63 protein-coding genes and 2 rRNA genes (1 of these 65 cut by a window edge) are annotated in these 57,157 nt (G+C 39.5%); 49 read left to right on the forward strand and 16 right to left on the reverse strand.

Going from position 1 to position 57,157, the window contains the following annotated elements:
• Positions 1-168 (forward strand): 23S ribosomal RNA (locus B5X70_RS12610); the annotation flags it as partial.
• A gap of 51 nt (positions 169-219) precedes the next feature.
• Positions 220-330: ribosomal RNA gene (gene rrf / locus B5X70_RS12615) — 5S ribosomal RNA — on the forward strand.
• Positions 331-690: 360 nt separating this feature from the next.
• On the opposite strand, the gene B5X70_RS12620 is transcribed toward rrf, so the two are convergent.
• From B5X70_RS12620 to B5X70_RS12635, 4 genes are all read right to left on the reverse strand, one after another.
• Positions 691-1,461, reverse strand: coding sequence for a metallophosphoesterase (locus tag B5X70_RS12620; RefSeq protein ID WP_079558268.1), 771 nt, complete (start codon positions 1,459-1,461; stop codon positions 691-693).
• Positions 1,462-1,473: 12 nt separating this feature from the next.
• On the reverse strand, positions 1,474-2,604 hold the full coding sequence (locus B5X70_RS12625; protein ID WP_079558269.1) for an MGDG synthase family glycosyltransferase: 1,131 nt from the start codon (positions 2,602-2,604) through the stop codon (positions 1,474-1,476).
• A 113-nt stretch (positions 2,605-2,717) separates the two neighbouring features.
• On the reverse strand, positions 2,718-4,070 hold the full coding sequence (locus B5X70_RS12630; protein WP_198314229.1) for a DUF6938 domain-containing protein: 1,353 nt from the start codon (positions 4,068-4,070) through the stop codon (positions 2,718-2,720).
• Positions 4,071-4,252: 182 nt separating this feature from the next.
• On the reverse strand, positions 4,253-4,750 hold the full coding sequence (locus tag B5X70_RS12635; protein ID WP_079558271.1) for a hypothetical protein: 498 nt from the start codon (positions 4,748-4,750) through the stop codon (positions 4,253-4,255).
• A gap of 478 nt (positions 4,751-5,228) precedes the next feature.
• Between B5X70_RS12635 and ilvA the strand changes: the two genes are divergently transcribed.
• On the forward strand, positions 5,229-6,470 hold the full coding sequence (gene ilvA / locus B5X70_RS12640; RefSeq protein ID WP_079558272.1) for a threonine ammonia-lyase: 1,242 nt from the start codon (positions 5,229-5,231) through the stop codon (positions 6,468-6,470).
• Positions 6,471-6,565: 95 nt separating this feature from the next.
• On the opposite strand, the gene fabD is transcribed toward ilvA, so the two are convergent.
• Entirely contained in the window at positions 6,566-7,456 is an 891-nt protein-coding gene (gene fabD / locus B5X70_RS12645; RefSeq protein ID WP_079558379.1) for an ACP S-malonyltransferase, read from the reverse strand.
• Between the two features lie 413 nt (positions 7,457-7,869).
• Between fabD and rpsL the strand changes: the two genes are divergently transcribed.
• The 36 genes from rpsL to B5X70_RS12825 all read left to right on the forward strand — a co-directional run bounded on the left by rpsL (position 7,870) and on the right by B5X70_RS12825 (position 32,767).
• Entirely contained in the window at positions 7,870-8,247 is a 378-nt protein-coding gene (rpsL, locus tag B5X70_RS12650; protein ID WP_079558273.1) for a 30S ribosomal protein S12, read from the forward strand.
• A gap of 116 nt (positions 8,248-8,363) precedes the next feature.
• Positions 8,364-8,840 carry a 30S ribosomal protein S7 gene (rpsG, locus tag B5X70_RS12655; protein ID WP_079558274.1) on the forward strand — a complete coding sequence of 159 codons (477 nt, stop codon included), beginning with the start codon at positions 8,364-8,366 and terminating at the stop codon, positions 8,838-8,840.
• Positions 8,841-8,864: 24 nt separating this feature from the next.
• Positions 8,865-10,973 carry an elongation factor G gene (gene fusA / locus B5X70_RS12660; RefSeq protein ID WP_079558275.1) on the forward strand — a complete coding sequence of 703 codons (2,109 nt, stop codon included), beginning with the start codon at positions 8,865-8,867 and terminating at the stop codon, positions 10,971-10,973.
• A gap of 22 nt (positions 10,974-10,995) precedes the next feature.
• The gene (gene rpsJ / locus B5X70_RS12665) at positions 10,996-11,301 is read left to right on the forward strand and encodes a 30S ribosomal protein S10 (protein ID WP_079558276.1); all 306 of its coding nucleotides are present in this window, start codon (positions 10,996-10,998) and stop codon (positions 11,299-11,301) included.
• A gap of 24 nt (positions 11,302-11,325) precedes the next feature.
• Positions 11,326-11,943, forward strand: coding sequence for a 50S ribosomal protein L3 (rplC, locus tag B5X70_RS12670; protein ID WP_079558277.1), 618 nt, complete (start codon positions 11,326-11,328; stop codon positions 11,941-11,943).
• Entirely contained in the window at positions 11,943-12,572 is a 630-nt protein-coding gene (rplD, locus tag B5X70_RS12675; protein ID WP_079558278.1) for a 50S ribosomal protein L4, read from the forward strand. Before rplC ends, rplD begins: the two co-directional genes overlap by 1 nt.
• A gap of 11 nt (positions 12,573-12,583) precedes the next feature.
• A complete protein-coding gene (gene rplW / locus B5X70_RS12680; RefSeq protein ID WP_079558279.1) occupies positions 12,584-12,874 on the forward strand; it encodes a 50S ribosomal protein L23 in 291 nt (96 codons plus the stop codon).
• Positions 12,875-12,879: 5 nt separating this feature from the next.
• Positions 12,880-13,704, forward strand: coding sequence for a 50S ribosomal protein L2 (gene rplB / locus B5X70_RS12685; protein WP_079558280.1), 825 nt, complete (start codon positions 12,880-12,882; stop codon positions 13,702-13,704).
• A gap of 20 nt (positions 13,705-13,724) precedes the next feature.
• Entirely contained in the window at positions 13,725-13,994 is a 270-nt protein-coding gene (gene rpsS, locus B5X70_RS12690; RefSeq protein WP_079558281.1) for a 30S ribosomal protein S19, read from the forward strand.
• Between the two features lie 34 nt (positions 13,995-14,028).
• The gene (gene rplV, locus B5X70_RS12695) at positions 14,029-14,445 is read left to right on the forward strand and encodes a 50S ribosomal protein L22 (RefSeq protein WP_079558282.1); all 417 of its coding nucleotides are present in this window, start codon (positions 14,029-14,031) and stop codon (positions 14,443-14,445) included.
• 7 nt (positions 14,446-14,452) lie between these two features.
• Positions 14,453-15,172, forward strand: a complete 720-nt coding sequence (gene rpsC, locus B5X70_RS12700) for a 30S ribosomal protein S3 (protein WP_079558283.1) — start codon at positions 14,453-14,455, stop codon at positions 15,170-15,172.
• 33 nt (positions 15,173-15,205) lie between these two features.
• On the forward strand, positions 15,206-15,637 hold the full coding sequence (rplP, locus tag B5X70_RS12705; protein WP_079558284.1) for a 50S ribosomal protein L16: 432 nt from the start codon (positions 15,206-15,208) through the stop codon (positions 15,635-15,637).
• A gap of 4 nt (positions 15,638-15,641) precedes the next feature.
• Positions 15,642-15,839 (forward strand): 50S ribosomal protein L29, encoded by a 198-nt coding sequence (gene rpmC, locus B5X70_RS12710; RefSeq protein WP_079558380.1) that lies wholly within the window; start codon positions 15,642-15,644, stop codon positions 15,837-15,839.
• A gap of 9 nt (positions 15,840-15,848) precedes the next feature.
• Positions 15,849-16,106 (forward strand): 30S ribosomal protein S17, encoded by a 258-nt coding sequence (rpsQ, locus tag B5X70_RS12715; RefSeq protein ID WP_079558285.1) that lies wholly within the window; start codon positions 15,849-15,851, stop codon positions 16,104-16,106.
• A gap of 2 nt (positions 16,107-16,108) precedes the next feature.
• Positions 16,109-16,474, forward strand: a complete 366-nt coding sequence (gene rplN, locus B5X70_RS12720; RefSeq protein WP_079558286.1) for a 50S ribosomal protein L14 — start codon at positions 16,109-16,111, stop codon at positions 16,472-16,474.
• Between the two features lie 21 nt (positions 16,475-16,495).
• Complete coding sequence (gene rplX / locus B5X70_RS12725) at positions 16,496-16,816, forward strand: 50S ribosomal protein L24 (protein WP_079558287.1); 321 nt, start codon at positions 16,496-16,498, stop codon at positions 16,814-16,816.
• Positions 16,816-17,373 (forward strand): 50S ribosomal protein L5, encoded by a 558-nt coding sequence (gene rplE, locus B5X70_RS12730; protein WP_079558288.1) that lies wholly within the window; start codon positions 16,816-16,818, stop codon positions 17,371-17,373. The genes rplX and rplE overlap by 1 nt, the downstream gene beginning before the upstream one ends.
• A 4-nt stretch (positions 17,374-17,377) precedes the next feature.
• Positions 17,378-17,647 (forward strand): 30S ribosomal protein S14, encoded by a 270-nt coding sequence (rpsN, locus tag B5X70_RS12735; RefSeq protein ID WP_079558289.1) that lies wholly within the window; start codon positions 17,378-17,380, stop codon positions 17,645-17,647.
• Between the two features lie 60 nt (positions 17,648-17,707).
• A complete protein-coding gene (gene rpsH, locus B5X70_RS12740) occupies positions 17,708-18,103 on the forward strand; it encodes a 30S ribosomal protein S8 (protein WP_079558290.1) in 396 nt (131 codons plus the stop codon).
• Between the two features lie 15 nt (positions 18,104-18,118).
• Positions 18,119-18,670 carry a 50S ribosomal protein L6 gene (gene rplF / locus B5X70_RS12745; protein ID WP_079558291.1) on the forward strand — a complete coding sequence of 184 codons (552 nt, stop codon included), beginning with the start codon at positions 18,119-18,121 and terminating at the stop codon, positions 18,668-18,670.
• An 18-nt stretch (positions 18,671-18,688) separates the two neighbouring features.
• Entirely contained in the window at positions 18,689-19,045 is a 357-nt protein-coding gene (rplR, locus tag B5X70_RS12750; RefSeq protein WP_079558292.1) for a 50S ribosomal protein L18, read from the forward strand.
• Positions 19,046-19,052: 7 nt separating this feature from the next.
• Positions 19,053-19,571 (forward strand): 30S ribosomal protein S5, encoded by a 519-nt coding sequence (gene rpsE, locus B5X70_RS12755; RefSeq protein WP_079558293.1) that lies wholly within the window; start codon positions 19,053-19,055, stop codon positions 19,569-19,571.
• A gap of 11 nt (positions 19,572-19,582) precedes the next feature.
• Positions 19,583-19,759: a 50S ribosomal protein L30 gene (gene rpmD, locus B5X70_RS12760; protein ID WP_079558294.1), complete on the forward strand. Its 177-nt coding sequence runs from the start codon at positions 19,583-19,585 to the stop codon at positions 19,757-19,759.
• A gap of 80 nt (positions 19,760-19,839) precedes the next feature.
• Positions 19,840-20,286 (forward strand): 50S ribosomal protein L15, encoded by a 447-nt coding sequence (gene rplO / locus B5X70_RS12765; protein WP_079558295.1) that lies wholly within the window; start codon positions 19,840-19,842, stop codon positions 20,284-20,286.
• 91 nt (positions 20,287-20,377) lie between these two features.
• Positions 20,378-21,715 carry a preprotein translocase subunit SecY gene (gene secY / locus B5X70_RS12770; RefSeq protein ID WP_079558296.1) on the forward strand — a complete coding sequence of 446 codons (1,338 nt, stop codon included), beginning with the start codon at positions 20,378-20,380 and terminating at the stop codon, positions 21,713-21,715.
• Positions 21,716-21,734: 19 nt separating this feature from the next.
• Entirely contained in the window at positions 21,735-22,514 is a 780-nt protein-coding gene (gene map / locus B5X70_RS12775; protein ID WP_079558297.1) for a type I methionyl aminopeptidase, read from the forward strand.
• A 22-nt stretch (positions 22,515-22,536) separates the two neighbouring features.
• Positions 22,537-22,755: a translation initiation factor IF-1 gene (gene infA / locus B5X70_RS12780; RefSeq protein ID WP_079558298.1), complete on the forward strand. Its 219-nt coding sequence runs from the start codon at positions 22,537-22,539 to the stop codon at positions 22,753-22,755.
• An 18-nt stretch (positions 22,756-22,773) separates the two neighbouring features.
• The gene (ykgO, locus tag B5X70_RS12785; protein WP_009779203.1) at positions 22,774-22,890 is read left to right on the forward strand and encodes a type B 50S ribosomal protein L36; all 117 of its coding nucleotides are present in this window, start codon (positions 22,774-22,776) and stop codon (positions 22,888-22,890) included.
• Positions 22,891-22,902: 12 nt separating this feature from the next.
• Positions 22,903-23,280, forward strand: coding sequence for a 30S ribosomal protein S13 (gene rpsM, locus B5X70_RS12790; RefSeq protein ID WP_079558299.1), 378 nt, complete (start codon positions 22,903-22,905; stop codon positions 23,278-23,280).
• A gap of 10 nt (positions 23,281-23,290) precedes the next feature.
• Complete coding sequence (rpsK, locus tag B5X70_RS12795; RefSeq protein ID WP_079558300.1) at positions 23,291-23,680, forward strand: 30S ribosomal protein S11; 390 nt, start codon at positions 23,291-23,293, stop codon at positions 23,678-23,680.
• Positions 23,681-23,824: 144 nt separating this feature from the next.
• Positions 23,825-24,430: a 30S ribosomal protein S4 gene (gene rpsD, locus B5X70_RS12800; RefSeq protein WP_079558301.1), complete on the forward strand. Its 606-nt coding sequence runs from the start codon at positions 23,825-23,827 to the stop codon at positions 24,428-24,430.
• A 9-nt stretch (positions 24,431-24,439) separates the two neighbouring features.
• Positions 24,440-25,432 (forward strand): DNA-directed RNA polymerase subunit alpha, encoded by a 993-nt coding sequence (locus B5X70_RS12805; protein WP_079558302.1) that lies wholly within the window; start codon positions 24,440-24,442, stop codon positions 25,430-25,432.
• A 6-nt stretch (positions 25,433-25,438) separates the two neighbouring features.
• Complete coding sequence (gene rplQ, locus B5X70_RS18625) at positions 25,439-26,041, forward strand: 50S ribosomal protein L17 (protein ID WP_079558303.1); 603 nt, start codon at positions 25,439-25,441, stop codon at positions 26,039-26,041.
• Between the two features lie 228 nt (positions 26,042-26,269).
• Complete coding sequence (gene eno / locus B5X70_RS12815) at positions 26,270-27,574, forward strand: phosphopyruvate hydratase (protein WP_079558304.1); 1,305 nt, start codon at positions 26,270-26,272, stop codon at positions 27,572-27,574.
• Between the two features lie 197 nt (positions 27,575-27,771).
• Positions 27,772-29,082 (forward strand): citrate (Si)-synthase, encoded by a 1,311-nt coding sequence (locus tag B5X70_RS12820; RefSeq protein WP_079558305.1) that lies wholly within the window; start codon positions 27,772-27,774, stop codon positions 29,080-29,082.
• A gap of 364 nt (positions 29,083-29,446) precedes the next feature.
• On the forward strand, positions 29,447-32,767 hold the full coding sequence (locus B5X70_RS12825) for a ligand-binding sensor domain-containing protein (RefSeq protein WP_079558306.1): 3,321 nt from the start codon (positions 29,447-29,449) through the stop codon (positions 32,765-32,767).
• A 210-nt stretch (positions 32,768-32,977) separates the two neighbouring features.
• On the opposite strand, the gene B5X70_RS12830 is transcribed toward B5X70_RS12825, so the two are convergent.
• Positions 32,978-34,723: a response regulator gene (locus tag B5X70_RS12830; RefSeq protein ID WP_079558307.1), complete on the reverse strand. Its 1,746-nt coding sequence runs from the start codon at positions 34,721-34,723 to the stop codon at positions 32,978-32,980.
• A 281-nt stretch (positions 34,724-35,004) separates the two neighbouring features.
• Here B5X70_RS12830 and B5X70_RS12835 point away from each other — a divergent pair, with 281 nt between their 5' ends.
• The 5 genes from B5X70_RS12835 (at position 35,005) to ettA (ending at position 40,601) form a co-directional block, all read left to right on the forward strand.
• Entirely contained in the window at positions 35,005-35,472 is a 468-nt protein-coding gene (locus B5X70_RS12835) for a hypothetical protein (RefSeq protein WP_079558308.1), read from the forward strand.
• A gap of 12 nt (positions 35,473-35,484) precedes the next feature.
• A complete protein-coding gene (locus B5X70_RS12840) occupies positions 35,485-35,802 on the forward strand; it encodes a hypothetical protein (RefSeq protein WP_079558309.1) in 318 nt (105 codons plus the stop codon).
• Between the two features lie 138 nt (positions 35,803-35,940).
• Entirely contained in the window at positions 35,941-36,783 is an 843-nt protein-coding gene (locus tag B5X70_RS12845) for a hypothetical protein (protein ID WP_079558310.1), read from the forward strand.
• A gap of 292 nt (positions 36,784-37,075) precedes the next feature.
• Entirely contained in the window at positions 37,076-38,695 is a 1,620-nt protein-coding gene (locus B5X70_RS12850; protein ID WP_079558311.1) for a hypothetical protein, read from the forward strand.
• Between the two features lie 214 nt (positions 38,696-38,909).
• Positions 38,910-40,601 carry an energy-dependent translational throttle protein EttA gene (gene ettA / locus B5X70_RS12855; RefSeq protein ID WP_079558312.1) on the forward strand — a complete coding sequence of 564 codons (1,692 nt, stop codon included), beginning with the start codon at positions 38,910-38,912 and terminating at the stop codon, positions 40,599-40,601.
• Here ettA and B5X70_RS12860 read toward each other — a convergent pair.
• Positions 40,598-42,991, reverse strand: a complete 2,394-nt coding sequence (locus B5X70_RS12860; RefSeq protein ID WP_079558313.1) for a TonB-dependent receptor — start codon at positions 42,989-42,991, stop codon at positions 40,598-40,600. The genes ettA and B5X70_RS12860 overlap by 4 nt on opposite strands.
• 51 nt (positions 42,992-43,042) lie before the next feature.
• Positions 43,043-44,152, reverse strand: a complete 1,110-nt coding sequence (locus tag B5X70_RS12865) for an adenylate/guanylate cyclase domain-containing protein (RefSeq protein ID WP_079558314.1) — start codon at positions 44,150-44,152, stop codon at positions 43,043-43,045.
• 166 nt (positions 44,153-44,318) lie between these two features.
• Between B5X70_RS12865 and B5X70_RS12870 the strand changes: the two genes are divergently transcribed.
• Together B5X70_RS12870 and B5X70_RS12875 are read left to right on the forward strand one after the other, a co-directional pair.
• On the forward strand, positions 44,319-44,651 hold the full coding sequence (locus B5X70_RS12870) for a DUF4870 domain-containing protein (protein ID WP_079558315.1): 333 nt from the start codon (positions 44,319-44,321) through the stop codon (positions 44,649-44,651).
• Complete coding sequence (locus tag B5X70_RS12875) at positions 44,648-45,118, forward strand: WbuC family cupin fold metalloprotein (RefSeq protein WP_079558316.1); 471 nt, start codon at positions 44,648-44,650, stop codon at positions 45,116-45,118. Before B5X70_RS12870 ends, B5X70_RS12875 begins: the two co-directional genes overlap by 4 nt.
• Before the next feature lie 10 nt (positions 45,119-45,128).
• Here B5X70_RS12875 and B5X70_RS12880 read toward each other — a convergent pair whose 3' ends face one another.
• The 4 genes from B5X70_RS12880 to B5X70_RS12895 all read right to left on the reverse strand — a co-directional run bounded on the left by B5X70_RS12880 (position 45,129) and on the right by B5X70_RS12895 (position 49,139).
• On the reverse strand, positions 45,129-45,305 hold the full coding sequence (locus B5X70_RS12880; RefSeq protein ID WP_079558317.1) for a helix-turn-helix domain-containing protein: 177 nt from the start codon (positions 45,303-45,305) through the stop codon (positions 45,129-45,131).
• A 77-nt stretch (positions 45,306-45,382) separates the two neighbouring features.
• Positions 45,383-46,459 (reverse strand): ABC transporter ATP-binding protein, encoded by a 1,077-nt coding sequence (locus B5X70_RS12885; RefSeq protein WP_079558318.1) that lies wholly within the window; start codon positions 46,457-46,459, stop codon positions 45,383-45,385.
• The gene (locus B5X70_RS12890) at positions 46,443-48,110 is read right to left on the reverse strand and encodes an ABC transporter permease (RefSeq protein ID WP_079558319.1); all 1,668 of its coding nucleotides are present in this window, start codon (positions 48,108-48,110) and stop codon (positions 46,443-46,445) included. The genes B5X70_RS12885 and B5X70_RS12890 overlap by 17 nt, the downstream gene beginning before the upstream one ends.
• Positions 48,111-48,119: 9 nt before the next feature.
• Positions 48,120-49,139 (reverse strand): Fe(3+) ABC transporter substrate-binding protein, encoded by a 1,020-nt coding sequence (locus B5X70_RS12895; protein WP_079558320.1) that lies wholly within the window; start codon positions 49,137-49,139, stop codon positions 48,120-48,122.
• A gap of 633 nt (positions 49,140-49,772) precedes the next feature.
• Here B5X70_RS12895 and B5X70_RS12900 point away from each other — a divergent pair.
• Positions 49,773-50,912 carry an acyloxyacyl hydrolase gene (locus B5X70_RS12900; protein WP_157666468.1) on the forward strand — a complete coding sequence of 380 codons (1,140 nt, stop codon included), beginning with the start codon at positions 49,773-49,775 and terminating at the stop codon, positions 50,910-50,912.
• A gap of 90 nt (positions 50,913-51,002) precedes the next feature.
• On the forward strand, positions 51,003-52,373 hold the full coding sequence (gene hisS / locus B5X70_RS12905) for a histidine--tRNA ligase (RefSeq protein WP_079558322.1): 1,371 nt from the start codon (positions 51,003-51,005) through the stop codon (positions 52,371-52,373).
• Here hisS and B5X70_RS12910 read toward each other — a convergent pair.
• From B5X70_RS12910 to B5X70_RS12925, 4 genes are all read right to left on the reverse strand, one after another.
• Entirely contained in the window at positions 52,319-52,870 is a 552-nt protein-coding gene (locus B5X70_RS12910) for a hypothetical protein (RefSeq protein ID WP_079558323.1), read from the reverse strand. The genes hisS and B5X70_RS12910 overlap by 55 nt on opposite strands.
• 107 nt (positions 52,871-52,977) lie before the next feature.
• On the reverse strand, positions 52,978-53,433 hold the full coding sequence (locus B5X70_RS12915; RefSeq protein ID WP_079558324.1) for a hypothetical protein: 456 nt from the start codon (positions 53,431-53,433) through the stop codon (positions 52,978-52,980).
• A gap of 101 nt (positions 53,434-53,534) precedes the next feature.
• Positions 53,535-54,086 (reverse strand): RNA polymerase sigma factor, encoded by a 552-nt coding sequence (locus B5X70_RS12920; protein ID WP_079558325.1) that lies wholly within the window; start codon positions 54,084-54,086, stop codon positions 53,535-53,537.
• 190 nt (positions 54,087-54,276) lie between these two features.
• Positions 54,277-55,803: a GEVED domain-containing protein gene (locus tag B5X70_RS12925; RefSeq protein ID WP_079558326.1), complete on the reverse strand. Its 1,527-nt coding sequence runs from the start codon at positions 55,801-55,803 to the stop codon at positions 54,277-54,279.
• A gap of 426 nt (positions 55,804-56,229) precedes the next feature.
• Between B5X70_RS12925 and ychF the strand changes: the two genes are divergently transcribed.
• Positions 56,230-57,157, forward strand: partial view of a redox-regulated ATPase YchF gene (ychF, locus tag B5X70_RS12930; RefSeq protein WP_079558327.1) — the 5' portion only. Its footprint extends 173 nt past the window's final position; the window shows 928 of its 1,101 coding nt (coding positions 1-928); it begins with the start codon at positions 56,230-56,232; its stop codon lies beyond the right edge, outside the window.

The following is a 57,157-nucleotide window of genomic DNA, read 5'->3' on the forward strand; positions in this document are numbered from 1 at the left end:
AGTAGCTACGTTTGGAAGAGATAAGTGCTGAAAGCATCTAAGCACGAAGCTCGTCTCAAGATGAGATCTCCATATAGGGACGTTGGAGACTACAACGTTGATAGGCTGCAGGTGTAAAGATGGTGACATCAAAGCCGAGCAGTACTAATTACCCGAAGCTTTCTGAGCAAGTATTATTGTGGTGTTTTATTTTTCGATAGGTCAATTTGTCAAAGATATTCAGGTGGTTATAGCGCAGGGGTTCCACCTCTTCCCATTCCGAACAGAGAAGTTAAGCCCTGCAGCGCCGATGGTACTGCGTAAAAGTGGGAGAGTAGGTCGCCGCCGACCTTAGATAAAGAAGCCGATTCAGCAATGAATCGGCTTTTTTTGTTTAGACAGGGCATGCCCTGTCTGTACTATAGATTTATGCCTAAAAAAGTACAGGAATCCCCCTATGTCTATTGTGTACCTTGAGATAACATTGTGCCCATAGTGGTTAAATTCTTATGTGGTTTAAGTTGCACACCTCCGGCGTGCCGCGTGTCAGATGGTTATTATATTTCTATCAACATTTGTCACCTACGGCGACACTCCCAGCGGTTTTTATTATGTTTTTATATCTAATTATGTATTAATTTGCATTACGAAAACTCGCTCCCGTTTCCTGTCTCCCTTTTCCTGTACTCTTATGTGCCTTATGTGGTGATTTTATGCAGAAACTGCCAACTTTACAGGAACCACTTTCCTTTGTTTTTTGAATTCTTTGTACAAGGCAGCTTTGTTTTTAAATTTCAAGGTCTCAACAATCATCTTGTTGGTGTTGACAATCACACCCTGAAATCGTCCCATTGAGCATGACCCACAATTTATATACTGTTTCTTGTTTTGTAAGTAATAGGTCTTATAGGCTTCAAGTTTATGCGTATGCCCCATAATAACCATATCATAAGTCTTTAGCAACTTTAGTGCATGCTTCAGATATTTATATGAATTGTATTTTCTTGGAACTCTATTGATGGCGTCATCAAATTCCAGAATTTTAAAATAGGTTTTATGAGCCCATTTAAATTTGATGATTTGTCTGAGTATGGTATGAAGAAATGTTTGAATTTTACGACCTATTCTTGATCCGTTCATGAAATCGACACTGTGGCCGTGCTCAATAAAAATGGTTTTCCCATCTTCGTTTGTTATGGTTAAATTCTCCCTTGCTTTGCCATTAATTGCATCGTGATTTCCCTGTATCATAACGAATTTGGGATTTCTGAAATAGGAGATAAGTTTGTGTTGAGTCTCACAAATTTCGTTGTATGTATATTTGTATAGTTCAAAGATGTCTCCATTTAATATAACCTTATCAATTTTGGCTTTTTTTATCACCAATTCCATTGATTCAATAAACTCATCAGCATCCCAGCCAAATGTTTCAAAAAAGTCGTTGTTGCCTATATGAAGGTCAGCTATAACCAAAATGTTCATTTTAATTTAATGTTAGGTTGTAACTATGAATCGTGATACTTGTGGTGTTCCGTTTCTAAGTGAAGCTTTTTGAATGTTTTGCTTATAATATTCCAGTTTCATGGGGTCTCTTAATAAACTTCTGGTTTTTAATGGAAGTTTTTTAATGTCCCGTTCATAAATCCCCAGATTATTATCCCTTACAAACTCCATATTTCCTTTTTCCTGCTCCCATATGTAATTGTTGATTACCGGAATTTTCCCGCTTAATAGTATCTCCATAAAAGTGCTGGCACCGCATTTGGTAACCACTATCTCTGCAATGCTTATTAATTCATGCACAAAATCGATAAACGCATACAGTTTCAAATTATGAAGCTGATGTTTCTCTTTCATCTTTTCTGCTTTATTATATAACTCTTTATTATTACCACATACAATGGCGACATAATCATCAGGGTTGTCCTGAAGGAAAGATTTCAGAATCCTTTTCCCTTTTGGAATTCCATCTCCACCACCAAGTATGAGTATTATTTTCCTTTGAGGATCAAACCCCAGTTCTTGTTTTATTTTATTGGTTTTTTCCGGCGACAGGGGTTGGGTGAATTTTTCGTCGAGAATAAATGGGAAATGTGCTACCCGGCTTTTTTCGATTCCGATATTAAGGCAATGCTCTTTTATTCTTTGGGAGAAAACAATAAACTTTGGCGATTTATCAAGAAACCAGATTGGATGGGCAGTAAAAGGATCAGTAACAACTACCATAACGGGTATTTTAAGGTTGTTGCTTCTGATGATTTCTAAAATTGGTTTAATAAGGAAAAAATGGAAAATGACTATTTTACTAGGGTTTTCCTTTAATATCTTTGCTTCAAGGTTTTTTTTGATAAAATGGGAGACAATTACTGTAGTCAATAAAGCCACAGGCTTTATTTTATTAATGGCGTAGAGTAATTCAAATGTCCAAACTGCAACGGATTGGGATATTCTGTAGCCATCCTCAACAAAGAATTTAATTAATTTCCCTGAATTGGTAAACCCATCGAATAAATCAATATGAATGTTATTCTGGTATTTCGCGCTGATGTATTTCGCGACGGATTTGGCCGGAGCTAAATGTCCTCCACCAGTTTTTAAATAGAGGAAAAGATAGTTTTGTTGCATGGATTTGTTTAATTATCATTGGTTTTAATTCCCTTCCGTAGCAAAACTATCTTTCATTTATTACCTATTGATTAAGCAAATGTTATGATATAAAAAACTTTAAGGTGAGTTTGTTATCGAAGTGTATCATCCGATTCAGGCATGTGCCCGTTTTGGATATAGTATTCTATATTAAAAGTGCCTTTTTTTCTTGCCTTGAGAAATCCTGCCCAGGCAGCTTCTGCCAGTCGCCCTTTATGCAGCAAGTCGGTTAGCCATTGATCGGTATATGCCGGGTTTTCCTGTTTAAAACCCGCCTGTATTTCTTGAAGCCATTTTTTATTAAACCTCTCCTGCGATCCGATGGTCGGTGTCATAATTATAGGAATCCCAAGAGCACAATAGAATGACAATTCACTTGGTTTGCTCCATAAAACATCTGTTGTTTGCAAAGCTTCGTTCATTTTGTCAAAGTATTCATATATGTTCTTGCTGCAAATAACCTCTATGTTTTCTGACTGAATGCTCTCTTTAACTTTATTGAAATAGTTGGCAACTTCAGGACGAGTGCCGGCCACCAGATTTAGCTTTATTTCTCCCTTTATTAGTTTTTCCTTTAGACTAAAGGCTATCTGTTTCCCTATTTTTGCCTGAGCACCAGCTCCACCCACAGCGTATGTAATGGTTAGGACTCTGGAGTTTTCAAATTCGCAATTTTCTTTTCCGAGGAAGTGTTTTACGCTCTTCTTATATAAAGACCAGAATCGTTTATTGGGATCCAAATAATGAAGCCTTTGACCCAGATTTTTCTTCAGAACTGATAGGTTTTCATCACCCATCAGTTCTTTTGGAAGAGGAAATCCCGTTATATGTATATGATTCTCCGGGACCCCGTATGCTTTTAGTCTTCCGGCCGCGCGTCCGCATGGGGCAAAATAATTGATGTTGCTTTCCCATGGATCTTTTCTAACCCAAACTCTGTTCAGGTCGGTATCACATATTATGCAGTAAGTACGTGAATATCCTGCTAAATCTGCGGCTATGGCAGGAGCATAAAAACTGGTGGTCAGAGGCAAACCGGACAGGGTAACTTTTTCTATAATACTTCTGCAAAGACCATTCTTTATGCTTGATTCAAGTATTCTCACCTGAAATGAGCTTTTCGAAAGATTACGGTATGGGTAGTATGATGGGATCATCAGGGAATAATCCAATATTTTAAAAATCTGATTCCCAACTAAGGGAATTTCCCGTGCTCTGGAGAGTAATTCATATATTTTAAGAGTCCTTTTCCACAGTTTTCGTTCCGATGCCGGGGTGTTTTTATTGTTACCGACAGATACAATGTTTCCTTGCCCAATATTCCTCAGCGGATAAATTGCCCGCTGATGACCGTAACCCATGTCAGCTGTTACAAGCCATGTTGTTTTATTTGAACTGTTTTGCATCATGTCGGTTTTTCGATATGCTTCTTTTGATTTATTCAATTTCTTCTTTTATCACCAGGTTATTGTGCTGCCAAATTGTTGATGGTTCAAAACTACCTAATGTTGATACATTGATGTTTACATTGATGTTAACTTTTTATTGCGATACTGTTAATGACTGGATACAAAAAAAGGAGATGAATTTCTTCATCTCCTTTCCTTACCAATATTTAAATCTCAAATTAATTTGCAGCGTACAGGTTGTTTACGTTTACAAAAAGCTCAGGATAGTAACAGGCTATTAGGCCTAAAGCTCTTTCCAACGGAAGTTCTCCGTTACTTAAACGTGCTTGATACGAAAGTGCTTCACTGGATAAAAACAGCATGTTAGTTTGTTCTGGAAGCATGGCATATTGACTGTTTATTCTTTCGGCTCCAAATCCTGACCTTTTACAAGTGTACTGAACCTCCATAACATTGCTGCGTACAATATAGTCGGTGCATCTTCTGCGCTCATTAACCAGAATGGTAACAGGAGCTGCTCCGTTTTCATATGTCAATACAAATTTGCGCATGGTGGCGTTACCAACTTGTTCAGGTTCAACTTCCACGATGGTGTAGTCTCCAAGTATGGATGGAGTTTCTCCTTGTAATTTTAAAGTTTCAGCTGTTGCAAAGTTTACACTTGCGAAAAACATAACCATTGTTATGACTCCTGATAAAATGTTTGCTCGTTTCATATCGTTTTGTTTTTAATTGTTTTTTATTTGTTTGTGATAAATTGAAATCAATCCGTGTGCCAAATATTGTAAGTGTCATACTATCAGCAATAAGAGGTGTTGTAAATTGAAGTTTGATGTTCGGAAACGGATAATTTGTGTTCGAAAGTGAACATATGGGAGCAATGATAAAAAAAACTATATCTGGATTGTATAAATCTTTTAAGTGCTGTATGTAGTGGGTTTAAATGGATATTTGAGATGTCTGATTTTGATCTGTTTACTGTTCGTTATATTTGTTGGCTTATGAAATGTAAGATATTAGGTCTAAAATATTGTTGAGATTGAATTAAGTATGTGTTGTAGCGCTTTAAATATCATAAAAACAAGGAGATAATGGTTGGTTATAATATGTAAGTTGAGTTGGTTTTGTGCTCGATTTAAAGCATTGTTTTTAATATGGAATGAATGGTGTGTATATTTGCACAAAAATGTACTCATGATTTCTGTTGAAAAAATTGAAGCAGCTCACCAACAAATAAAGGAAGTTGTTGTGCGCACGCCATTGTTATTCGATCCAGTTTTGTCTGAAAGATACAATGCGAACATATATTTAAAGAGGGAAGATCTACAGGTCGTTAGATCTTACAAAATAAGAGGTGCATATAATAAAATATCCAGTTTAAACCGATCTGAACTTAAGCATGGAATTGTTTGTGCCAGTGCAGGAAACCATGCACAAGGATTTGCATACTCTTGTCGTAAACTTGATATCGCGGGAAGAATTTTTATGCCTGCCACGACACCTAAACAAAAAATCCGGCAGGTGAGCATGTTCGGAAAAGACCATATTGAAATAATTCTAACCGGCGATACCTACGATGATGCCTATAAGGCAGCAATGGAAGATTGCCGAGAGAAAGGGAGCGTTTTTATTCATCCCTTTGATGATGAAATGGTCATTTCAGGACAAGGGACAGTAGGACTGGAAATTCTTGAAGATGCCGACTTCTCATTGGATTATGTTTTAGTTCCAATTGGTGGTGGTGGATTAATTTGCGGTCTTGGTTCCTATTTAAGGATAAAAAGTCCTGAAACAAAAATAATTGGAATAGAGCCCCAAGGAGCACCTGCCATGAAACAGTCTCTGGATAAAGGTGAACGTGTTGTTTTGGAAAATTTTGAAAAATTTGTAGATGGAGCAGCAGTTTCCACTGTAGGTGAAATAAATTTTTCGATGGCTGAAGAGGTTATCGATGAAATGGTGTTGGTTCCCGAAGGAAAAGTTTGTACAACTATTCTTCAGTTATACAACGAGGAAGCAATCGTGGCTGAGCCTGCCGGAGCATTAAGCATCGCCGCATTGGAATCCATGCGCCATCAAATAGCCGGCAAAAATGTAGTTTGTATTGTGAGTGGAGGTAACAACGATATTACCAGAACGGAAGAGATTAAAGAGAGATCACTTTTATATGAAGGCCTTAAGCATTATTTTATCATTCGATTTCCACAAAGAGCAGGTGCATTAAAGGATTTTTTAAATGATGTTCTTGGTCCGGATGATGATATTACACATTTTGAATATACTAAGAAAAATAGTCGTGACGCAGGACCGGCATTAGTTGGCATCGAAACAAAAACCAAGGATGATTATCAACTTTTAATAGAACGAATGAAGGAGAAGAGAATCAACTTTACACCGGTAAACGACTCCCCTGATCTGTTTCATTTGCTTATTTGATGAATGATTTAAAACTGGATGTATAAAAACTAAACGGGAAGTGCCTGTGGCAACTTCCCGTTTAATTTCATCTGGTTAAAGTAAAATTATTCTATCTATTGCTGAAATTGTCCAATGCTTTCTGCTTCCGCGCTACGATCTATCTTTTTAATCAACCCCTGAAGAACTTTACCCGGCCCAATTTCAGTAAAATGAGTTGCTCCGTCGGCAATCATGTTTTGAACAGTTTGAGTCCAACGTACAGGTGCTGTCAACTGTGCAATCAAGTTTTCTTTAATTTCAGCAGGATCAGTAAAAGGTTTTGCACTTACGTTTTGATAAACCGGACAAACAGGCTTTACAATATTGGTCTCTTCAATTGCTTTGGCAAGTTCAGCTCTTGCAGGTTCCATTAGGGGAGAGTGAAATGCTCCGCCAACCGGAAGTTTAAGTGCTCGCTTTGCACCTTTTTCTTTTAAAACTTCACAAGCCTTATCAATTCCTGATATCGATCCGGAAATCACCAATTGCCCTGGACAATTATAATTGGCGGCAACCACAACGTCTTCAATCGAGTCACAAACCTCTTCAACCACATTGTCTTCCAGTCCCACAATGGCAGCCATAGTAGATGGTTCTTTTTCACAAGCTTTTTGCATGGCCAATGCCCTTTGAGAAACAAGCTTTAGCCCATCCTCAAATGAAAGAGCTCCGGCTGCAACAAGAGCAGAAAATTCTCCAAGAGAGTGTCCTGCAGTCATTTCAGGCTGAAACGAATCGCCTAGAGTTTTGGCCAATATTACAGAATGCAGGAAAATTGCCGGCTGCGTAACCTTTGTTTGCTTCAGATCTTCGTCGCTGCCTTCAAACATCAGGTCAGTAATCCGAAATCCAAGGATTTCGTTTGCTTTCTCAAACATCTCTTTGGCTAAGGGAGATTGCTCGTACAAATCTTTACCCATTCCGGTAAATTGCGCACCCTGACCAGGAAATACATAAGCTTTCATATAAGTATTGTTTTGATGTAATTTGAAATTACTGGTTTTTATTAATATCTGATACTGTTTTTTATGTTCTGCTTCTTTTCCCTTCATGTATAATTTATGTATGATGAAGAGGTTAAAAAAATCAGGTGCAAAGATAGAATTATTTTTTGACGTCAAAATGAATGTTCATTTTCCCCGGTGTTCCATATTAGCGCTTTTTTAGTGCCACAGGCACTAAAAAGATGTTAAATGGATAATTCTCAGCAAAAAAGAGTGTTGGAGTTTTTTTATTTATAATTTAATTTCCTACTTTTGCACCGCTTTTTGTGCCAAGGTGTGAAATTATTTGAAAATCAGCGGGGTTTTTAAATTAAAAAATAATACCTTTGCAACCCGTTTTGAACGAGATTATTATAGTTTAAATTTAAGTATATATGCCAACAATTCAGCAATTAGTAAGAAAAGGACGTAATAAGCTGGTAGATAAAAGTAAGTCTCCAGCTTTGGATTCATGTCCACAACGCAGGGGTGTATGTGTAAGGGTATATACCACCACTCCAAAGAAACCAAACTCAGCCATGCGTAAAGTTGCAAGGGTACGTTTGACCAACGGAAAAGAGGTGAATGCCTATATTCCCGGAGAAGGTCATAACCTACAGGAGCACTCCATCGTTTTGGTAAGAGGAGGAAGAGTAAAAGATCTTCCTGGTGTTCGTTATCACCTTGTTCGTGGTGCATTGGATGCATCCGGTGTAGATGGTCGTACCCAGCGTCGCTCAAAGTATGGAACTAAGCGTCCAAAGAAAAAGTAATTAACTGACTGATAGTTTTGTTTATTGGTTTGTGTTTAGGTTGAGTAAATGAAACAAATCATTGAAGAGTCAAATACAGCCAGTAAATTTTTAAAGACTAATAAACAAAAAGAGAAATGAGAAAAAGTAAACCAAAAAAGCGGGTACTGCTGCCCGATCCCAAGTTTAACGATACTCTGGTAACTCAATTCGTGAATAACCTGATGTTAGACGGGAAAAAATCCATTGCTTATACCATTTTCTATTCTGCTCTTGATTTGATGAAAGATAAAGCAGAAAAAGAGGGTAAACCAGCCCTTGAGATGTGGAAAAAAGCACTTGAAAACATTACCCCTTCTGTTGAGGTAAAAAGTCGCCGTGTGGGAGGTGCCACATTCCAGGTTCCTACCGAAATACGTTCCGAGCGTAAAGTGTCATATAGCATGAAGAATATGATTCTTTTCGCACGTAAAAGAAGCGGAAAGTCTATGGCTGAAAAACTGTCCGCTGAAATTGTTGCTGCATATAATCAGGAAGGCGGCGCTTACAAGAAGAAGGAAGACATGCATAAAATGGCTGAAGCCAACCGCGCTTTTGCTCATTTCAGATTTTAATAATCAGTTGATTGAGATAGACAAATGGCAAGAGATTTAAAATATACGAGGAACATTGGAATTATGGCTCACATTGATGCCGGAAAAACAACCACCACTGAGCGGATTTTGTTTTATACCGGTATCACTCACAAGCTGGGAGAAACCCATGATGGCTCTGCCACCATGGACTGGATGGAGCAGGAGCAGGAGAGAGGTATCACCATTACCTCTGCGGCCATAAGTACCCAATGGAATTACAACAACGAAGAGTATAAAGTCAACATCATTGATACGCCGGGACACGTTGACTTTACTGTAGAGGTTGAGCGTTCACTGAGAATTCTTGATGGCGCTGTTGCTCTTTTTTGTGCTGTAGGAGGTGTTGAACCACAGTCGGAAACTGTTTGGAGACAAGCTAACAAATACGGGGTGCCTCGTATTGGTTTTGTTAACAAAATGGACCGTTCAGGAGCCAATTTCTTTGAAGTTGTACGTCAGGTGAAGGAAGTATTAGGTGCGAATCCCGTACCTCTTCAGATTCCAATCGGTGCAGAAGAAACCTTCCGTGGAGTTGTTGACTTGTTAGACAACAAAGCTGTGGTTTGGTACGATGATGATGTACTTGGACAGCGTTATGAGTTGGAAGCAATTCCTGCTGATATGGTTGACGAGGTTAATGAGTGGAGAGGAAAACTTATTGAAGCTGTTGCTGAATATGATGACACGCTAATGGAGAAGTTTTTTGACGATCCCGACTCAATCACTCCGGAAGAATTAATCGAGGTAACCCGTAAGGCTGTTGTGGACATGAAAATTGTTCCAATGCTTTGCGGTTCTGCATTTAAGAATAAAGGAGTTCAGCGTTTGCTTGATGCCGTCATTCGTTACCTGCCTTCACCAAATGATGTAGGCGAAATTGAAGGAACCAATCCTAAAACGGATAAAACCGAATCCCGTCCACACGAGGAAGATGCACCTTTTACTGCATTGGCATTCAAAATTGCTACTGATCCTTTTGTTGGTCGTTTGGCATTTATGCGTGTATATTCAGGTAAGCTTGAGGCAGGTTCTTATGTATATAACACCAGAAGCGAAAAGAAAGAGCGTATTTCACGTCTTTACCAGATGAAATCCAATAAGCAGATGCCAATTGAGAGCATTTCTGCCGGAGATATTTGCGCAGGTGTTGGTTTCAAAGATATCCGTACCGGAGATACTCTATGTGATGAGAAACATCCAATTGTTTTGGAATCTATGGATTTTCCGGAACCTGTTATTGGAATCTCTGTTGAGCCCAAGAGCCAGAAGGATATGGATAAGCTGGGAACTGGTTTGAGTAAACTGGCAGAAGAAGATCCAACCTTTAGAGTACATACCGATCAGGATAGTGGTCAAACTGTAATTAGTGGTATGGGTGAGCTTCACCTTGAAATCATCATCGACCGTTTGAAACGCGAATTTAAGGTAGAGTGTAATCAGGGACGTCCTCAGGTTGCATATAAGGAGTCTATTAGCCAGACTGTTGACCACAGAGAAGTTTTCAAAAAGCAGACTGGTGGTCGTGGTAAATTTGCCGACATCATTGTCAAAGTAGGACCTGTTGATGAAGGAAAAGAAGGTCTTCAGTTCAATGATCTGGTTAAGGGTGGTAATATTCCGAAAGAATACATTCCTTCAGTTCAAAAAGGTTTCCAGAACGCTATGCAAAATGGTGTTTTAGCCGGATTCCCGGTTGAGAACCTTAAAGTGGAGTTGTTGGATGGTTCATTTCACCCTGTTGACTCTGATCAACTTTCATTTGAAATCTGTGCACGTCAGGCATTTAAGACTGCCTGTGCAAAAGCTAAGCCGACTCTGCTTGAGCCTATCATGAGGGTTGAAGTGGTAACGCCTGAAGAATATATGGGTGATATCATTGGCGACTTCAACAAACGTAGAGGCCAGGTTGAAGGAATGGAATCAAAGGCAGGAGCCCGAGTTGTTAAAGCCAGAGTTCCTCTGTCTGAGATGTTCGGATATGTTACTGCATTGCGTACCATTTCATCAGGTCGAGCAACTTCGTCCATGGAATTTTCTCATTACGAAGAAGTATCCAAGGCTATTGCCACTGAAGTTGTAAAAGAAGCTAAGGGTAAAGTTGAATTATTGTAAGAACTCTTTCGCATATACCATTATGAATCAAAAAATAAGAATTAAACTGAAATCATACGATCACAATTTGGTAGATAAATCTGCTGAGAAGATCGTAAAAACGGTAAAGAGCACAGGTGCTGTTGTTAGCGGCCCCATTCCATTGCCAACTCACAAAAGAGTATTTACCGTTTTGCGCGCCACCTTCGTCAATAAAAAATCAAGAGAACAGTTCCAGTTGTCAAACTATAAGCGGCTGATTGACATCTACAGTTCTACTGCAAAAACCATTGACGCTCTTATGAAGTTAGAACTTCCCAGCGGTGTGGAAGTAGAAATAAAAGTGTGATAATTAATTGAAAATCGAAAAGCAATGCCAGGATTAATTGGAAAAAAAATCGGAATGACATCCGTTTTCAGTGCCGATGGAAAAAATGTTCCATGCACTGTTATCGAAGCTGGGCCTTGCGTCGTTACACAGGTTAAAACGGTGGAAACCGACGGTTATGATGCCGTACAATTAGCCTACGACGAAAAAAGAGAGAAGAGTACCACCAAGCCCATGAAAGGGCATTTTCAAAAAGCAGGTACCACTCCAAAGGCCAAACTGGTTGAATTCAAAGATTTCGAGCAAGAGTTCAAACCGGGTGACGTAGTCACCGTTGACATGATATCGGAAGATACGTTTGTGGACGTATGCGGTATCTCTAAAGGGAAAGGTTTTCAAGGCGTTGTAAAACGCCATGGTTTCCGTGGGGTAGGAGATGCTACTCACGGTCAGCATAACCGTTTGAGAGCTCCCGGATCGTTAGGTGCTTCTTCATATCCTTCAAGAGTATTTAAGGGAATGAGAATGGCCGGAAGAACCGGAGGCGACAGGGTTAAAGTTGAAAACCTACGAGTGTTAAAAGTGATTCCCGAAAGCAATCTGTTATTAATCAAAGGATCTGTGCCGGGCGCGAAAGGGTCATATCTAATTATTGAAGTGTAATGGAACTGAATATATTAAACATCAACGGAGAAGATACCGGCAGAAAAATTGAGTTGCCTGATTCAGTTTTTGCTATTGAACCCAACGACCACGCCATTTATCTTGATGTAAAACAGTATCTGGCCAATAATCGTCAGGGTACTCATAAAGCCAAAGAGCGAAATGAGATTGCCGGGAGTACCAAAAAGATCAAGAAACAAAAAGGAACAGGTACTGCCAGAGCTGGTAGTATTAAAAGTCCTGTGTTTAGAGGCGGAGGCCGCATTTTTGGCCCCCGACCACGTAACTACAGCTTTAAATTGAATAAAAAGCTAAAAAGATTGGCGCGTTTATCTGCCCTTTCATATAAGGCTAAAAACAATTCAATAGTAGTTGTTGAGGACTTTTCTATGGAAGTTCCAAAAACCAGCGAATTCAATAACATCCGTAAAAATCTAAAACTTGACGGAACACGTTCATTGCTGGTGTTGAAAGAGATGGATCGTAATGTTTTTCTTTCTTCCCGGAACATTCAGAGAGCAGAAGTATCTGTTGCTTCAGGACTAAATACTTACAGCATCATGAAAGCAAATTCATTGGTGTTGACTGAAAGTTCTGTAGAGCAAATCGGTAAACTATTTAATGAATAAGGAGATCAGTCATGGATGTTATTGTAAAACCCATAGTCACTGAGAAGATGACCCAACAGGGAGAAGCCCTGAACAGATACGGCTTTATTGTTAAGGATCGCGTAAGCAAGTCCGAAATCAAAAAAGCAGTAGAAGAGATGTACGATGTTACTGTTGCGACTATAAATACGATGCGTTATAGCGGTAAATTAAAAACCCGTTATACAAAAGGCGGAATTCTTTCCGGACGTACCGCATCATACAAAAAGGCAATTGTAACATTAGCCGAAGGAGATAAAATTGATTTTTATAGCAATATCTAATCAAAATGGCAGTAAGAAAGCTAAAGCCCACAACACCGGGGCAGAGACACAAAATTATTGGTGCATTTGATTCGATTACCTCGAGTGTACCAGAGAAGTCCTTGCTGAGGCCTTTGAAAAAATCCGGCGGTAGAAATAACACCGGAAAAATGACCATGCGTTATATCGGAGGCGGTCACAAAAGGAAGTACCGGGTAGTCGATTTCAAACGAAATAAAGACGGTGTTCTTGCAACAGTTGATTCAATACAGTACGATCCTAACAGGAGCGCACGAATCGCTTTGCTGGTATATGCAGACGGTGAAAAACGTTACATCCTCGCGCCAAACGGTTTACAAGTTGGTAGTGAGTTGAATTCAGGAAGCGGAATCGCTCCAGAAATCGGTAATGCTTTGCCTCTGGGCGAGATTCCATTAGGAACCATCGTTCATAACATCGAACTTCAGCCTGGAAAAGGTGGAGCATTGGCACGTAGTGCCGGTACTTTCGCCCAATTGGCTGCTCGTGAAGGAAAATATGTAGTGTTACGTTTACCTTCAGGTGAAACGAGAATGGTACTTACAACTTGTCGTGCCACTGTTGGTGCGGTAGGGAACTCAGATCATGCGCTTGAGAAATCAGGAAAAGCTGGTCGCAGCAGATGGCTTGGCCGTCGTCCGAGAGTTCGTGGTGTTGTGATGAACCCGGTTGATCACCCAATGGGTGGTGGAGAAGGACGTTCATCAGGAGGACATCCACGTTCCAGAAAAGGATTGCTTGCTAAAGGGTACAAAACACGTTCCCGCAAGAAAGCGTCCAGTAAGTATATTCTCGAAAGAAGAAAAAAGTAACCGCTTAATTATTTGAGATTATGAGCAGATCATTAAAAAAAGGCCCTTTTATCGATTATAAACTGGAACGTAAGGTTTTAACCATGAACGATTCCGGTAAAAAATCAGTAATTAAGACATGGGCCAGGGCATCAATGATTTCACCTGATTTTGTAGGACATACCATAGCAGTTCATAACGGAAATAAATTTATTCCTGTATATGTTACTGAAAATATGGTTGGTCATAAACTGGGTGAATTTGCCCCGACACGAACATATCGTGGTCACGCAGGTAATAAAAAGAAATAATACCTGAAAGTGTTAATATTTTAATGCAAAAACAATGGGTGCAAGAAAAAGAATAAAATCCGAACAACGAAAAGAAGCCAGAAAAACACAGGCTTACGCCCGCTTGCGAAATGTTCCGACGTCACCTCGCAAAATGCGCTTGGTGATTGACTTAATTCGCGGGAAAGAGGTGAATCTGGCCCTTGATATTCTAAAGTTTTCTACCAAAGAAGCTTCACGCAGGGTAGAAAAGCTCTTATTGTCCGCTGTTGCCAACTGGAAAGAGAAGAATGAGGGTGTGCGCATCGAAGATGCCAACCTTTATGTAAAAGAGGCTTACGTGGATTCAGCGAGAATTCTGAAAAGATTAAGACCTGCTCCACAAGGACGGGCACACAGAATCCGTAAAAGATCCAACCACGTGACTTTACTCGTGGATAGCAAAGTTTCAATCGTAAACCAGGAAAATTAATAGCCAGATGGGACAAAAAGTAAATCCAATAAGCAACAGGTTGGGAATCATCCGCGGATGGGATTCCAACTGGTTTGGCGGAAAGAACTACGGCGATAAATTGCTGGAAGATTCTAAAATCCGTAAATATCTAAATGCTCGTTTGGCTAAAGCCAGTATTTCGCGCATTATTATTGAAAGAACTCTTAAGTTAATTACCATTACAGTTTATACCGCTCGTCCTGGTATCATCATCGGGAAAGGCGGTCAGGAGGTTGATAAGCTGAAGGAAGAGCTTAAGAAAATCACTGACAAAGAAGTTCAGATCAATATCTTTGAAGTTAAACGTCCTGAGTTGGATGCCATGATTGTTGCAAACAACATCGCACGCCAGGTAGAAGGTCGTATCGCATACCGTCGTGCCGTTAAAATGGCCATTGCATCAACCATGAGAATGGGAGCAGAAGGTATTAAGGTACAAGTTTCCGGACGTTTGAATGGTGCTGAAATGGCTCGTTCAGAAATGTATAAAGAAGGACGTACGCCTTTGCATACATTCCGCGCAGATATTGATTATGCCAAGAGTGAAGCTCTTACAAAAACCGGACTGATTGGAATCAAAGTCTGGATTTGTAAAGGAGAAATCTATGGCAAGCCGGACTTGTCGCCAAACTTCAACGTCAAAGAAACTGGCGGCGGAGGAAAAAAAGGCGGCCAGGGAGGTGGTTTTAAAAAGAGAAGAAAGTAATCATCCGTTAACTGTTTAATCGACTTAGGAACGATGTTACAACCTAAAAAAGTAAAATTTAGACGCCAACAAAAGGGAAGAATGAAAGGAATTGCTCAACGTGGGCATGAACTGGCATTCGGTTCTTTTGGAATAAAATCCCTTCAAAGTAAATGGATTACAGGTCGTCAGATAGAAGCGGCAAGGGTTGCCGTTACCCGTTATATGCAACGTCAGGGACAAATATGGATCAGAATATTCCCGGATAAACCAATTACCAAAAAGCCAGCCGAAGTAAGGATGGGTAAAGGTAAAGGTAGTCCGGAAGGATTTGTAGCTCCTGTTACACCCGGACGCATTCTCATCGAGTGCGATGGAGTACCTTTTAACGTAGCTAAAGAGGCATTACGCCTGGCAGCTCAAAAGCTACCCGTAACCACTAAATTTATAGTGAGAAGGGATTTTGTTGAATCTTCAAATGCTTAAACCGATGAAAACTTCTGAAATTGTAGAGATGACCATCAGTGAAATTGAGGAGCGTTTGGATGCCCAAAAAGCTGAGCTGACACGCATGAAACTCAATCACCATATATCTCCATTGGAAAACCCAATGAAGATTAGAGAGACACGTAGGAACATCGCACGTATGCTGACCATTCTGCGTCAGAAACAAGTTAATGAAAAATAATTCAAGCAGATGGAAACAAGAAACTTGAGAAAAGAACGTATTGGCGTTGTGGTGAGCGAAAAAATGGATAAAACCATTGTCGTTAGTGTTGTTGTTCGTGAAAAACACCCGATGTACGGGAAGTTTATGAAGAAAACCAAAAAGTTTTACGCGCACGACGAGCAGAACAACAGCCATGTCGGGGATACTGTTAAAATAATGGAAACCCGCCCGCTTAGTAAAACTAAACGTTGGAGATTAGTTGAAATCCTAGAAAGAGCTAAGTAATCATGATACAGCAAGAATCCAGATTAGGCGTTGCCGATAACAGCGGTGCAAAAGAAGTTTTATGTATTCGTGTTCTTGGAGGAACAGGACGCAGATATGCTTCAGTTGGAGATCGCATAGTGGTAACGGTTAAGAGTGCTGTTCCCTCTTCAGATATGAAAAAGGGAACAATTAGTAAAGCCGTTGTAGTGCGTACAAAAAAAGAGGTTAGAAGAGCTGACGGATCATATATCCGTTTTGACGATAACGCCTGTGTACTGCTAAACAACGTCGGAGAAATGAGAGGAACCCGTATTTTCGGACCTGTTCCCCGTGAATTACGCGAAGGATACATGAAAATTGTATCTCTGGCACCAGAAGTGCTTTAATCTATAAAGATTTAATCAGCAATGGGAAAATTACATATTAAAAAAGGCGATATAGTTGTTGTTAACGCCGGAACAAGCAAAGGGATGGAAGGAAAAGTCCTGGAAGTGTTCCCCGAAAAGCAACGTGCTATTGTTGAAGGCGTCAATATGGTGAGTAAACACACCAAACCAAACGCCGAAAACCCACAGGGAGGCATTCTTAAGAAGGAAGCTCCCGTTCATATCTCAAATCTGAATTTGAAAGATCCTTCTTCGGGTAAAGCAACCCGCATCGGACGCAGATTAGGAGATGATGGAAAATTGGTTCGTTATTCTAAAAAGTCAGGAGAGGAGATCAAGTAATGAGCTATACACCAAGTTTAAAAACAAAGTTTCATGACGAAATTGTACCATCTCTTCAAAAAGAGTTTGGTTTCAAAAGCGTTATGCAGGTTCCACACCTGGAAAAGATCGTGATCAACCAGGGTGTTGGTGCAGCGGTGGCAGACAAAAAACTTATTGAAACTTCAGTAAATGAACTAACTGCCATCACCGGACAAAAAGCTGTAGCTTGTCTTTCTAAAAAGGACATCTCTAACTTTAAACTAAGAAAGAAGATGCCTATTGGTGCAAAGGTTACTTTGCGTCATAATAAAATGTATGAATTTTTAGAAAGGCTTGTGAAGGTTGCTCTACCTCGTATCAGAGACTTCAAAGGTATTGAAAGTAAGCTTGATGGAAGAGGTAACTATACCTTAGGTATTACCGAGCAAATCATTTTTCCTGAAATAAATATTGATAATGTGAGCAAGATTATGGGTATGAATATTACCTTTGTGACCTCAGGAAAAACTGATGAAGAAGCATTTGCGTTGCTTCGTGAGTTTGGATTGCCTTTTAAAAACCTAAAAAAGAATTAGTTATATGGCAAAGGAATCAATGAAAGCCCGGGAAGTTAAAAGGGCCAAACTTGTTGCCAAATATGCAGATAAGAGAGCAAGGCTAAAAGAAGAGGGAGACTATGAAGGGTTGCAGAAACTTCCTAAAAACGCCTCGCCTGTTAGAATGCATAACAGATGTAAACTGACTGGTCGTCCTAAAGGATATATGAGACAGTTTGGTCTGAGTCGTATCACATTCCGTGAAATGGCTGCAGCAGGTTTAATACCGGGAGTAAAAAAGGCCAGCTGGTAACAGTTGGTAAGTATTAAATATTGTCCCGGCTTGCCGGGATCAATTTAAACTTAATTTAAAATGACAGATCCAGTAGCGGATTTCCTGACACGAATCAGGAATGCCATCATGGCACGACATAAGGTTGTTGAGGTTCCTGCCTCTAACCTTAAAAGGGAAATGACCAAAATCCTTTATGACAAAGGATACATTCTCAATTACAAATTCCTTGAGGATGGAAAACAGGGAATTATTAAAATCGCTCTTAAGTATGATCCGGTATCCAAAATACCGGCCATCAAACATCTGAGCCGTGTATCATCTCCAGGGTTGCGCAGATATACCGGTTACAAGACTGTTCCCCGAGTACTTAACGGACTAGGAGTAGCGATTCTTTCCACTTCTAAAGGTGTAATGACCGATAAAGAAGCAAGGAATGAGAAAGTAGGTGGTGAAGTATTGTGTTACGTTTATTAAAAAAGGAGGATTGTTATGTCAAGGATAGGAAAAGCACCCATCAGCATACCCGCCGGCGTAAACGTAACGGTGAAGGATAACTTGGTTACTGTTAAAGGACCAAAAGGAGAACTTCAACAGGAGATTCACCCTGAGATGAAAGTAGAAATCAATGACGGTGTTCTCAGTGTAGAACGTCCTTCTGAGGAGAAAAGTTTTAAATCATTACATGGTTTATATCGCTCACTTATCAACAACATGGTGGTAGGTGTATCAGAAGGTTACCAAAAGAAACTTGAACTAGTAGGTGTTGGTTATCGTGCCGCTTCTACTGGACAAATTCTTGAACTATCACTGGGATATTCACATGCCATTCATATACAGTTGCCTAAAGAAATTAAAGTGGAAGCTGTTACCGACCGGAAAAGTAATCCGATCATAACACTTGAATCCATCGATAAACAACTCTTAGGGCAGGTTTGTGCCAAGATTCGTTCATTGCGTAAACCAGAGCCATACAAAGGCAAAGGTATCCGCTTTGTGGGTGAAGTGATTAGGCGTAAGGCCGGAAAGAGTGCAAAAGTTTAATTTGATTAATTTAGTGTTATGGCTTTTTCAAAATTAGATAGGCGATTAAAAATAAAGAGACGCGTCCGCAGTAAAGTAAAGGGCACTTCAGACAGACCCCGGATGAGCGTTTTTAGAAGCAATAAGGAGATCTCAGTGCAGATTGTTGATGACCTCAAAGGCAGTACACTTGTTGCTGCATCTTCACTGATCAAAGATATTGCCGAACAAAAAGGAACCAAAACAGATAAGGCAGCTCTGGTTGGAAAACTAATTGCTGAGCGTGCTAAAACCGCAGGTATCGAATCAGTAGTATTCGATCGTAACGGGTATCTGTATCACGGTAGAGTAAAACAATTAGCGGATGCTGCTCGCGAGGCAGGTCTTAAATTCTAAAAATATTATGGCAGGAAATACAAAAAGAGTTCGTACAACTAACGACCTTGAATTGAAAGACAGATTGGTGGCCATTAACAGGGTAACCAAAGTAACTAAAGGGGGTAGAACTTTCAGCTTCTCAGCCATTGTTGTTGTAGGTAACGAAAACGGCATTGTAGGTTGGGGACTTGGTAAAGCCAATGAAGTTACCACCGCCATTGCCAAAGGAGTGGAAGCCGCTAAAAAGAACCTGGTTAAAGTTCCTATTGTTAACGGAACCATACCTCACCAACAAGCTTTTCAATATGGTGGAGCCAGAGTTTTTATGAAACCAGCTTCTCATGGTACCGGACTGGTAGCAGGAGGTGCGATGCGTGCGGTACTTGAAAGTGCCGGTGTTATCGACGTTCTTGCAAAGTCTAAAGGTTCATCCAACCCTCACAACCTTGTTAAAGCAACAATTGAGGCGTTATGTGAAATGAGAGACGCTCATACTGTGGCTCAACACAGAGGAGTAACTCTTGATAAAGTGTTTAACGGTTAAGTTATTTAGAAATGGCTAAGATAAAAGTAACTCAAGTTAAAAGTAAAATCGGAGCAACCACACGTCAGAAAAGAACTCTGGAAGCGCTCGGTTTGAAAAAATTAAATAACACCGTAGAACATGATGACACACCTCAAATCATGGGTATGGTGGATAAAGTGAAACACTTATTGAGTGTTGAGAAATAATTGGTTTAACGATACTTTGAAAAACTAAGGATGTTTTTCATAAAACATCCCATGGTTTTTCGATTTCAAACTATAGAAAAATGAAACTGAACGAATTGAAACCTGCATCCGGATCTACGCACAGCGAACGTCGCATCGGACGTGGTCAGGGTTCCGGATACGGAGGTACCTCCACACGTGGACATAAAGGTGCCAAATCCCGCTCAGGTTATTCCAAAAAAATCGGTTTTGAAGGTGGTCAAATGCCACTTCAGAGAAGGGTTCCTAAATTCGGATTTAAGAACATCAATAGAAAAGAGTACAAATCAATCAATATTGATGTACTTCAGGGATTGGTAGAGAAAAACGGATGGAGCGTAATTAGCCCTGAAAACCTTATGGAAGCCGGTTTAATCAGCAAGAATGACCTGGTTAAAATCCTTGGAAATGGAAGCATTTCTGCTAAAGTTGAAGTAAAAGCTCATGCTTTTTCTAAAAGTGCAGAAGCTGCCATCGAAGCAGCACAAGGAAGCGTTGTGAAACTGTAGAATAATGAAACTGGCCATACATTCAAATTACTAGTATGTAATTTGAATGATGGTAAGTTACATTTAGCAAAAGATTCAAAATATATTTTACATGAAGCTATTTGAAACCATCCGTAATATTTGGAAAATCGAAGATCTCAGAAGTCGGATACTGACTACTCTGGGTTTTATCATGATTTACCGTCTGGGTTCTTTTGTTGTACTGCCCGGTATTGATCCCAATCAATTAACCGCACTGGCAGACCAAACCAGTTCTGGTGTTTTAGGATTGTTAAATATGTTTTCCGGAGGAGCATTTGCTAATGCTTCTATTATGGCGTTAGGTATTATGCCATACATCTCCGCTTCAATTGTAATCCAGTTGATGGGAATAGCAGTTCCTTATTTTCAGCGTTTACAGCGTGAAGGAGAAAGCGGACGTAGGAAAATTAACCAGATAACAAGGTATTTAACCGTTGTGATCTTGTTGTTCCAGGCTCCAGGTTATATTGCTAACTTATATGTACAGCTGCCTGAGAGTGCTTTTGTTACTACAGGATGGAGTTTCACAATTACCTCTACCATCATTCTTACAGCAGGTAGTATGTTTGTTATGTGGCTTGGTGAAAGAATAACTGATAAGGGTATTGGTAACGGTATTTCTTTGATCATCATGATTGGTATCATTGCCATGTTGCCTTTCTCACTGTTTGCTGAATTTGTTTCCAGAGTTGAAGAAGGCGGCGGGTTGGTAATGTTACTAATTGAGTTCGTATTCCTGTTCTTTGTTTTCAAAGGTGCTATTCTGTTGGTACAGGGAACACGTCGTGTTCCTGTTCAGTACGCTAAAAGAATCGTTGGAAATAAACAGTACGGCGGTGTTCGTCAGTATATACCACTAAAGGTAAATGCTGCCGGTGTTATGCCTATCATCTTTGCTCAGGCAATTATGTTTATTCCAATTGTTTTTGCAGGATATGTAGATAGCGATGCAGCTACCGGATTTGCTGCCACTTTTGGTAATTTTACCGGATTTTGGTACAATTTCGTGTTTGCTACATTGATTATACTCTTTACCTATTTTTACACAGCTGTTACCATTAATCCAACGCAAATGGCAGAGGACATGAAACGTAACGGTGGTTTTATACCAGGTGTAAAACCAGGTAAGAAAACAGCAGAGTTTTTAGACTCAGTTATGTCGAAGATCACACTACCAGGTTCTTTTTGTCTGGCCTTTATAGCAATTTTACCCGCATTTGCAATGCTTGCAGGTGTTGATCAGAATTTTGCTCAGTTCTTTGGAGGAACCTCGCTTTTGATCTTGGTTGGTGTGGTGTTAGATACTTTGCAACAAATAGAGAGTCATCTGTTGATGAGACACTATGACGGACTACTGAAAACAGGGCGTATCAAAGGACGTTCTGGCGGTGGTGGAGCTGTATTGTAGAAAAAGAGGTAGTATATAGATGGTTTATTTAAAGACTGACGAAGAGATTGAGTTGTTGAGGGAGAGCAATCTTCTTGTAGCAAAAACCCTTGGGGAATTGGCAAAGGTCATTAAACCCGGAGTTACTACACTCCAATTGGATAAAATTGCAGAAACTTTTATCAGGGATCACAAAGGTGTTCCCGGATTCCTTAATTACCAAGGTTTTCCTAATACCCTGTGTACTTCTGTCAATGATCAGGTGGTACATGGAATTCCAAATGATAAGCCACTGAACGATGGTGATATAGTTTCAATTGATTGTGGAGTTTTATTAAACGGTTTTTATGGCGATTGTGCCTATACTTTTGAAGTAGGACAAGTTGACGAAAAGATTAGAAGACTTTTACAAACAACAAAGGAATCTTTATATAAAGGCATCGAACAGGCTTTTGAAGGAAACAGACTGGGAGATATTGGACATGCTGTACAAACCTTGTGTGAATCCAGAGGATATTCAGTTGTACGAGAGATGGTGGGACATGGAATAGGACGTAAACTGCACGAACCCCCTGAAGTACCCAACTACGGACGAAAAGGATCCGGAATTAAGTTGAGAAAAGGGATGGTAATTGCAGTGGAACCAATGATAAATCTTGGTAAAAGAGATATCAAAATGTGGAATGATAACTGGACTATCAGTACTATTGATAAAAGCATTTCTGCACACTATGAGCACACCATTGCCATAGGAAAAAATGAAGCTGATATATTATCTAGTTTCAAATTTGTAGAAGAAGTATTAACTTTGCAGTCTTAAAATCAAAAAAATAAATTGAGCTATGGCTAAACAAGCCTCTATAGAACAAGACGGAACCATCGTAGAAGCACTATCTAATGCCATGTTTCGCGTGGAATTAGAGAACGGACATGTGATCACCGCTCATATTTCCGGTAAAATGCGAATGCATTATATTAAAATTCTACCCGGTGATAAAGTGAAGGTTGAAATGTCACCTTATGATTTAACAAAAGGTAGAATCAGTTACAGATATAAATAATACTCAATACTTATTACAATGAAGGTAAGAGCATCTGTTAAAAAGCGTAGTGCCGACTGTAAAATTGTACGTCGCAAAGGCCGCTTGTATGTGATAAACAAGAAAAATCCAAAGTTTAAACAACGTCAAGGATAAATTTTATAGAATATGGCAAGAATTGCAGGAGTAGACATCCCGGCAAACAAAAGGGGTGAAATTGCATTGACCTATATTTATGGAATCGGACGCAGCAAAGCGAGCACCATTTTGAAAGAAATTGGTGTTGATCCAAGTATGAAGGTCAAAGAATGGCAGGATGAACAAATTACTGCTGTTCGTGAATACATTGGCAACAATGTTAAAACTGAAGGTGAGTTGCGTTCTGAGGTGCAATTAAATATCAAACGATTAATGGATATTGGTTGTTACAGAGGAATTCGTCATCGTATTGGATTACCGGTACGTGGACAATCTACAAAGAACAACGCTCGTACACGTAAGGGTAAAAAGAAAACTGTTGCTAATAAGAAGAAGGCTACTAAATAATCATTAGAAAATGGCAAAAAAGGCAGGATCATCTAAAAAAAGAGTTGTAAAAGTTGATGCACTTGGACAGGCGCACATTCACTCGTCGTTCAATAACATCATTGTTTCTCTTACAAACTCTAACGGCCAGGTTATCTCCTGGTCAAGTGCCGGTAAAATGGGATTCCGCGGATCAAAAAAGAACACCCCATATGCCGCACAAACCGCTGCAGCTGATTGCGCAAAAGTGGCTTATGACTTAGGCTTGCGCAAAGTGAAAGTGTATGTTAAAGGACCGGGTAATGGTCGTGAATCAGCTATTCGCTCTATTAATTCTACAGGAATTGATATTATGGAGATTGTTGACGTAACACCAATGCCTCATAACGGTTGTCGCCCACCAAAAAGAAGAAGGGTATAATTTTAATAATAACTAGTTGTTAACCATAAGTTTTTGTTTTGAATTTTGAATACTGGGTGGTTATTATAACCTTCCTTTCTATCATCTTGCGGCTGTCATATTCAATTTTTAAAATCAAAAATTTAAAATCAAAAATTTAGTAGAATGGCTAGATACATTGGTCCAAAGACTAAAATTTCACGTAAATTCGGAGAACCTATTTATGGTCCCGATAAATATTTCGAAAAGAAGAACTATCCCCCTGGACAACACGGTGCAAACCGTCGCAAAAAAACCAGCGAATACGGAGTTCAGTTAAAGGAAAAACAAAAAGCCAAATATACTTACGGTGTATTGGAGAAGCAATTCCGTAATTTGTTTGAAAAAGCAAACCGGTCTAAAGGTATTACCGGTGAGGTATTACTCTCGTTGCTTGAGGCAAGATTAGATAACGTAGTTTACCGTTTAGGAATTGCTCCTACTCGTGCAGCTGCCAGACAACTTGTTTCACACAGACACATTACTGTAGATGGCTCAGTAGTAAACATCCCATCCTATTCACTTAAACCAGGACAACTGGTTGGTGTAAGGGAAAAATCAAAATCATTGGAAGCTATTGCTAATTCATTAAGCAGCTCCAGTGTTCATAAGTTCTCATGGTTAGAGTGGGATTCAGATAAAATGGTTGGTAAGTTTATGAACCTTCCTGAAAGATCTGACATTCCAGAAAACATTAAAGAACAGTTGATCGTTGAATTATATTCTAAATAATTTATTCTTATGGCAATATTAGCGTTCCAAAAACCTGATAAGGTCATCATGCTTGATGCTGATGACAAGTTCGGTCGTTTCGAATTCCGTCCTCTTGAACCAGGATATGGTATTACTGTTGGAAATGCCTTAAGAAGAATTTTGCTCTCTTCTTTAGAGGGCTTTGCGATCACAACTGTTAAGATCGAAGGTGTTGATCATGAGTTTTCCAGTATTCCCGGGGTTGTAGATGATGTTACCGAAATCATTATGAATCTGAAGCAGGTTCGTTTTAAACAAACTGTTGAAGATAATGACAGTGAAAAGGTGACCATCTCAATTACAGGAAAAGAGGCTTTAACCGCCGGGGAATTGAATAATGTATTATCAAATTTCAAGGTTCTTAACCCTGATTTGATCATTGCAAGAATGAACCCCGAGGTGAATCTTCAAATGACCATTACGATCAATAAAGGAAGAGGCTATGTTCCGGCTGAAGAGAATCGGAATTCTGAAATGGAATTTGGAACCATCGCGGTGGATTCAATTTTTACACCTATTCGTAATGTTCAATACTCCGTTGAAAACTATCGTGTAGAACAAAAAACCGACTACGAAAAATTGTTGGTGGAAATCAGCACCGATGGATCAATTCATCCTAAAGATGCATTAAAGGAAGCTTCTAAGATATTAATTTATCACTTCATGTTATTCTCTGATGAGAAGATTACTCTGGATACAGATGAAAAGTCCGGAAATGAGGAGTTTGATGAGGAGGTGCTTCATATGCGTCAACTGTTAAAAACCAAGCTTGTAGATCTTGATCTATCTGTGCGTGCATTGAATTGCCTGAAAGCTGCAGATGTTGAGACTCTTGGAGAATTGGTTCAATACAACCGGAACGACTTGTTAAAGTTCAGAAATTTCGGAAAGAAATCTCTTACCGAGTTAGATGATCTTTTGGTTAACCTGAATCTGAGTTTCGGTATGGATATAACGAAGTATAAATTAGACAAGGAATAATTAACGATGAGACATAATAAGAAATTTAACCACCTGGGGAGAACCAGTTCGCACAGAAAGGCGATGCTGTCCAATATGGCATCTTCGCTGATCTTGCATAAGCGCATCAAAACCACAGTGGCAAAAGCTAAAGCATTAAGAATGTATGTTGAGCCGTTGATCACCAAATCAAAGGATGATACAACGCATTCTCGCCGTATTGTTTTCAGTCACTTACAAAATAAAGAGGCTGTATCAGAACTGTTTCGTGAGATTTCACAAAAAGTGGCAGATCGCCCAGGAGGATATACAAGAATTCTGAAATTAGGAAACCGGTTTGGTGATGCTGCAGCAATGTGTTACATTGAATTGGTTGACTATAACGAGAACATGCTTGTTGGTAAAGAAGGTGCAGCAGACGAAACGAAAAAGACTCGTAGAAGTAGAAGAGGTAGTAAATCTACCGCAAAAACTACTGAGCCTGTAGCCGCCGTAGCAGCAGATGTTGCAGAAGTTATTGAATCTGGTGAAACTACAGAAGATAAAGTGTCTGAGGTAGAAGCCCCGGAAAGTACCACTGATGAAGCTGCTTCAGCAGAGTCTGAAGATAAAATGGAAACTAAGGAATAATTACAGATATGAATGTATCTGTTTAGATATTGTTCTTGAAAAAAGGGATAAAGACTTGTTGACTTTATCCTTTTTTTATGAAACACGAGGGAGATTGAAAATCATCTCATGATAGGTCTTCCCCCAGATAGAGTCTGATGGGAAAATTAAACTTCATAATAATATGTGTTTCATATTACCTCTGATTTTATTAAATTATATGTTTATTTATCATTAATAGCTATGACTATGGGATTAATTGCAAACATCCACGGCCGTGAAATATTAGACTCTCGCGGCAATCCAACTATTGAAGTTGAAGTAACTCTTGAAAGCGGCATCATTGGCCGCGCTGCTGTTCCTTCTGGAGCATCTACCGGAGAAAACGAAGCTCTTGAGCTTCGCGACGGAGACAAAAAAAGATACCTTGGAAAAGGAGTTATCAAGGCTGTTGATAACGTCAACAAAGTAATTGCTCCTGCATTAATTGGTATGAGCTCTATTGATCAGGTTGCCATTGACAGAAAAATGCTGGAAATGGACGGTACCAAGAACAAGAGCAAATTAGGTGCTAATGCCATGCTGGGAGTTTCTATGGCTGTTGCTAAAGCAGCTGCTGAGTACTCAGGGATGCCTTTGTACCGTTACATTGGCGGAACCAATGCTAAAACGCTTCCTGTTCCTATGATGAACATCATTAACGGTGGATCTCACTCTGATGCTCCTATTGCATTTCAGGAGTTTATGATTCGCCCTGTAGGTGCTGAGAGCTTCCGCGAAGGTTTGCGTATGGGTGCAGAAATTTTCCACGCGCTTAAGAAAGTTCTTCACGATCGTAACCTAAGTACCGCAGTTGGAGATGAAGGTGGTTTCGCTCCTGCATTGGATGGTACAGAGGATGCTCTAAATAGTATCATTAAAGCCATTGAAGCTGCAGGTTATAAGCCCGGTCGTTTGGAAGAGGGAGGACAGGTGTCTATCGCATTAGACTGTGCCGCTTCTGAGTTCTACAAAAACGGAATTTATGACTATTCTCTTTTTGAAGGAGAAAAGGGTGTAAAAAGATCTCGCGAGGAGCAAGTGGATTTTCTTGCTGAACTGGTTGCTAAATTCCCCATCGACAGTATTGAAGATGGCTGCGATGAAGGTGACTGGGATGGCTGGGTGCTTCTTAACAAGAAAATTGGCGATAAGTGCCAATTGGTAGGCGACGACTTGTTTGTTACCAACGTTGAATATCTGCAAAAAGGTATTGAACTTGATGCTGCCAATTCTATCCTTATTAAAGTTAACCAAATTGGTACTTTAACTGAAACTTTGGACGCTATTGAAATGGCTCACCGTGCAGGCTATACTTCAGTTACTTCTCACCGTTCAGGTGAAACTGAAGATGCTACCATTGCCGACATTGCCGTAGCAACCAACAGTGGCCAGATCAAAACCGGTTCATTAAGCCGTTCAGACCGTATGGCCAAGTATAACCAATTGCTTCGAATTGAAGAGGAACTTGGAGATGCCGCTATTTACGGATACAAAAAGGTTATTAAAAAATAATCATTCAATGTGATTATTTTGATTGCAAAAAGGGGCACGTAAGTAGCCCCTTTTTTGTATATTATGAGGGAAAAGCATTTTAAAGCATTTTTATAAAATTGATAGGGTAGGAGAACTTTTTTGATATGTTGAGTGTTTTTTATTTACGATAATAAATCATTTTGTCATATCTTAATACCAAAATAAATTTATGAGCTATGGATCAAGTTAAACAAAGGTTAAAAGAAGTAGGTGAATCAAAATCGGAACAACTTAAGGAATTAGTCAGAGAACATGGGGATAAAGTACTCCAAGAAGTAACCATCGGACAGGTATTGTCCGGTATGAAAGGGGTTGTTGCGTTGTTAACTGATACATCAAAACTTGATCCGTCAGAAGGAATTCGATTCAGGGGTTATTCTATACCTGAGCTGCGTGCAAAGCTTCCAAAAATTAGAGAAGATGGAGAACCTTTGCCCGAAGGGTTGTTCTACCTGATGCTTATTGGAGAAATTCCAGATAAGGCTACGGTGGATTTTATTTCACAAGAATGGGCTCGCAGAGCCCAGGGTATCCCTGATCATGTATTTAAAGTAATCGATTCTTTGCCAATAACGGCACACCCAATGATTCAGTTTAATACTGCAATATTGGCCATGAGTACCGAATCTCATTTCCGAAGAGCCTACATGGCAGGCATGGACAAAAAGGATTACTGGGGTCCAATGTACGAAGGAGTAATGGATTTGATTAGCAGGCTACCGGTAATTACAGCTTATATATATCGCCGTTGTTTTCATGGACAAAAACATATAAAACCAGATCCTTCACTGGATTGGGCTGGAAATATTGCTCACATGATGGGGCACTCTTCTGAAGAAGCAAAGCGCCTCATGCGCCTTTACATGGTTTTGCATGCCGACCATGAAGGTGGAAACGTTTCAGCGCATGCCACCCATCTTGTTGGAACTGCCTTATCAAATCCATATTACAGCTTTTCGGCCGGTATGAACGGATTAGCGGGGCCTTTACATGGAATGGCAAACCAAGAGGTTATGCACTGGCTTGAAAAACTAATAAAAGAAATTGGAACAGAAACACCCTCGGTTGATCAGATAAAAGAGTATGCAATAGCAACTCTGGAACAAGGACGCGTTATACCCGGATACGGACACGCCGTATTAAGAAAAACTGATCCAAGGTTTTCTGAACAGCTAAACTTCGCAAAAAAGTACATTCCCGACGCACCCCTCATTCAGTTGGTAAGTAAAATATACGAGGTTGTACCTGACGTACTAGCCTCAACCGGGAAAGTAAAGAATCCCTGGCCAAATGTTGATGCCATTTCAGGCAGTTTGTTATCCAGCTACGGGATTAAGGAATTCCCTATTTACACAGTGCTTTTTGGAGTTTCACGATCATTGGGTGTACTCACATCTCTTATTTGGGACAGAATATACGGAATGCCGTTGGAAAGACCTTCTTCACAAACATTTGACTGGTTTGAAGAACAGGGCAAACAAAAATAAAGTCTTATGCAATGTAATTTGTCAGATCTAACAATCTGCCTGATGCATTAATATAAAGAGATGCTCAGGAAGTTTTTTAAATGCAGAGTTAAATGTATGTGAGCAAGATGAAAATAGAATCTCTCATATAGCATACAAAACTAAAAAGGACTGTTAGGACAGTCCTTATTTTTTGTTTCCAATAAAGCTACAGAGGGGTTGTATCCAACAAATATTGCCATAATAAACTAGAACCCAAATAAAACATTCGTCACAAAAATGTCGTATACTAGAGGTTGAGAGATAATTAAAGTAAGAATTTCATAATGATAAACTTTGTTGCTCTTAGCTATTTTAAGCATATTTGTCTGACTTAAATAAGATCATGGGCTTGATAGAAGTGAAATACATCCGGCAGTTTCTCGGGCTGCTCTTTTGCCTGCTGCAGCTTCCATTATCTGCAGCTTTATCTTCGATACAGCAATTTACGATCATGGATGGACTTTCCAATAATTCTGTGAACACTATATTTCAGGATAGTCGTGGATTTTTATGGGTCGGTACTGAAGATGGATTAAACCGATATGATGGCTATAGATTTGAAGTCTTTCGATTTATTCCCGGGCAAAATGAATGCCTCACTGGCAACCGAATTGTAGCAATTACAGAAGATTCTCATGGCAATATATGGATTGGTACCCGCAGTCGGGGAATCAGTGTTCTTCAGAAAAAAGACGGACGATTTCGGACATTTCAGCACGATCCGCAAAACCAACATTCCCTGCCTGAAAACGCAGTTTTTGGATTCTTTACATGCAATATGGGAGAATTGTGGGTAAAAACAGAGAATTACCTCTGCAGATATGATTCATTTACCGATAATTTTCATGCATTCGGTCACTTCTCTAATGTGTTCAAAAGAATCCATGCTTTCGGGCTACCGGTTTTTGAAGATTCAGACAGTACTTTTCTCATAGGAACAAAAGATGGATTGAATCGCTTCGACCGGAAAAGAAGAGTTTTTCACCGTTTGTACATGGAGCCCGAATCTCAGGAAGGTAATCAACATGCAGTATTGGATATTCTATCAATTAATAATGAACGGGTTTTACTTGCCACCACCGGTGGTCTTAAAATGTTAAATCTAAATGAGTCAAGCGTAACTCTTATCCCCGGTGCGGACAGGCATACAAAGGTTACGGTAAACTCTTTAATGCGAGATAAAACCGGACGATTATGGGTTGGGACTAATAGCGGGCTGGATATTTTTGATCATCAGCGATTTCAGCACAGGAGTGCTCCTCTTGGAGGGATTGAGGCTGAACCACTAGACAGAAAGGAAATAACCAGTGTATTTGAAGATGAATCGGGAATAATATGGGTAGGTACCAGGCATCATGGTATTTTTAAACTCAACTTTCTTCCCTATAAATTTCAGTCGATTGGAAGATCAGATTTAGAGCAGTGGCCTGGCCACTCCTTAAATATTCTTTCAGTAATAAATGATAGCCAGGGAAATATTTGGGCCGGGACTTTAACACGTGGATTGTTTAAATTCAACAGAGAAAAAAGAGTTATCAATCATTATATAATTAACAGGGAGTCGTACCTTAACAAAAAAGATGCAGTTTGGTCACTACATGAAGATTATCAAGGACGGATATGGATTGGCACAGAACGTGGGATTTACTACATTGAGCCCTTTAGCAATGTTTTACGAGAATTTAATTACGGATATGATGCTCGTTACGCAACTTTATTAAGGAATAATGTCATCACATCAATAACCAGCAATCATTCAGGAATTTGGTTTGGCTCACGCTTTGGTTTGTACCAATATATAAATGGTCGGGTTGTCGGTTACTTTAAAGGGCAAGGAGCTATTAATGGACTTAACTCTGACGAGATTCTTTCATTATCAACCGACCAATCAGAAACATTATGGATCGGAACCTCATCGGGAATAAATTATTTTGATGAGCTGATGGGAGAGATAAGGGAGGTAAATTTAATGTCTTCCGGATTAGAATCATTGAATCAGGTTTTTTCAATAGCTCATGATCAGACCGGAAACATCTGGTTAGGAACAGGATCGGGATTGCTGCGAATGCATAAAACTGAATCCGATTCCATGCGGACTGAACTATTGCCAGGCCTGTCAAATGAGCTCATTGCTTCGGTCATTACAGATAAAAACCGAAACATTTGGTTTAGTTCAAGCAGAGGTGTTTCATTGTTAACACCTGATGGAGTAATCAGAGATTTTGATACACATGATGGTTTACCGGGGCATCAATTTAATACGGGGAGTGGCTCTTTAGGAAGTGAAGGCGAAATATACTTTGGTGGGGTTAATGGACTTTGCTGGATTCGTCCGGACTCCATTCAATACAATCTACACCAGCCGAGGGTTACAGTAACGGGCATTACATTATGTCACAGAGGCGAGTGCACCGAAATTTTAGAAGGATATCCCGATCAGGTGAAATTTCGTTTCAAACCTGGTATGCTTATGGAAATAAATTATGCAGCCATGGATTTTGCCCAACCACACAAGAACAGTTTTAAAGTAAAGCTGGTTGGATATGATAAAACCTGGCGTCCATTAACCCGAAACAACTCTGTTGTTTTCTCCAATTTGTTACCCGGAAAGTACAAATTTATGGTTTTAGGATCCAATAATGACTTAATTTGGAGTGAAGCTCCATTTGAAATGAAAATTGAGATTACTCCACCCATATGGATGACTAATTATGCCTACGCTTTTTATTTATTAATGATCATTTTTTTAATTCAGATGATCATCAATTACCGCATAAGACATTATAAGAAAGTGAACCGGACGCTCACTGAGAAAAGCGTAGATAAAATAAGGCTGGAACAACAACGGGAAGCTTTAACACGCATCAATCAAAACCTTACTGACAGCATCAATTATGCAACCAGAATTCAATCAGCAATGATTCCTTCAGAAAAGGTATTCCGTAGTGTGTTTCCTCAATCTTTTATCTATTTCAGGCCACGTGATTTGGTTAGTGGCGATTTTTACTGGATGCACAAAGATGATCACAGATTATATGTTGCAGTGGTAGATTGTACAGGACATGGCGTTCCGGGAGCTTTCATGTCAATTATTGGAATGGATTTATTAAAAAACATCATTACAGGGAAACAAATAGATAGTCCTGCTCAGGTTCTAAAACAATTAAGCCTGGAATTAGATGCCACATTACGAAAAAATGATCAGAGCCTTTTTGGCTCTGAGACCATAAAAGACGGAATGGATATGGGGCTGTGTATGATCGATACCCAAAAACGCGAAATCGAATTTGCAGGTGCTGTCAATGGTTTGTATCTGATCCGAAATAACGAATTGCAAACATACAAAGGAGATCGCTTTGCCATTGGGCGGTTTAATGAAGGAAATATTCCGGAATACTCCGCTAAGCGCATTGAACTCATGGAGGATGATATCATCTATCTGTTTACCGATGGCTATGTAGATCAATTTGGAGGTGCAGAAAAGAAAAAGTTTAAATACAGAAGATTCCGTCACCTGCTCTTAAATATTCACAAACTACATCCGGATGATCAGAAAGCCATTCTTCACCAGAAACTTGAAGAATGGAGAAATGGTGAAGATCAGGTTGATGACATTCTGATTGTAGGTTTGAAGCCCTTAAAGGAAGACGCTCCTGAGTACTAGAAACTGATTCAATTGTTACTTCAAGCCATAGGGGCATGATGAAGTCTCTTATGATGCGATATTTCAAGCATGCAGTAATCTCTTCATATCTTATTTGCCCATCTAAATAATTACGCTCTTAAAATCCTGAAATTTCTGTTGCAAGAAAACAAAGCAGATCCTTAATCAGGATTTACTAAATGTTACAACATTAATCAAGCCAACCACTGGTTAGCTTGATAAATGCTGTTTTATTTTATCAATCAGTTCCTCCGGTTGAAAAGGCTTACTGATATAATCATCCATTCCTGAAGCCAGGCATCGCTCTTTATCTTCCGGGAAAGCATTGGCCGTAACTGCAATAATTGGAACACGCGTATTTGTGCTTTTTTCCAGTTCTCGAATCTTAATGGTTGCTTTAAACCCATCAATAATAGGCATTTGAACATCCATCAGTATCAAATCGTATTTAGCCATTCCGAACTTCTCCAGAGCCTCTTTTCCATTAAAGGCAAAATCAATTTTCTTGACCTTATTCCTGATATATAAATTGATGATTTGCTGATTACTAAAATTGTCTTCAACCAACAGAATGTGTGCATCTTTCATGTCTACTATTGGCTTAAACGTGGTGTTGCTGTTTCGGCTTTTATCTGAAGCAACAATATTGGCGAAGTTTGAAGACGCAGTTGAGAAGGTGGCACCAAATTCAAAAATGGTTTGATCGGGTTGTGGTGTAATATTTAATGAGTGCCCGTCTACTTCAATCATCTTTTGAGTAATCCCCAAATCAAGATAGTTGATGATTTTCCCGGCATTGAGCTTTACCAGGTCCTGATAATTGAAAAAACCTTCTTCGGAATGATTATCCTTTTTTGAAGAATATATAAAATCGCTGATGATGCGGAAAATAAGTTCCACCCTGTCGGGCATACTATCAACTTTAACTACCTCCAGTGTAATATGCTTTTGCTCAGCTTTGTTTTCTCTGATAATGCTGTTGATGAGATTCAGCAGTATTTGTTTAATTTTTATATTATTTCCGGTGAGTTGAGTTGGAATATCGGGGGCAAGAGAAAGATTAAACCTGACTTTGCTCTCTTCGTAAGGAAAAAGTCGGAGGACATTGTTCAAAGTATTGTAGAGACTGAAATTGGTTATCTCTTGTGAATCAGACGGATTTGATTTAGATGTTAGCACCAGGTTATTGACTACACTTACCAGGTTATTTGCTGAAGCATGAATCGTGTTAATGTAATCTTTTTGCTCATTATTCATTGAAGTTGACTCAAGCATGTCAATTATTCCTGTGATGTTACTTAGAGGCGTTCGGATCTGGTGCGATAGTTTTGATAATAAATCTTCTTGTGCTTTATTTTTATTCTGGCTATCGAGTATAATCCTCTCCTTTTCCAATAAAACCTCCGAACGAATAAACTGAAAGGCAAAAGCAATGATGATGCTAAAAACAAAAAGAATAAGGTAAAAAATACTGCTTTCAGTCGAATATTGTTGGAAAAAAGGACTAAGGTTTTGAATAAAAAAGAAATGAGCCAGCATGAAGAGAGCCAAAATAGCGGTCCATCGGTAACCTGTTCTTCGTCCGCGAATGGCTGTAGTAAAAAAAGGAAAAAATAGAACCCATACAATTCCCAATTCTGTGTTGCCACCTAAAAGAACGAAAAAAACGCAGGCAAGAAAAAGGATGGAAAGTAGAAGGTTCTGATGAATCAATCCTGTGAATTTTCTTAAATAGAGATGACTTATGGCAAGTAAAAAACTCAGGGAAAGAAAAGGAATTGCCAGCTCTGCGTGATCTAACACCAGTGCCCAGATTCCCTCGGCAAGTACGATAAGGGTAAATGAAAGACTCGCTATATTTAACAGCAAAGATTTTACTTTTGTATCCATATCCGCCTTTTCATCTTGCTCAGAAATAAAAAGGCCTATGAGACGGTTAAGAAGATTGGTTACCATCGACAAATATGATTTAGAAATCGGATTGTTTTTTTCGCAAAATAGTTAAAAAACATAATTTATTAAAACATCGCGACTTAATTCTACATAATTCGTTATTTTGTTTTAGGAGTGATGCATTAAACCACTTATAACAGGCATTAAGCAATCCCAATAACATCAGTACTTTGAGAGGCCATGCAGACAACAATTCCATAACAGTTGTCTGTTTTTTTGTTTTGACCAATAAAAAATTATGTATTAACTTGACCATATTAAGTTTAACCTTTCAAATCTCTATTATGTCAAAACTGTCTTACTCCTATTTTCTGCCAAAACACTTCTTTGTTCTCATTTTTGCATTTTTGCTCATAACCTCATCATGTCGCATTCAGTTGATAGCTGATTATGATGCAAATGTAGCTGAACAGATAGGTAGAACGGCTATGAAGGTCGAAAGATTTTATCTGACAATGCTCGAAACTACAACTGTTGAAAACAATGGTCGTGCATACGACCATTTTACTGAAGGCTATATTGATGTAGAGGTTGAGTTGATATCGTTACTAAACCGAAACCGGGTTCGACCACTGAACGAGAATTCGGTAAGAATTTGTGAAATCACTCTTGAATTGTGGCAAAAATATAAAATGGAGCACAAGGAGGACAACTCTATCAGTGATGGGGTTATAGGGTTGAACAGACTAACTTTCAGTGATCTTTTCTTTGCCATGCAAGTGGCAGAAAGAGCTAAAGAACTAATCGATTAAAACTTCTAAACTATGAGTGAATTTAATATTGACACAACATTAAGAGAAATGGCAGACGCCATAGGGGACACCATTTCAAAAGACAAAGAGAAAATAAAGGAAATTATAGTAAAAATTCTAAACCGAAGAAGAGAGCGAATGAAGATGTTGGTTGAGTTGCGAATTACCGGAGACCTAACGCAACAACGATTCGAATCAAGATTAGAGGATGAGAAAAAAGTACTTGAAGCGGAATTCAATGCCATTGCAGCATTGAATAAAGCAATGGTGCAAAAAGCGGTCAATGCAGCTTTGGATGTATTGACTAAAACAGTCCGAGCCTTACTGTAATCCGAGATTTCAATTCAAAATGGCTCCATCCTGTAAATACACATTTTTTTTGTCATGATTATTGAAACCAAACATGCAGCATTCATGTATTAATGTAAAGTGACTGATTTAATCAATAATCATCTATAATTCCTATTTATGAAGAAATATGTTGTTGCATTATTAATTATTGCCATACCAATTGTAACGTTCTCACAACAGCACGTTCCCGAAGTGGAAGATTACGAGCGCTTTCTGAAGTCTAAAACCTTGGTGGTTTTAGATGACGCCTTAATGAGTTTTTACAATTCAAGAATTCAAGAGGTGGTTGAACGCTCATGGACTATCACTCCCTATGAATTTATCTCCTCACGTGAGTTTGAAGAGAAAAAACACGATCCCAATCTCTCTTTTCTGCTGACAACCATTGTCACTTTTGACCGTGACAAAACACGAGCAAGGTATAATTTTCTGAGTCTGCTTATGGGACAACCCAATGCTGATGTAAAAACCATGCCAGATTTGTGTTCACTGCCTTTATCATATCTGGATGTCGAAGAAGATAGCTATCTGTATAAGCTTGAGGCATTTGTTTTATTCATGCAGAGTCATGTTAGAAACGCACTTGAGGACAGCAGATTTATTGGTGACCGAGGATTTCGACGATACAACAGAGAACGCGGAAGCCTGGAAGGCAAAAAACTTCTCTTAACCAAAGAAGATCTTGCACCAGATATCTCAACCCGCGCAGCCATTGCCCAAAACTATCCATACGATTTTGAGATTGTAACCCGCGATGAGATTGAAGCAGCCATCGCCCGTCAGGATCCTGATGTGGTTTTTTTACACAAAGTAGGTCCGGAGGGAACAAGAATTCGTGCAAGAGTATACAAACTTTTGGTTGGTGCTGCCGATTCAAAACTTTACTACTGGAATTATCAAATGATTAAACACAGAAGCGATGATGCATTTCAAAGACGGGATCTCAGGAGGCTTCGATAATAAAAGTTAACACTAATTTATGTTCGAAAACAAGGCGCTATAACTCATTTGAGTTATAGCGCCTTGTTTTATTTTTATCCGGTTTGTTATAAGAAAAACCTAATAGTGCTTTTGTGTTGGATTTTAGCAGGTTGGTGTTTTGACACATAGCCAGACTGTAATCATAATCATGATAATGTAAATATTTTGTCTGCTATTTTAGAACAATTCATCTACCCCCTCATTGTTAAATCTTGTATATTATTGTCATGTGATTTTAATTAATCGTTTTTACCTTAAAACAATACACATTATGAAAAGAATTACTCTTTTGGTGTTTGCGATATTGATTTGTATATCGTCAGCACATGCTCAATTGGTTGTAATATATGAAACCGATTTTAATTTAAGAGCCTTAGGCGCTGAGAATCATGCTCAGTCCGGGGATCTATCAGAAGATCAGGGAGGTTTCTGGTGGAATGGCCCCAGATATAACGATACTTCAAACAGACCCGGAATTATGGTAGATGGCTCTGCTGTGGAACAAGACCCTAATGACCCGGATGTGAATTACATGAGAACAGGCTCCAATGCCACAATCACAGATGGAGTACCTACATCGCATCATTTTAGGGTTACTCCTGCGACTCCATTTCTAAACGGAGGAAAGGTTTCCATCACCTATACTGTTCATGGTGGCGGTGGTGCAATAGATATCTATGATATGACTGATGGTGGACTATTGGGAAGCGTAAGTACTGATGGTCCTTCACGCGTGCCTCGTACCGCGGTGTTGGATCTTCCAAATGACTTTAGCGGCATAAAAACCATTGGTTTTACAAGAGGTAACGGAGTTACTTATTTTGCCTGGGATTTAAAAATAGAAACCAACGAGGATGATAATGGTGATGGTGGTGACAATGGAAATGGTGATGATGTTGAACCTTTCTATATGAACTGGAATTCAAACCCAAGTGCTTTTCCATATGACTATACAGTTGGAGATATTACAGTAAGCATCGACCCTGTTTCAGGTTCAACCAGCACGTCAGATCCATTATGTGGATTCGATGAAAGCGATGTTGTTATAGAAAGAAGACTTCAAACCAACACATTAATTCTCGAATTAAATGGAATCTCAATGGCTGAATTCCATGTGGCAGGAGGTTCGAGTGGAGGAACATCCTCACGTACAATTCACAGTGTGTTTCTGTTGGATGCAGAGGACAACGAAGTATTGATCAGTAATCCTGATAATATTTACTCTACAATTGTTGGTGATGGTTGTGGCTTAACAGGAGTTACTGGTCTGGAAGTTCCAGACGGTTCCAGAGTTAAGATATTATTTAATACATCCTTAACAAGCAATGTTGAAACTCCTCAAAATGTGAGAGTTGGAGAAATGAAGATTGTTCCAATGTCAGAAGATCTTGAACTTAGTGATGCAAAAGAGATTCTCTCTGCAGTTGTACCCGGAATGGAATCTAGTGACATAGAAAGCTCGGCCAAATTGGTAACAATTAAAATGCCAGCAGGAACTGATTTGACTGCCATTGAGCCTCAATTTTCAATTTCAGATGGTGCTTCAATTCTACCTGACGGACCACAGGATTTCTCAGTTGGAATGGTTGTATACACAGTTACAGCTGAAAATGGTTCTACTGCTGAATGGTCGGTTTCTGTAATTGCAAATGGAACAGTATCTATTTCCGATAACGGCAAATCAGCGATCTGGTATGTGTCAGGTAACACAATTAATCTAACCAACCTGGAAGCAGGAAGCATTGTGCAGCAGATTGCATTATCCGGATCTGTTGTAAGTGAAGGCGTTGCTTATGGCAATAATTATGAATTACCTTTGGTGAGCGGAGTTCAGATTATTCGCATCATTTCAAACAATTATGTTGAAGTGATTAAAGTTACAGGCAAGTAGTTCTCATAGATAATGATTGAAAAGGGAGGGATTGATAAATTTCTCCCTTTTTTCATGTGTAAATAATTTGTTTTTAAGTTGATCCCGAGTACTCGGGAGAACTCGCCAAAGAATAATGCTTCATCGTGAGAAAGTATAACTTATGGCTCGTTTCATTTGATGGTTTTTGATACATTTGCATCTTGAAATTTGTCAAAAATTTAATAACAAAAATATGTCAGACGATAAGAAGATTATTTTCAGCATGGTGGGTGTAAGTAAAGTTTACCCTCCTCAAAAAAAGGTTTTAAGCAACATTTACCTTTCGTTTTTTTATGGTGCTAAAATCGGTGTTATTGGTCTGAATGGCTCCGGGAAATCTACCCTTTTGAAGATCATTGCCGGTTTGGAGAAAAACTACCAGGGAGAAGTGGCATTTTCTCCAGGATATTCGGTTGGATATCTGGCTCAGGAACCAGAACTGGATAACAGCAAAACTGTAAAACAGGTTGTTGAAGAGGGGGTACAGGAAATTGTGGACGTATTAAAGGCTTACGAGGCCGTTAACGAAAGATTTGGAGATCCTGAAGTGCTGGAAAACCCTGATAAAATGGAAGCCTTAATGGATGAACAGGCAAAACTTCAGGAGAAAATTGATCAGTATGACGCATGGAACCTGGACAGCCGTTTGGAGCGAGCTATGGATGCATTGCGCTGTCCTCCTGAAGATCAGCTGGTGAGCGAACTATCAGGAGGTGAGCGTCGTCGCGTGGCATTGTGCCGATTATTGCTTCAAGAGCCCGATATATTGCTTCTTGATGAGCCAACCAACCATCTGGATGCAGAGTCTGTTCAATGGCTGGAGATGCACCTTCAGCAGTATAAAGGAACCGTTATCGCAATCACTCACGACCGCTACTTCCTTGACAATGTTGCCGGGTGGATTCTTGAACTGGACAGAGGCGAAGGCATTCCCTGGAAAGGAAATTATTCATCGTGGCTTGAGCAAAAATCTAAACGCCTGGAGCAGGAAGAGAAACAAGCCTCGAAACGCAGACTAACACTTGAGCGTGAACTCGAATGGGTTCGAATGGCACCAAAAGCGCGTCAGGCAAAGTCAAAAGCACGTTTGGCTGCCTACGAAAATTTGCTTAAAGAAGATGTAAAGCAGAAAGAAGAAAAACTTGAAATTTTTATTCCTAATGGCCCCCGTTTGGGAGAAAAGGTTATTGAGGCTCACGGCGTAGCCAAGGCCTTTGGAGAGCGTTTGTTGTTTGAAGATTTAGAATTTTCATTGCCCCGCAACGGAATTGTAGGTATTATTGGCCCCAATGGTGCAGGAAAAACTACCCTGTTCAGAATGATTATGGGACAACAGCCTGTAGATAAAGGAACCTTTGAAGTTGGTGAAACCGTTAAAGTTGGGTATGTAGATCAATCTCATACAGATATTGATCCCGAGAAAACGGTGTACCAGGTTGTTTCAGCAGGACAAGAGACCATTCGGATGGGAGGCAGGGAAATTAATGCACGCGCGTTTTTATCGAGATTTAATTTTGCCGGAGCCGATCAGGAAAAGAAATGCGGAGTGCTTTCAGGGGGAGAACGAAACAGGCTTCACTTGGCCATGACACTGAAAGAAGAAGCCAACGTTTTGCTTCTGGATGAGCCAACCAACGACATTGATGTTAACACTTTACGTGCTCTTGAAGAAGGTTTGGAAGATTTTGCCGGGTGTGCCGTCATCATCTCTCACGACCGCTGGTTCCTCGACAGAGTAGCTACCCACATCATTGCTTTTGAAGGCAACTCTACGGTCTATTCCTTCGAAGGTGGATATTCCGATTACGAAGAAAACCGCAAAAAACGTCTGGGAAATGAAGGCCCCAAGCGAATCAGGTACAGAAAGCTGGTAAAAGACAGTTAAAATAAGATTCTATATTGAGGAATAATTAAACGGGCAGGCTGGTAAACCATCTCGGTTTCCCCTGTCTGTTTATTAAAACTTTCGCTAAAAATATTCTTTCTATTGAATAAATTGGTTATTTCCAATCCCCATTGTTGTGTAATTCTTCCTCTATTTGTTTTTAGGGTAATTGAAAAATCAGTGCGTGCATAGTTTTTTAGCTTTCTTGAAAAAGCTCTGGTGTAATCAAACTCTCGTTCATATTCATTAAGTTCACTATTAAATGATGCAGTCCATGGAGTGGTACGCATGCCACCGGCATGCGTAGTCTTAAAATCAAAAGCAAGCATTTGTCGTGAATTTAGATTGCTTTTTCTTATTTCAAACTCTTTGCCCACAAGCGCATTAACCACATGATTGTTGTTGAAAGCTGTACTACTTGAAATCTCATTACTTCCTTTATAAACTGATTCAAAAAAAGATGCCGTTATCAGGTAATAAAAGCCTTTATTGAGAAATCGTTCCAATGTTAATTCTACGCCATGGTTACTGCCCGTACCTTTACTTTTCATAAATTCAGCCAATTCAAACTGAAAAGAAGCACCCTGATTTAGTACAGACCATGCATTGCGTTCAGCGGCATCAATTGCGGCACGGGATATATCCTGTCGGTAAATCTCCGTTTTAATGCGTGTAAAAGCGTTGATACGAAAATCATATCCCATTACCAGGTGTCTGCTTCTGATAAAGTCCAGATTCCGGTTTGGCATTATAAATTCTCCATTATTATTCACTTGCAGAAAATAGAGAATAGGTGAAGGTGTCAGGTGATGCATCCCATAACCAAAGCTGAATATGTGTCGAGGTAAAGGTTGCCACTTTATTCCCAACCGCGGGTCAAATGCACTCTTCCCGTTTAGTGTATTATGTTGATGATTAATCCCTGTATTTAAAGTAATTTCATCAATTGGAATATACTGCCATTGGAGGTATGATTGCAATAACGTGAAGTTTCCTTTATGGTTAAATTGTTGTTCCCAGCGTTGTTCATACTTTCGGTGAATGCTGTCCTGAAGACTGGGAAAAACTATGGTTGATGAAAAGCCGGCTCGCAACAGATGTCGGAAAGAGAAACTTCTATTGAGCATGACCGAAGCAAAAAGTCTGTTGTCAGTCATGTTATCCCGGTAAAAAGGTTCAATTGAGTATGTCTCCGGGGTGATTGTGTCAACTTTATTGGTTGCTGATTGCGTCATTGCCGCCAGTGTAACCCGCGTATATGTGTTTGAGTTGATATGATAAAGCTGATTTAGTCCAACAACACCAGTTCGTGCTGAACTGGTTATATCAAACCCATCAATCCCATACAAATCGAGCCTCTCATTGATTGTGTCCTTACGGCTGTCCCAAATTTCAATAAAACTCTTTCCTCCCAACCCAAACAAAGATATTCGCCCCAGCCTTGTATTTGGGAAATTGACTTTAAAAGAAATATCCTGATAGTATGGCACCCCAACGGTGCCAAAATCCATCCCAAACCTCTCAAATAAAGCAAGTGTTGAGTAGCGATAATTAATGAGAAATGATGACCCTTTTTCTTTTCTTATGGGGCCTTCAGCGCCCAATTCAAAACCATTAAAACCTACCTGTCCGAGAAATTCGTTTTGCTCATTGTTTCCATTTCGCATTCGCAGGTCGAACACTCCAGAAATGGCATTGCCATATTCAGCCGGGAAAGCACCGGTAAAAAAATCGGAATTACTTAACAGTGTGTTGTTGAGCATAGAAACAGGTCCACCTGTGCTTCCCATCATTCCCCAATGATTAGGGTTCGGAACATCCACACCATCAAGTTTCCAGAGAAGCCCGACTGGAGAATTCCCCCTGATGATGATGTCATTCCGAGAATCGTCATTCCCCATTACTCCGGCAAAGTTGGCAGCCATTCTTGCCACATCGTTAAACGATCCGGCGTAGCGTTCTGTCTCTTCAACTGTAAAACTCCTTGCGCTTACCGTTGCCAATCTGTTAATTGGTGCAGTCTTATCTACATCAGCAGTAATGGTAACTTCCTCCCCAAATATGCCGGATTGATCCAATTCTATATTCAGAACAAGTTCCCTTCCCGATTGCAACTCCAAATTATTGAGAACAATATTACGATAACCAATGAAAGATACAGTAATACTGATTCTGCCAACAGGTACATTCTCAAAACGGAAATATCCGTTTTGATTCGAAACGGCTCCCCGTTGAGGATCCAGGCTTGTGATCACAATATTGGCTCCCGGAAGTGTAGTCTGGGTCTGTCGGTCAATCACTGTTCCTCTAACGGTTTGAGTTAAGGATATTGAATAAAGAGAAAAGTGAAAAACCATCATCACGCAAAGCAGTATAATGGCTTTTATCATGAATTAGAAATTGAGGTTAACAGGTATTAATTTGCTATTTCGCAAATTAAACTAAAAAAAGGTATTTTGGTAGGGGTGAAATTCGTTAGTTCTGGAAATTTTTGAAACAATCGGCCTGTGCAGATAATACATATTGAGTGAACCTTTGCCTTTAACCTTTCGGGAAATGCGTTTAATCAGTGTATAATAATCCTTTATCAGGTCGTAGGTTGATTGAGACACATTAATCTGCATCGGATTTGAGTATCCCTGCATTCGTGCAGCAGTATTTACAGTGTCTCCAAAAATGTCGTATGACAGGTTGTCTTCGCTGATGATTCCGGCAACAATGTCACCGGAATTCAATCCAATACGAATTTCCCAATCTATTTTGTACTTCTGATTGTGTTCAATAATATACTGCCGCATTCGTTCAGCCATTTTGGCTGCCACAAGAGCATGGTTTCTATCATTGTTCCACATTCCGCTTACCGCCAGGTAAGCGTCTCCAATTGTTTTAATTCGTGTACAGTTAAATTTGCTGGAGATTTTATCAAAGGCAGTAAATATGGTTTTTAGCTCATCCAACAGACGCTTTGGCGACATCTTTTGTGACTTTGGCGTGAAGTCAACCAAATCGGCCATGATAACTGTTACATTCCTGAATCGTTTTGGAGCAATGACATCCGAAGTCTTAAGAGACTCCAATATCTGAGCAGGCAGTAACCCCTTAAGAATGTTGTCTGTTTTTACTTTTTCCGCCTCAAGTTCACGCTTCTGCAAACGAAGCTCCTTCAGTGTATTTGCCAGGGTGGCTGCTGTTCGGACTCGTGCCAGCAATTCGTCAGGCTCAATTGGTTTACGGAGATAATCTATGGCACCGGCCTCAAGAGCCATTCTTACATGATCCGACTTAGTGAAGCCACTGACCATAATAACAGGAATATCTTTTGTTTCTTCATGCTTATTAAGTGTTTGAAGTGCATCCATACCTGAAAACTCAGGCATCTCCCAGTCCAATAATATTAAATCCGGTTTTTTTCTCATAGCAATAGTAAACACCTCATAACCATTATGTGCTCTGTAATAGGTAGCATTGTTGCACATGGTATCCAGGTGGCTTTTTATAAACTCCACCAGGTAATCTACATCATCAGCTATAAGAATTTTAGGACTCTCCATTTAGTTGATTAATAAGCTAGCCGTGTCAAAATTAATATTTTTTAGCAGTTTAATACTGTTGTTTAGCAATATTTATTTCGGATGAAATAGTGTAAAATATGAATTGTAAATTGCATTCAAATATCATTTATCTTAAATTGCATTTTCTTATTAAAACACCAAAGTTATGACAGAAAAGAATTGGCACTTGTTGTGCCATCTATCGGCATTGGCCATGTTCATTATTCCATTTGGGAATATCGTTGGGCCGTTAATCATCTGGCTTTTAAAAAAAGATGAATTTCCAATTGTAGATCAGGAAGGTAAAGAGTCGTTAAACTTTCAGATTACAGTAAGCATCGCGGTATTTGTGGCAGGAATCCTGACTTTTGTTTTAATCGGCATTCCGCTATTAATTTTAATTGCCTTGGCCAATATCATATTGATCATCATGGCTTCGGTAGAAGCTAATAATGGCCGCGCTTATAAATACCCGTTTAATTTAAGATTGATTAAATGATTCTGATTAACAGGGAACTTTTGGATGAAGTATCAAGCCAGGCTAAAAGTTCACCCCGCTTAAGAAAGAATTATAACTTCCATTCTTCCTTGGAAGACCCTATTAACAGGATGCTTAATGCATTTGAGCCTGACACTTACGTCAGGCCTCATATGCATAAAAGTCCCGACAAAAGAGAAGTATTCATAGTGCTGAGAGGCAAATTGGCTATGTTTTTCTTTGGCGAGGATGGTATTGTTGAAAACGTTATAATTCTTGATGCTTTAAAAGGAAATTACGGGGTTGAAATACCCCCCGGAGTTTGGCACGCTGTTTTTTGTATGGAAACAGGAACTATTGTTTATGAAATAAAGGATGGTCCTTATAACGTTACCGATGATAAGCATTTTGCTCCGTGGGCTCCCGAAGAAGGGAGCCCGGAAGCAATCAATTACCTGAATGAACTAAAGAAACACCTGCCCAAATAGAATCCTGTATTTATTTGGGTTCCCAAAAGCATCTTTTAGGGGATACTATTTTTTCTTCTTTCTTAAGTTCTTTCATTGCAGCATCCACACTGCTCTTATCTAAACCGGAGAGGTCGGCTATTTCTCCTGCTTTAAGAGGTTTAGCCGCTTTTTTCATAGCGTCTAGTACTTTTGCAACATTATCCATTGTATACAGTTTTTAGTAATTATTCCTTCAAATAATAAGCAATAACTTTGTGCGACTTGCATTAAAAGCCAATCCGGTTATACAAGGCTTTCTGAATTATCCATCAACCATGCATTTTTCTCATCCACTTCAAGCCACAATCGATCACCAGGAAAATGAAAATCAGGTGAAAGATGCACAAGTAAATCATTCTCTGATTCAAATCCGGATTTAGTATTGCAAATGAGTTCGGTATACTCGCCCATAAAAATACGCTTTTTTACTTTAACCGGAACTGTACCTGTCTGTGCGGTGGTGTGTACTAAAAATGAATTGGGACGAACTGATATCGAAATACTTTTCCCAAGATCTTTGCTTTTAGATAAATTGAATACCCCAATTTCAGATTCAACTTTCCCTTTTTCAACAACATCACCTTTAAATATATTTGTTTTGCCAAAAAAATGAGCAATATATTCGTTTGCCGGATGGTTGAATATTTCTTTCGGCGTTCCTTCCTGCATTAACACACCTTCTTTCATAACAGCAACCCGGTCTGCAATAGCCAAAACATCTTTGGTATCATGAGTCACAAAAACTACTGTTGTTCCGGCAGCCTTTAATATCTCTCTGATCTCTTCTCTGATTTGATTTTTTTTCATGGAGTCGATGTTGGAGAAAGGTTCATCCATGAGTAAAACTCCAGGGTTTGGAGCCAATGCCCTCGCCAACGCGACCCTTTGCTTCTGACCGCCAGATAATTGATGAGGATATCTGTTTTCATACCCCTTCAAACCAGTTAAAGAAAGAACTCTCTCGGCCACAGATTGCTGTTCATTTTTGGGAAGTTTATTAAGACCAAATACGATATTCTTCCATACAGTTTTGTGTGGAAATAGAGCATAATCCTGAAATACGATTCCAACACCCCGGTTGTTAGGTTCTGTAAAGAGCCGTTCATTTGCCATAACCCGGTTATTAATAATAACCTCCCCCTTTTCTGAACTCTCGAATCCAGCAATAATTCTCAGAGCTGTAGTTTTTCCACAACCACTTTCGCCGAGCAGCGCTGTTATTTGACCTTTTTCTACACTAAGATTAAAATTAATCAGCGACCGGTATTTATTTCCCGGGTATGTTTTCGTAAGATTTTTTGCGCTAAGGATGATGGACATAACCTTGCTTTTTTAGTGTTTTTCTTAATAAAAGTACGGCCATTAGACCAACAATAATAATTACCAATGAAGCGGGGGCAGCTTCGGGAACCCGCTCGTCCGACGCAAACTCAAATGCACGAATCGCCAGTGTGTCAAAATTGAACGGGCGGAGAATCAGTGTAAGAGGCAACTCTTTTAAAACATCAATAAAGACCAGTAAAGCTCCGGCCAGAATTCCGGGATGAATCACCGGGATCAATATTTTAAAGAGCGTGTTTCTGTTTGACATGCCCAGGGATCGTGATGCTTCATCCAGAGAAATAGACGTCTTTGCCATGACACTTTCAATGCTGTTGTATCCAACAGCCATAAACCGAACCGCATAAGCAAATACCAGAGTGAACCATGTTCCGGTAATTATGATGCCACCAGTGCCTCCTGTAAAACGTGCCAGTTGATTGTCAATCCAAATAAAAGGAACCAGCAACCCTACCGCTATAATTGCCCCGGGAATGGCATAACCAATGGTAGCAAACCGGGTCATGAAACGAGCCATTCTGGAAGGAAATGTACGAACTGTAAACCCGATTAAAACGGAAATAGCGATAACCAGCACGGCAGCCAATGAAGCCAGTAGAAAACTATTTTTTAGAAGGCTGAAAAAGCGATGATCAAAGGCCAGATGACTGGTTTGAATGCTCCAGTATATCAACATCGCAACAGGCAAGATAAATCCGAGTAAAACAGGTATCATAACAGTGAACATTGCCAGAAATCCATTCAGACGGTTTAATTTCTTTTGTCGCAAAGGGCGAAACTGACTACCAACAGAATCATACCTTCTGTCACCTCTGTGCAGCCGTTCTGCCATTAATAATATCAGTACAAATATCATCAGATATCCACTCAGTTTAATGGCTGAAACAGGACTTCCAAAAGCAAACCAGGCAGAAAATATGCCAGTGGTAAATGTGTCAACACCAAAATAACTCACAAGTCCGTAATCGTTTAACACTTCCATCAAAGCCAAAGAAACACCTGCAACCAAAGCTGGGCGTGACAATGGAAGCGCAATTCTAAAGAAAACGGATAGCGGTTTGTGTCCCAGTGAGTATCCGGCTTCTAAAATAGAGGCTGATTGTTGCATGAACCAGGTTCGTGCCAACAGATATACATATGGATAAAAAGAGAGAGAGAGTATGACGATAGCGCCAGGCATCGACAGGATATTGAAAAACAAAAACTGACCGGTTTCAAAACCAAAATTATTTCTTAAGTACACATAGGCCGGAGAGGTGTAGTCCAGCATACCAACCCATGTAAAACCTAAAATATATGCAGGAATTGCAATGGGGAGAACCAATAACCATTGAAATACACGCCTGCCCGGAAACTTGTACATGCTCACCAACCAGGCGGTTGAAACACCAATCAGGGTAACCAGCACCGCAACTCCGCCCATGAGAATCAGCGTGTTGATGGTATAAGCAGGCAGCAGATTCCCGGTAATGTGTTGCCACGAAGCATCCCCTGTTTTAAAGAGATGCCCGAAAATAATCATCAATGGGAAAGCCACAGCCAGACATACCAGAAACGAGATGCCCATCCAGCCGTTAAAGTAGTTTCTAATGCGAATCGGTGTTGAAAACCGTTTTAGTTTTTCAATCATATATCTGTTCTACTCCCAGCCTGCGTTGTTAAAAGTAATCATAGCCTGATGAATAAATTCGCCCAAGTTATGTAACGGTAATGTATCTGATTTAAACTCTCCCCAGCTTTTTAACAATTCCGGCCACTCAACATTAGGGTTTACAGGGTATTCATAATTCTCACTGGCAAATACATTCTGCGCATGTTCGCTCAAAAGGAATTCCGTCAGTAATACTGCATTATTATAGTTTGGAGAATTCGCTGTGATTCCAATTCCACTAATATTTACATGCGTACCCCGATCGTTCTGGTTTGGAAAAAACACCCCCATTTGTGAAGCCACTTCCCGCTCTTCCCTGTTCACCGAATTTAGCATCAGACCAATATAGTACGTATTTGCAATGGCAATATCACCTTCTCCCGCAGCGATTCCCTTGATTTGATCCCTGTCGTTACCAATGGGATTTCGTGCCATGTTATTTACAATTCCGCGTGCCCAGTTCTCTGCACCTTCCCCTCCATGAGCAGCCAAAACTGAGGCCATCAAAGTTTGGTTATAGTGATTCTGAGAAGACCTGACAAGCACCCGGCCGTTCCAATGATTCTCAGTAAGGGACTCATAACTGTCAAGTTCAGATGGATTAATTCTTCCTTTGGGATAAATTATTACGCGTGCGCGCTTAGTGAATCCCAGCCAGAAATTTTCGCTATCGCGAAAATGCAAAGGCACCAGCTGTGTTGCCTTTTCAGAATAAATTGGCTGTAATAATCCTTTCTCTTTGGCAATGATAAGTCGCCCGGCATCTGCCGTGATGATGATATCAGCAGGTGACCTTTCACCTTCCATCTCCAGCCTGTTAAGTAATTGATCTGAATTGGCCTTTACAAGGTTTACCCGGATACCTGTCTGTTCGGTGAACTCTCTGAACAACCGCTCATCGGCCTGATAATGACGACCGGAATAAACATTTACCACCTCCGCGTGACGAGTACACCCAAACATTAGAACAGCTGCAACAGATATTGCCAGCATACGTTTTAATAACATAGATATCTTTTTTAGTTATTTCTTCCTCCGGATTCTCCAAACCCGAAGGCATTCTTTATCCATTTTTCAATCTGCAAATTTAATTAGAATCATTCTAAATAGAAAGGATTAATCAGTTTTTTGAAATCTTTCAACCATTAATGTCCGGTAAATTTTTAGACAAGATGCTATAATGCCTGCTAATTGTTGTGTCCCTAAGGGACACTTGGGATTGGGGTTAAATTTTCTCTACCGACATTCTGCGCCTACGGCACAGTCCCGTTAGGGACTAAAGATCGGTAAAGCAATTAGTTGGAAAAGAACTATTGCCCCGTTAGGGGCAAAACAACTTTTTACCGGACACTAATGTCTTTAAACAAACACATCATCTCTTTTCTTTATAGACAGGCTTCAATCCCTGTTTATTCAATTTCAAAATTGAATAAAGATTATTCATTAATTTATTAGAATAAATTATCTCAATTTAAAGATATATTTGCAATCCATTATTTTACAAGAATGGATCTCATATTTGAACACTTAAGATGTTTTATTGTAATAAAACCTATAAGGTGATTTTCGAAATCTCGAATTTCGGAAAGATTATATGTATCTTGCGGAGCTAATTCTAGCTCTGACTCAAATATGTTAATCATGTTGTTAAAACCGCATATCTTACTCATCGCCATGTTTCTGGCAGGAGCCTTAAAGGCTCAACATATGCCAAACCACCGCGATTTTCGTTTCCTTGAAATACGCGGTCATTCAGGAAGCCATTTATATACAGGAGAATCACTTTCTGAAGCCCTGTCGAACGGATACGGAGCCTTACAGGTGCGATATGGCTGGCAAAGCAGCAACCCTGAGGGTTGGCAAAACATGTATCTATACCCGGCATACGGTTTTGGCTGGTACAGCGGTTTTATTGGCAATCCCGATTTACTGGGAACCCCAAGTGCGGTGTATGGATTTATTTCCTTCCCACTGTTTCATCATCATCGTCACCAAATGGTTCTTGATCCCGCTCTGGGTTTGAGTTATGACTTAAAGCCATTCGACGAAGAGAAAAATTACCTGAACGATGCCATTGGCTCCCGATTTAATGTGTATTTCAATTTAAACATTGGAGCCAAGTACCGACTTAACCGCGAATTGGATTTTCTTTATGGTCTGGATATCACTCACTTCAGCAACGGTCGTACTTTTCGTCCAAATGCAGGATTAAATATGTGGGGATTTAATTTGGGGTTGAGATATCATTTTAATATACAACAAAATAGAATAGACAACACTTCCCATCCAACCACATTACTGGATGTGCGACCGATGTTAGAGGTGTTTAAATCTCCCGAGAAAATTCGTACGGGATCTTTTTGGATTTATGGTGCTGGCGGCTTTGTTCAAAACGATGAAGACAAAGGAACCGGGAAACAATATGGAACCATTACCGCCACAGCAGAGTACCAGTATAAACTGAACAGTAAAAACGGACTTACCGGCGGTCTGAATTTTTTCTATGACAATAGTCTGAAGTCCAGATATCCGGATAAGCGACATGACTTCTATGGAGCACATACCGGTTATGATTTCATGTTTTGGCAATTAACTTTAAGAATGCAGGTTGGAACCTATCTTCATGCCAGAGGACACGATTTGAAAGGAAATTTCTTTTTAAGACCTGCAATTAAAATGGATGCCGGAGAACGTTTATATTTTCAGCTGGGGCTTAAAACCCAGGCCGGCTTTAAAGCCGACTGGGTAGAATATGGTGTAGGTGTGCGTTTATGGCAATGATATTTTGCGATTCTTTTTTAACTTTGCACCCCTGAATTCATTATCCCACTTTAAAGCTAAATAAAATCATAAGTCGTAAAAGAGTAAATCATGGCACAGAAACCATCCATACCAAAAGGCACCAGAGATTTTTCACCATTGGAAATGGTGAGACGAAATTACATATTTGACACAATAAAGGGTGTTTTCAGGATGTATGGATATATGCCAATTGAAACTCCTGCCATGGAGAATCTGGACACTCTGCTGGGAAAATATGGTGAGGAAGGTGATAAACTGCTTTTTAAAATTCTCAATTCGGGGGATTTCTTATCGAAAGCAGACAAAGCTCTTCTTGAAGCAGGAGATTCCGGCCGCGTTACTGGCCAAATAAGTGAGAAGGGTTTGCGTTATGATTTAACTGTACCATTTGCCAGATTTGTTGTACAACATCAGAACGACCTCACTTTTCCATTCAAAAGATACCAGATACAACCCGTTTGGCGCGCCGACAGACCTCAAAAAGGAAGATACCGGGAGTTTTTCCAGTGCGATGTGGATGTTATAGGCAGTGATGGTTTACTAAACGAAGTTGAATTAATTCAGATAGTGGATGAGGTTTATCGGCAATTAAACATTCGGGTGGTTGTAAAGCTCAACAATCGTAAGGTTTTGGCTGGCATTGCTGAGATAATCGGTGAACCAAACCGCATGGTTGATATCACCGTGGCGATTGACAAACTTGAGAAAATTGGACTACAAAAGGTTAATCAGGAGCTTGAAGACAAAGGGTTGAGTAATGAAGCCATATCAAAACTTCAGCCAATATTGGCTCTTTCGGGCGATAATTTCTCAAAACTAAACGCATTATCAAGTGTGCTGGCTTACTCTGAAGTGGGATTAAAAGGCGTGGATGAACTGAAAATTGTTTTGAATCACACCAAGTCGCTTGGGTTAAACACGCCTGTTGAAGTTGATCTGACGCTGGCACGCGGACTAAATTACTATACCGGGGCAATTTTTGAAGTCAAAGCTCTTGATGTAGAAATTGGTAGCATTACCGGTGGTGGTAGATACGATGATCTAACCGGAATATTTGGGCTCAAAAATGTTTCGGGAGTGGGCATCTCTTTTGGTGCAGACCGCATTTTTGATGTCATGAATCAGTTGGATTTGTACCCAACAGATGTGACCGCTGCCACTCAGTTACTTTTCGTAAATTTCGGAGAGAAAGAGGCTGCCTTTGCTTTAAAAATTGCCAACACCATGCGTAAAAATGGAATTCGCACGGAAATATATCCGGATGGTGCCAAAATGAAAAAGCAAATGAATTATGCCGATAAAAAAGGTATTCGGTTTGTGGCCATCATTGGTGAAAGCGAGTTAAATTCAAACCAAATAACCATAAAAGACATGAACGCGGGAACTCAGGAAACTTTATCTGTTGAGAATGCCATCCAAACAGTCGTTAGTGGTTTATAAAAAACACCCTCACAGGAGATCTCAGAATCTGATCCCGGCTCATTCATAAATTTTGCATTTAATTCGCGAATCTGTCGGATCAGTCGCATTCTGAATTCATGTTCCGCCTGATAAAGTTTTATCAGCTGATCAACGGTTAGTATTCTTTTGAATTTCTCGTGATAATGTCTATCGAGTTCGGCCTCCTGCCATCTCAGGCGAATTTGCAAATCAACCAAAGCCTCTTTTTCAGCGTTGGTCATATTAGCCATGTTAGTTTCAAGATTCCGTCTGGCCATACTCCTGGTCGCAATAAGGCTATCCTTTTTATGAGAGTAGTTATTATAAACAGGCCAAAATCGATTTGAGGCGGCATCATTAAGACCAATTCTTTCAGATATAAATGATGTCTTCTGATCTTTAAACCTTTGAATCTGCTCTGCCTTGGAGCATTTCTCCTGCGAATACGCAGAGAAAAAAAGCATCCCTAAAAATATGATGGCTAATACTCTATTCATGATCTATAAAATTTATCTTTTGACTTATTGTTGTAACCCAGGCTATAAACCCCAGCCTGATTCTCACAAACAAATCGGGTCTCAATATCTGTATCGTACTTAAAACTTTAATAGAATAAAGTCAACATTATCAACTCTTCCTCGTCAATAGCATCAAAAAAGGTACTGTCCGGAAGAATAATCAGGCTTTCTGTTTCTGAAATGAACTCTAAAAGTTCATATTCTTTAAAGTAGTCAGCCGGTGTTACCTGGTAGAACTCAATTGACTGCACCGATTCTGTTTGCATAAAAGTATCCGGAAATATCCGTTCAGGCAGCTGCTTATATACAAGCGCAATGATTAAAAAAGCTGCAGCCATTCCAATCCATGGTGCAAAAACAGAAAGTTTCTTCACAGGTGTAACAACCTCTTCTTTTTCTTCGATATTGATTTTTTGAAAAAGATTGGACTCAAACTCATTAAAGTACCCTTCAGGGACTTTAAAAGGAAGTTCTTTACTCCATATTTTCTTGTCTTTATCCATTGGCTTTATAAATGAAATGGAACCATATATCTCCGGCATTTATAATAACCGGTATTTCGCTCCCTACAAACAGCCGTATGGCGTTTGTTTATTTCTTTGATTGTTGGTTCTTTAAAAGGTTTAATCAATTAAATACCATATTAAAATAGTTCATTATTAATCAATGCTTCAATCTTTTTTACTGCATGAAAATATGAAGCTTTTAGAGCACCCACAGAGGTGTTCAGAATATCAGCCATCTCTTCATACTTCAAATTATCAAAATACTTCATGTTAAAAACCAGCCTTTGTTTATCAGGAAGAGAGAGGATTGCTTTTTGAAGTCGCTTTTGGATCTCATCTCCAGTAAAAAGAGGATCTTCATCAATCCTGCCAGACATTATATTCTCCAAATCGTCGAATGAATTCAGCAACTCTGTTCTTTTTTTGTTGAGATAATTAAGCGCCTCATTGGTTGCAATTCTGTATAGCCAGGTAAAAAGCGATGAGTCCCCTCTGAATCGATCCAGATTATTCCAAACTTTTACGAAAGTATTTTGCAACAAATCATCAGCATCCTCATGTATAACAACCATCTTTCGCAAATGCCAATACAGACGCTGACTAAACTTGTTAACGAGTAACTTAAAAGCTTCCTCGCGCTGCTGAGGCATCGCCATCATGGCTAATATTTCCTGATCGGAGAGGTGCATTTTTCGCTAACTATAAGCTTTTCTTGGTTTACTTTTAAAATTTCGACCTACGAAGGTACAAAAAAAGAGACTGTAAAATCAAACAGCCTCTTTTATAAAATATTTCCAGGTTATCCTTTAAGCCATTATTTTTGTTAGATCTCTGATTTTGCTTAAGAGCATTGGCTTAAAAATCCTCCAGATGAATTCACTATCGATTAAGTACTTTAAACACCGAAAGCCGGGATGCAGACGCAATTCTTACTATATAGGCTGCAGAATGAGATGGTAAATCTAATGCATAAACAGATTGATTAGTCTGAACCGATTTCAATACCTGACCACACAAACTGATTAAACGAATTGAAAACAAATCTGAGTTACAATTATCCATATGAATTTCCAATCGGTTTCCGGATATATAAACAGCAACCGGCTTCTCATTGTATTTAGGACTGTAGATTTGTGTAGGAGCTCCGTTGTCATCACTTCTCACAAAAGATATTGTATAATCTTCAATCTCACCAAAGGCTATATTACCACATGCAGTTTCGGCATCCTCAAGAGTACTTGCCAAAATTATCCGAACTTTAATCTGTCCCTCTTCAACATCTTCTGATAATGGAATTTCCCATACAACTCCCGGGGAATCATGAGAATTAACCTCAATATACGGTGCTGAATCAAAAATGCCATCATTATTCCAATCAATAAATAATGCCCAAAACATTTGAGAGTTGAATGCCTGCCAATTATCGGCGGCAGCAGAAATTGTTAACTGGTCTAAAACCGATAAATCCACTTCATTATATACCCATGTAAAATCGGAGTATTGAGATCGATGTGAGGTATTAATATTTTCATTAATCGTTACACTTGAGATATGCCCATTGTAATAATCATTTGAAATAGCACTACAGCTAATGGTTAAAAAGTTTGGCTTGGAAATGAAATCACTTCCAAAAGAATTCTCAACCAATAATGTAACAGAGTACGAACCGTGGTTCCCAAAACTCACGATCGGATTTGCAGAGTTAGCTGATGTACCTTCCAGAAAAACAACATCTTCTGCCGGCTCAAAAAGCCATGTGTAATGGGTTGGAGCTTCTGTTGAAAGATCAAAAAAAGAAACCGACTGATTGGTAGTTGCAGTTTTTAAATCAGATGTAAAATCAGATACTGGCTCAGCTGTTGCTTTCGAAGCAATTAATTGTATATCATCCAAAAAGGAGGCTGAACTACCGTGTGTTCCACCTTCAAAATTAAAACTAAGAACCAGAGAGCTGTGTTCCCACTCCGCCTCTGTCAGTGAAAACATTACTGTTTTAAACTGCTTGGTAGTATTTAGCACCTTGTAATTAGTTATATGTCCACCAGTTGGTGAATTTCCAGAACGTTCCTGAGATTCCCATAATGACAAATTAAGGGTCATTGGGATGTTGCTTTCCTGCTCTTCTGTTACTGTATTGTTGTACCTAAAGGATACTCTGATCTGGTCTGTATCATTCCAATCAATAGGTACTTCGGGACTTAGAATTATGCCACCGGATGAAATTCGAAGCATCTCATCTTCAATTTCAACTCCATGACTCCACACCACATCCCATCCCCCTGAAGGGAAATCAACCATTGTTTCAAATGTCTCATTTAATAATATTGATGATTGAGACTGAACACTGACATGCAACATCAAAAGAAAAGTCACAAAAGTCAATGTTTTTCTTAATTCATTTTTCATAATGTCTTGTTTTAGTAGATGTTGATAAGGCTAAATGTGCGGTAAAAATATCTTTTTTTATGAACTTCACTAATTTTTTGTTAATCAGTTTTGACAAAAAGTGAAATTTAATTGAGCAATTGACTACACCTCAGTGTTAACTGTAAAGTTTCTCGATTAGGTTTTTTGAAAATCTCGCTCTCGAAGGCCTCAATTCAAAAACAAACTCCTTTTGTAAATAAAAAAAGTCAAAGACCTCTCTTCATTTCAAAATCATAGATTTTGAAATGAGTGTGACCAATTAATCCTCAATGAGAAAATTAAACTAGCTCCATCACGCATATCGAAAAAAATAGATTACTTTTGCAGTCGATTTTTTTGTCTGGCTGCAATTATTGCTTAGTGACAGACATTATTATGAATTACTCACGAGTGAATTAATTAGAGATGGCTTTAAAGTGTGGAATAGTTGGACTTCCTAATGTTGGAAAATCGACACTGTTTAACTGCTTGTCGAATGCAAAAGCACAATCGGCAAACTTTCCTTTTTGTACAATTGAACCCAATGTTGGAGTTATAACTGTGCCTGACGACCGGTTAACAGAGCTTGAAAAACTTGTTAAACCGCAAAGGGTTGTTCCCACCACTGTTGAAATTGTTGATATAGCAGGATTGGTTAAAGGTGCCAGTAAGGGAGAAGGATTGGGAAATAAGTTTTTGGCGAACATCCGCGAAACGGATGCAATCATTCATGTATTGCGTTGTTTTGAGGATGACAATGTAACCCATGTTGACGGATCTGTAGATCCGGTTCGCGATAAGGAGGTTATTGATATAGAACTCCAGTTGAAAGATCTGGAGACCATTGAGACCCGTTTGCCAAAGGTTGAGAAAATTGCCAAAACAGCAAAAGACCCTGACAGCAAAAAACTTTATGAGGTACTCGTAAAGTACAGAGATGCTTTACTACAGGGAAAATCGGCTCGCACAGTTGAGTTATCCGTTCCCGAAGAAAAAGTTGCAGGTGAATTGTTCCTTTTGACCAATAAACCTGTGATGTATGTTTGTAATGTTGACGAGAATTCAGTTGTTAATGGCAACCAACATGTTGAAGCTGTAAAGGAAGCCATAAAAGAAGAGAGTGCAGAGATATTGGTTATCGCAGCACAAACAGAGGCAGACATAGCTGAATTGGAGACTTACGAGGAGCGACAGATGTTTCTGGAAGACATCGGCCTTAAAGAGTCGGGCGTGGCGAAACTGATCAGGAGTGCATATAAACTGCTTGAACTACAAACATACTTTACTGCGGGAGAAAAAGAAGTAAGAGCCTGGACTTTCCCGAAAGGTGCACTTGCGCCTCAGGCTGCCGGGG

The sequence above is a fragment of the Alkalitalea saponilacus genome, assembly GCF_900168165.1.
Taxonomy (GTDB): Bacteria; Bacteroidota; Bacteroidia; order Bacteroidales; family Marinilabiliaceae; genus Natronoflexus; species Natronoflexus saponilacus.

Bases quoted from the DNA above. Each gene is read 5' to 3' on its own strand.
- B5X70_RS12620 (WP_079558268.1), bottom strand. From the start codon at position 1,461: ATGAACATTTTGGTTATAGCTGACCTTCATATAGGCAACAACGACTTT.
- B5X70_RS12625 (WP_079558269.1), bottom strand. From the start codon at position 2,604: ATGCAACAAAACTATCTTTTCCTCTATTTAAAAACTGGTGGAGGACAT.
- B5X70_RS12635 (WP_079558271.1), bottom strand. From the start codon at position 4,750: ATGAAACGAGCAAACATTTTATCAGGAGTCATAACAATGGTTATGTTT.
- ilvA (WP_079558272.1), top strand. From the start codon at position 5,229: ATGATTTCTGTTGAAAAAATTGAAGCAGCTCACCAACAAATAAAGGAA.
- fabD (WP_079558379.1), bottom strand. From the start codon at position 7,456: ATGAAAGCTTATGTATTTCCTGGTCAGGGTGCGCAATTTACCGGAATG.
- rpsL (WP_079558273.1), top strand. From the start codon at position 7,870: ATGCCAACAATTCAGCAATTAGTAAGAAAAGGACGTAATAAGCTGGTA.
- rpsG (WP_079558274.1), top strand. From the start codon at position 8,364: ATGAGAAAAAGTAAACCAAAAAAGCGGGTACTGCTGCCCGATCCCAAG.
- fusA (WP_079558275.1), top strand. From the start codon at position 8,865: ATGGCAAGAGATTTAAAATATACGAGGAACATTGGAATTATGGCTCAC.
- rpsJ (WP_079558276.1), top strand. From the start codon at position 10,996: ATGAATCAAAAAATAAGAATTAAACTGAAATCATACGATCACAATTTG.
- rplC (WP_079558277.1), top strand. From the start codon at position 11,326: ATGCCAGGATTAATTGGAAAAAAAATCGGAATGACATCCGTTTTCAGT.
- rplD (WP_079558278.1), top strand. From the start codon at position 11,943: ATGGAACTGAATATATTAAACATCAACGGAGAAGATACCGGCAGAAAA.
- rplW (WP_079558279.1), top strand. From the start codon at position 12,584: ATGGATGTTATTGTAAAACCCATAGTCACTGAGAAGATGACCCAACAG.
- rplB (WP_079558280.1), top strand. From the start codon at position 12,880: ATGGCAGTAAGAAAGCTAAAGCCCACAACACCGGGGCAGAGACACAAA.
- rpsS (WP_079558281.1), top strand. From the start codon at position 13,725: ATGAGCAGATCATTAAAAAAAGGCCCTTTTATCGATTATAAACTGGAA.
- rplV (WP_079558282.1), top strand. From the start codon at position 14,029: ATGGGTGCAAGAAAAAGAATAAAATCCGAACAACGAAAAGAAGCCAGA.
- rpsC (WP_079558283.1), top strand. From the start codon at position 14,453: ATGGGACAAAAAGTAAATCCAATAAGCAACAGGTTGGGAATCATCCGC.
- rplP (WP_079558284.1), top strand. From the start codon at position 15,206: ATGTTACAACCTAAAAAAGTAAAATTTAGACGCCAACAAAAGGGAAGA.
- rpmC (WP_079558380.1), top strand. From the start codon at position 15,642: ATGAAAACTTCTGAAATTGTAGAGATGACCATCAGTGAAATTGAGGAG.
- rpsQ (WP_079558285.1), top strand. From the start codon at position 15,849: ATGGAAACAAGAAACTTGAGAAAAGAACGTATTGGCGTTGTGGTGAGC.
- rplN (WP_079558286.1), top strand. From the start codon at position 16,109: ATGATACAGCAAGAATCCAGATTAGGCGTTGCCGATAACAGCGGTGCA.
- rplX (WP_079558287.1), top strand. From the start codon at position 16,496: ATGGGAAAATTACATATTAAAAAAGGCGATATAGTTGTTGTTAACGCC.
- rplE (WP_079558288.1), top strand. From the start codon at position 16,816: ATGAGCTATACACCAAGTTTAAAAACAAAGTTTCATGACGAAATTGTA.
- rpsN (WP_079558289.1), top strand. From the start codon at position 17,378: ATGGCAAAGGAATCAATGAAAGCCCGGGAAGTTAAAAGGGCCAAACTT.
- rpsH (WP_079558290.1), top strand. From the start codon at position 17,708: ATGACAGATCCAGTAGCGGATTTCCTGACACGAATCAGGAATGCCATC.
- rplF (WP_079558291.1), top strand. From the start codon at position 18,119: ATGTCAAGGATAGGAAAAGCACCCATCAGCATACCCGCCGGCGTAAAC.
- rplR (WP_079558292.1), top strand. From the start codon at position 18,689: ATGGCTTTTTCAAAATTAGATAGGCGATTAAAAATAAAGAGACGCGTC.
- rpsE (WP_079558293.1), top strand. From the start codon at position 19,053: ATGGCAGGAAATACAAAAAGAGTTCGTACAACTAACGACCTTGAATTG.
- rpmD (WP_079558294.1), top strand. From the start codon at position 19,583: ATGGCTAAGATAAAAGTAACTCAAGTTAAAAGTAAAATCGGAGCAACC.
- rplO (WP_079558295.1), top strand. From the start codon at position 19,840: ATGAAACTGAACGAATTGAAACCTGCATCCGGATCTACGCACAGCGAA.
- secY (WP_079558296.1), top strand. From the start codon at position 20,378: ATGAAGCTATTTGAAACCATCCGTAATATTTGGAAAATCGAAGATCTC.
- map (WP_079558297.1), top strand. From the start codon at position 21,735: ATGGTTTATTTAAAGACTGACGAAGAGATTGAGTTGTTGAGGGAGAGC.
- infA (WP_079558298.1), top strand. From the start codon at position 22,537: ATGGCTAAACAAGCCTCTATAGAACAAGACGGAACCATCGTAGAAGCA.
- ykgO (WP_009779203.1), top strand. From the start codon at position 22,774: ATGAAGGTAAGAGCATCTGTTAAAAAGCGTAGTGCCGACTGTAAAATT.
- rpsM (WP_079558299.1), top strand. From the start codon at position 22,903: ATGGCAAGAATTGCAGGAGTAGACATCCCGGCAAACAAAAGGGGTGAA.
- rpsK (WP_079558300.1), top strand. From the start codon at position 23,291: ATGGCAAAAAAGGCAGGATCATCTAAAAAAAGAGTTGTAAAAGTTGAT.
- rpsD (WP_079558301.1), top strand. From the start codon at position 23,825: ATGGCTAGATACATTGGTCCAAAGACTAAAATTTCACGTAAATTCGGA.
- B5X70_RS12805 (WP_079558302.1), top strand. From the start codon at position 24,440: ATGGCAATATTAGCGTTCCAAAAACCTGATAAGGTCATCATGCTTGAT.
- rplQ (WP_079558303.1), top strand. From the start codon at position 25,439: ATGAGACATAATAAGAAATTTAACCACCTGGGGAGAACCAGTTCGCAC.
- eno (WP_079558304.1), top strand. From the start codon at position 26,270: ATGGGATTAATTGCAAACATCCACGGCCGTGAAATATTAGACTCTCGC.
- B5X70_RS12820 (WP_079558305.1), top strand. From the start codon at position 27,772: ATGGATCAAGTTAAACAAAGGTTAAAAGAAGTAGGTGAATCAAAATCG.
- B5X70_RS12825 (WP_079558306.1), top strand. From the start codon at position 29,447: ATGGGCTTGATAGAAGTGAAATACATCCGGCAGTTTCTCGGGCTGCTC.
- B5X70_RS12830 (WP_079558307.1), bottom strand. From the start codon at position 34,723: ATGGTAACCAATCTTCTTAACCGTCTCATAGGCCTTTTTATTTCTGAG.
- B5X70_RS12835 (WP_079558308.1), top strand. From the start codon at position 35,005: ATGTCAAAACTGTCTTACTCCTATTTTCTGCCAAAACACTTCTTTGTT.
- B5X70_RS12840 (WP_079558309.1), top strand. From the start codon at position 35,485: ATGAGTGAATTTAATATTGACACAACATTAAGAGAAATGGCAGACGCC.
- B5X70_RS12845 (WP_079558310.1), top strand. From the start codon at position 35,941: ATGAAGAAATATGTTGTTGCATTATTAATTATTGCCATACCAATTGTA.
- B5X70_RS12850 (WP_079558311.1), top strand. From the start codon at position 37,076: ATGAAAAGAATTACTCTTTTGGTGTTTGCGATATTGATTTGTATATCG.
- ettA (WP_079558312.1), top strand. From the start codon at position 38,910: ATGTCAGACGATAAGAAGATTATTTTCAGCATGGTGGGTGTAAGTAAA.
- B5X70_RS12860 (WP_079558313.1), bottom strand. From the start codon at position 42,991: ATGATAAAAGCCATTATACTGCTTTGCGTGATGATGGTTTTTCACTTT.
- B5X70_RS12865 (WP_079558314.1), bottom strand. From the start codon at position 44,152: ATGGAGAGTCCTAAAATTCTTATAGCTGATGATGTAGATTACCTGGTG.
- B5X70_RS12870 (WP_079558315.1), top strand. From the start codon at position 44,319: ATGACAGAAAAGAATTGGCACTTGTTGTGCCATCTATCGGCATTGGCC.
- B5X70_RS12875 (WP_079558316.1), top strand. From the start codon at position 44,648: ATGATTCTGATTAACAGGGAACTTTTGGATGAAGTATCAAGCCAGGCT.
- B5X70_RS12880 (WP_079558317.1), bottom strand. From the start codon at position 45,305: ATGGATAATGTTGCAAAAGTACTAGACGCTATGAAAAAAGCGGCTAAA.
- B5X70_RS12885 (WP_079558318.1), bottom strand. From the start codon at position 46,459: ATGTCCATCATCCTTAGCGCAAAAAATCTTACGAAAACATACCCGGGA.
- B5X70_RS12890 (WP_079558319.1), bottom strand. From the start codon at position 48,110: ATGATTGAAAAACTAAAACGGTTTTCAACACCGATTCGCATTAGAAAC.
- B5X70_RS12895 (WP_079558320.1), bottom strand. From the start codon at position 49,139: ATGTTATTAAAACGTATGCTGGCAATATCTGTTGCAGCTGTTCTAATG.
- B5X70_RS12900 (WP_157666468.1), top strand. From the start codon at position 49,773: ATGTTGTTAAAACCGCATATCTTACTCATCGCCATGTTTCTGGCAGGA.
- hisS (WP_079558322.1), top strand. From the start codon at position 51,003: ATGGCACAGAAACCATCCATACCAAAAGGCACCAGAGATTTTTCACCA.
- B5X70_RS12910 (WP_079558323.1), bottom strand. From the start codon at position 52,870: ATGAATAGAGTATTAGCCATCATATTTTTAGGGATGCTTTTTTTCTCT.
- B5X70_RS12915 (WP_079558324.1), bottom strand. From the start codon at position 53,433: ATGCCGGAGATATATGGTTCCATTTCATTTATAAAGCCAATGGATAAA.
- B5X70_RS12920 (WP_079558325.1), bottom strand. From the start codon at position 54,086: ATGCACCTCTCCGATCAGGAAATATTAGCCATGATGGCGATGCCTCAG.
- B5X70_RS12925 (WP_079558326.1), bottom strand. From the start codon at position 55,803: ATGAAAAATGAATTAAGAAAAACATTGACTTTTGTGACTTTTCTTTTG.